Annotated in this window: 55 protein-coding genes and 1 other annotated feature (1 of these 56 running past the window's edge); of the genes, 23 read left to right on the top strand and 32 right to left on the bottom strand. The window is 31.9% G+C overall.

The features are described 5' to 3' along the window. The 4 genes in view from COE53_RS18400 to COE53_RS18385 are tightly spaced (at most 15 nt apart) and all read right to left on the bottom strand, a layout consistent with a single transcriptional unit that may run on beyond the window. A protein-coding gene (locus tag COE53_RS18400; RefSeq protein WP_069033047.1) for an RluA family pseudouridine synthase crosses the window boundary here: on the bottom strand, positions 1-684 show its 5' portion. 204 nt of this gene lie to the left of the window's left edge; 684 of the gene's 888 nt are visible here — the first part of the coding sequence; it begins with the start codon at positions 682-684; its stop codon lies beyond the left edge, outside the window. Between the two features lie 13 nt (positions 685-697). After that, complete coding sequence (locus COE53_RS18395; protein WP_069032994.1) at positions 698-1489, bottom strand: NAD kinase; 792 nt, start codon at positions 1487-1489, stop codon at positions 698-700. A 15-nt stretch (positions 1490-1504) separates the two neighbouring features. Then, the gene (gene yjbM / locus COE53_RS18390; protein WP_069032993.1) at positions 1505-2128 is read right to left on the bottom strand and encodes a GTP diphosphokinase; all 624 of its coding nucleotides are present in this window, start codon (positions 2126-2128) and stop codon (positions 1505-1507) included. 15 nt (positions 2129-2143) lie between these two features. Continuing rightward, entirely contained in the window at positions 2144-2524 is a 381-nt protein-coding gene (locus COE53_RS18385; RefSeq protein WP_069032992.1) for a UPF0738 family protein, read from the bottom strand. Between the two features lie 136 nt (positions 2525-2660). On the opposite strand from COE53_RS18385, the gene COE53_RS18380 reads away from it, so the two are divergent. After that, positions 2661-3251 (top strand): CYTH domain-containing protein, encoded by a 591-nt coding sequence (locus tag COE53_RS18380; protein ID WP_091024017.1) that lies wholly within the window; start codon positions 2661-2663, stop codon positions 3249-3251. 735 nt (positions 3252-3986) lie between these two features. Beyond that, positions 3987-4859, top strand: a complete 873-nt coding sequence (locus tag COE53_RS18375; RefSeq protein ID WP_069032990.1) for a DsbA family protein — start codon at positions 3987-3989, stop codon at positions 4857-4859. Between the two features lie 272 nt (positions 4860-5131). Here the strand turns inward: COE53_RS18375 and pepF are convergent, their stop codons facing one another. The 4 genes from pepF to mecA form a co-directional block, all read right to left on the bottom strand. After that, positions 5132-6952, bottom strand: a complete 1821-nt coding sequence (gene pepF / locus COE53_RS18370; protein WP_091024019.1) for an oligoendopeptidase F — start codon at positions 6950-6952, stop codon at positions 5132-5134. 53 nt (positions 6953-7005) lie between these two features. Next, positions 7006-8211, bottom strand: coding sequence for a competence protein CoiA (locus COE53_RS18365; protein ID WP_098948511.1), 1206 nt, complete (start codon positions 8209-8211; stop codon positions 7006-7008). A gap of 174 nt (positions 8212-8385) precedes the next feature. Beyond that, positions 8386-9933: a cardiolipin synthase gene (gene cls, locus COE53_RS18360; protein WP_098948510.1), complete on the bottom strand. Its 1548-nt coding sequence runs from the start codon at positions 9931-9933 to the stop codon at positions 8386-8388. A 50-nt stretch (positions 9934-9983) separates the two neighbouring features. Next, entirely contained in the window at positions 9984-10655 is a 672-nt protein-coding gene (gene mecA, locus COE53_RS18355; RefSeq protein ID WP_069032986.1) for an adaptor protein MecA, read from the bottom strand. A gap of 319 nt (positions 10656-10974) precedes the next feature. Between mecA and COE53_RS18350 the strand changes: the two genes are divergently transcribed. Next, positions 10975-11646 carry a TerC family protein gene (locus COE53_RS18350; RefSeq protein WP_069033046.1) on the top strand — a complete coding sequence of 224 codons (672 nt, stop codon included), beginning with the start codon at positions 10975-10977 and terminating at the stop codon, positions 11644-11646. Positions 11647-11781: 135 nt separating this feature from the next. Here COE53_RS18350 and spxA read toward each other — a convergent pair whose 3' ends face one another. Continuing rightward, positions 11782-12180 carry a transcriptional regulator SpxA gene (gene spxA, locus COE53_RS18345; RefSeq protein WP_056473638.1) on the bottom strand — a complete coding sequence of 133 codons (399 nt, stop codon included), beginning with the start codon at positions 12178-12180 and terminating at the stop codon, positions 11782-11784. Between the two features lie 527 nt (positions 12181-12707). Here spxA and COE53_RS18340 point away from each other — a divergent pair. After that, complete coding sequence (locus COE53_RS18340; RefSeq protein WP_069032985.1) at positions 12708-12911, top strand: hypothetical protein; 204 nt, start codon at positions 12708-12710, stop codon at positions 12909-12911. A gap of 973 nt (positions 12912-13884) precedes the next feature. On the opposite strand, the gene COE53_RS18335 is transcribed toward COE53_RS18340, so the two are convergent. Genes COE53_RS18335 through opp3b form a run of 4 tightly spaced genes read right to left on the bottom strand, consistent with a single transcriptional unit; the run spans position 13885 to position 17832 of the window. Next, entirely contained in the window at positions 13885-14820 is a 936-nt protein-coding gene (locus COE53_RS18335) for an ABC transporter ATP-binding protein (RefSeq protein ID WP_069032984.1), read from the bottom strand. Then, positions 14810-15859, bottom strand: a complete 1050-nt coding sequence (locus COE53_RS18330; RefSeq protein WP_069032983.1) for an ABC transporter ATP-binding protein — start codon at positions 15857-15859, stop codon at positions 14810-14812. Before COE53_RS18330 ends, COE53_RS18335 begins: the two co-directional genes overlap by 11 nt. 20 nt (positions 15860-15879) lie before the next feature. Continuing rightward, positions 15880-16902, bottom strand: coding sequence for an oligopeptide ABC transporter permease (gene opp3C / locus COE53_RS18325; RefSeq protein ID WP_069032982.1), 1023 nt, complete (start codon positions 16900-16902; stop codon positions 15880-15882). A gap of 3 nt (positions 16903-16905) precedes the next feature. Then, entirely contained in the window at positions 16906-17832 is a 927-nt protein-coding gene (gene opp3b, locus COE53_RS18320; RefSeq protein WP_069032981.1) for an oligopeptide ABC transporter permease, read from the bottom strand. Between the two features lie 827 nt (positions 17833-18659). Here opp3b and COE53_RS18315 point away from each other — a divergent pair. Both COE53_RS18315 and trpS read left to right on the top strand, forming a co-directional pair. Next, complete coding sequence (locus tag COE53_RS18315; protein ID WP_098948509.1) at positions 18660-19034, top strand: DUF3899 domain-containing protein; 375 nt, start codon at positions 18660-18662, stop codon at positions 19032-19034. A gap of 58 nt (positions 19035-19092) precedes the next feature. Continuing rightward, positions 19093-19321 (top strand) — a binding site (T-box leader). A 60-nt stretch (positions 19322-19381) separates the two neighbouring features. Next, the gene (gene trpS, locus COE53_RS18310; protein ID WP_098948508.1) at positions 19382-20380 is read left to right on the top strand and encodes a tryptophan--tRNA ligase; all 999 of its coding nucleotides are present in this window, start codon (positions 19382-19384) and stop codon (positions 20378-20380) included. Between the two features lie 183 nt (positions 20381-20563). On the opposite strand, the gene COE53_RS18305 is transcribed toward trpS, so the two are convergent. From COE53_RS18305 to COE53_RS18280, 6 genes are all read right to left on the bottom strand, one after another. Continuing rightward, the gene (locus COE53_RS18305) at positions 20564-21316 is read right to left on the bottom strand and encodes a YjbA family protein (RefSeq protein ID WP_069032979.1); all 753 of its coding nucleotides are present in this window, start codon (positions 21314-21316) and stop codon (positions 20564-20566) included. Positions 21317-21529: 213 nt separating this feature from the next. After that, the gene (locus COE53_RS18300) at positions 21530-22309 is read right to left on the bottom strand and encodes a DUF2268 domain-containing putative Zn-dependent protease (RefSeq protein ID WP_069032978.1); all 780 of its coding nucleotides are present in this window, start codon (positions 22307-22309) and stop codon (positions 21530-21532) included. A gap of 146 nt (positions 22310-22455) precedes the next feature. Continuing rightward, a complete protein-coding gene (fabF, locus tag COE53_RS18295) occupies positions 22456-23694 on the bottom strand; it encodes a beta-ketoacyl-ACP synthase II (RefSeq protein WP_069032977.1) in 1239 nt (412 codons plus the stop codon). Between the two features lie 25 nt (positions 23695-23719). Next, a complete protein-coding gene (locus COE53_RS18290; protein WP_069032976.1) occupies positions 23720-24655 on the bottom strand; it encodes a beta-ketoacyl-ACP synthase III in 936 nt (311 codons plus the stop codon). Between the two features lie 461 nt (positions 24656-25116). Continuing rightward, positions 25117-25923 carry a hypothetical protein gene (locus COE53_RS18285; protein ID WP_098948507.1) on the bottom strand — a complete coding sequence of 269 codons (807 nt, stop codon included), beginning with the start codon at positions 25921-25923 and terminating at the stop codon, positions 25117-25119. A gap of 47 nt (positions 25924-25970) precedes the next feature. Then, positions 25971-26696: a hypothetical protein gene (locus tag COE53_RS18280; RefSeq protein WP_069032974.1), complete on the bottom strand. Its 726-nt coding sequence runs from the start codon at positions 26694-26696 to the stop codon at positions 25971-25973. Between the two features lie 164 nt (positions 26697-26860). Here COE53_RS18280 and COE53_RS18275 point away from each other — a divergent pair, with 164 nt between their 5' ends. Continuing rightward, positions 26861-27049 (top strand): YjzD family protein, encoded by a 189-nt coding sequence (locus COE53_RS18275; protein ID WP_069032973.1) that lies wholly within the window; start codon positions 26861-26863, stop codon positions 27047-27049. 228 nt (positions 27050-27277) lie between these two features. Here COE53_RS18275 and COE53_RS18270 read toward each other — a convergent pair whose 3' ends face one another. After that, positions 27278-27460, bottom strand: coding sequence for a YjzC family protein (locus COE53_RS18270; protein WP_056473610.1), 183 nt, complete (start codon positions 27458-27460; stop codon positions 27278-27280). Between the two features lie 152 nt (positions 27461-27612). Here COE53_RS18270 and COE53_RS18265 point away from each other — a divergent pair, with 152 nt between their 5' ends. Further along, positions 27613-28428: a Cof-type HAD-IIB family hydrolase gene (locus COE53_RS18265; RefSeq protein WP_069032972.1), complete on the top strand. Its 816-nt coding sequence runs from the start codon at positions 27613-27615 to the stop codon at positions 28426-28428. A 181-nt stretch (positions 28429-28609) separates the two neighbouring features. After that, entirely contained in the window at positions 28610-28753 is a 144-nt protein-coding gene (locus COE53_RS24090) for a hypothetical protein (RefSeq protein WP_175403460.1), read from the top strand. A 90-nt stretch (positions 28754-28843) separates the two neighbouring features. On the opposite strand, the gene COE53_RS18260 is transcribed toward COE53_RS24090, so the two are convergent. Beyond that, the gene (locus tag COE53_RS18260; RefSeq protein WP_091024026.1) at positions 28844-29362 is read right to left on the bottom strand and encodes a BsuPI-related putative proteinase inhibitor; all 519 of its coding nucleotides are present in this window, start codon (positions 29360-29362) and stop codon (positions 28844-28846) included. A 574-nt stretch (positions 29363-29936) separates the two neighbouring features. On the opposite strand from COE53_RS18260, the gene COE53_RS18255 reads away from it, so the two are divergent. After that, the gene (locus COE53_RS18255; protein WP_091024028.1) at positions 29937-30527 is read left to right on the top strand and encodes a DUF421 domain-containing protein; all 591 of its coding nucleotides are present in this window, start codon (positions 29937-29939) and stop codon (positions 30525-30527) included. Positions 30528-30576: 49 nt separating this feature from the next. Here COE53_RS18255 and COE53_RS18250 read toward each other — a convergent pair whose 3' ends face one another. Beyond that, positions 30577-31386, bottom strand: a complete 810-nt coding sequence (locus COE53_RS18250; RefSeq protein WP_286143833.1) for a YitT family protein — start codon at positions 31384-31386, stop codon at positions 30577-30579. A gap of 215 nt (positions 31387-31601) precedes the next feature. Between COE53_RS18250 and COE53_RS18245 the strand changes: the two genes are divergently transcribed. Next, positions 31602-31730, top strand: coding sequence for a DUF3941 domain-containing protein (locus COE53_RS18245; RefSeq protein WP_084006800.1), 129 nt, complete (start codon positions 31602-31604; stop codon positions 31728-31730). Between the two features lie 214 nt (positions 31731-31944). On the opposite strand, the gene COE53_RS18240 is transcribed toward COE53_RS18245, so the two are convergent. Together COE53_RS18240 and COE53_RS18235 are read right to left on the bottom strand one after the other, a co-directional pair. Further along, entirely contained in the window at positions 31945-32796 is an 852-nt protein-coding gene (locus tag COE53_RS18240; RefSeq protein WP_286133416.1) for a YitT family protein, read from the bottom strand. Between the two features lie 640 nt (positions 32797-33436). Further along, complete coding sequence (locus COE53_RS18235) at positions 33437-34312, bottom strand: CvfB family protein (protein WP_069032969.1); 876 nt, start codon at positions 34310-34312, stop codon at positions 33437-33439. 123 nt (positions 34313-34435) lie between these two features. On the opposite strand from COE53_RS18235, the gene COE53_RS18230 reads away from it, so the two are divergent. After that, positions 34436-34927 carry a YajQ family cyclic di-GMP-binding protein gene (locus COE53_RS18230; RefSeq protein WP_069032968.1) on the top strand — a complete coding sequence of 164 codons (492 nt, stop codon included), beginning with the start codon at positions 34436-34438 and terminating at the stop codon, positions 34925-34927. Positions 34928-34989: 62 nt separating this feature from the next. Here the strand turns inward: COE53_RS18230 and COE53_RS18225 are convergent, their stop codons facing one another. Together COE53_RS18225 and COE53_RS18220 are read right to left on the bottom strand one after the other, a co-directional pair. Beyond that, the gene (locus COE53_RS18225) at positions 34990-36033 is read right to left on the bottom strand and encodes a LacI family DNA-binding transcriptional regulator (protein WP_069032967.1); all 1044 of its coding nucleotides are present in this window, start codon (positions 36031-36033) and stop codon (positions 34990-34992) included. A gap of 227 nt (positions 36034-36260) precedes the next feature. Next, complete coding sequence (locus COE53_RS18220) at positions 36261-37763, bottom strand: alpha-amylase family glycosyl hydrolase (RefSeq protein WP_091024033.1); 1503 nt, start codon at positions 37761-37763, stop codon at positions 36261-36263. Positions 37764-37978: 215 nt separating this feature from the next. Here COE53_RS18220 and COE53_RS18215 point away from each other — a divergent pair, with 215 nt between their 5' ends. The 3 genes from COE53_RS18215 to COE53_RS18205 all read left to right on the top strand — a co-directional run bounded on the left by COE53_RS18215 (position 37979) and on the right by COE53_RS18205 (position 41718). Beyond that, on the top strand, positions 37979-39751 hold the full coding sequence (locus COE53_RS18215) for a glycoside hydrolase family 13 protein (protein ID WP_069032965.1): 1773 nt from the start codon (positions 37979-37981) through the stop codon (positions 39749-39751). A gap of 365 nt (positions 39752-40116) precedes the next feature. After that, complete coding sequence (locus tag COE53_RS18210) at positions 40117-41343, top strand: ammonium transporter (RefSeq protein ID WP_098948512.1); 1227 nt, start codon at positions 40117-40119, stop codon at positions 41341-41343. A 12-nt stretch (positions 41344-41355) separates the two neighbouring features. Further along, the gene (locus COE53_RS18205; RefSeq protein ID WP_069032963.1) at positions 41356-41718 is read left to right on the top strand and encodes a P-II family nitrogen regulator; all 363 of its coding nucleotides are present in this window, start codon (positions 41356-41358) and stop codon (positions 41716-41718) included. An 865-nt stretch (positions 41719-42583) separates the two neighbouring features. Here COE53_RS18205 and asnB read toward each other — a convergent pair. After that, positions 42584-44431, bottom strand: a complete 1848-nt coding sequence (asnB, locus tag COE53_RS18200) for an asparagine synthase (glutamine-hydrolyzing) (protein ID WP_069032962.1) — start codon at positions 44429-44431, stop codon at positions 42584-42586. Between the two features lie 436 nt (positions 44432-44867). On the opposite strand from asnB, the gene COE53_RS18195 reads away from it, so the two are divergent. Beyond that, a complete protein-coding gene (locus COE53_RS18195) occupies positions 44868-45431 on the top strand; it encodes a DUF2777 family protein (RefSeq protein ID WP_069032961.1) in 564 nt (187 codons plus the stop codon). Between the two features lie 41 nt (positions 45432-45472). Here COE53_RS18195 and COE53_RS18190 read toward each other — a convergent pair whose 3' ends face one another. Continuing rightward, the gene (locus COE53_RS18190) at positions 45473-45847 is read right to left on the bottom strand and encodes a DUF1516 family protein (protein WP_069032960.1); all 375 of its coding nucleotides are present in this window, start codon (positions 45845-45847) and stop codon (positions 45473-45475) included. A gap of 464 nt (positions 45848-46311) precedes the next feature. Here COE53_RS18190 and COE53_RS18185 point away from each other — a divergent pair, with 464 nt between their 5' ends. From COE53_RS18185 to COE53_RS18155, 7 genes are all read left to right on the top strand, one after another. Continuing rightward, positions 46312-46467: an aspartyl-phosphate phosphatase Spo0E family protein gene (locus COE53_RS18185; protein ID WP_088012099.1), complete on the top strand. Its 156-nt coding sequence runs from the start codon at positions 46312-46314 to the stop codon at positions 46465-46467. Between the two features lie 208 nt (positions 46468-46675). After that, complete coding sequence (locus COE53_RS18180; RefSeq protein WP_069032959.1) at positions 46676-46897, top strand: spore germination protein; 222 nt, start codon at positions 46676-46678, stop codon at positions 46895-46897. A 13-nt stretch (positions 46898-46910) separates the two neighbouring features. Beyond that, on the top strand, positions 46911-47108 hold the full coding sequence (locus tag COE53_RS18175; RefSeq protein WP_069032958.1) for a spore germination protein GerPB: 198 nt from the start codon (positions 46911-46913) through the stop codon (positions 47106-47108). Positions 47109-47145: 37 nt separating this feature from the next. Further along, positions 47146-47757 (top strand): spore germination protein GerPC, encoded by a 612-nt coding sequence (gene gerPC, locus COE53_RS18170; protein WP_069032957.1) that lies wholly within the window; start codon positions 47146-47148, stop codon positions 47755-47757. Then, positions 47754-47930, top strand: coding sequence for a spore gernimation protein GerPD (locus COE53_RS18165; protein WP_069032956.1), 177 nt, complete (start codon positions 47754-47756; stop codon positions 47928-47930). Before gerPC ends, COE53_RS18165 begins: the two co-directional genes overlap by 4 nt. After that, positions 47930-48571 (top strand): spore germination protein GerPE, encoded by a 642-nt coding sequence (locus COE53_RS18160; RefSeq protein ID WP_098948506.1) that lies wholly within the window; start codon positions 47930-47932, stop codon positions 48569-48571. The genes COE53_RS18165 and COE53_RS18160 overlap by 1 nt, the downstream gene beginning before the upstream one ends. Positions 48572-48587: 16 nt before the next feature. After that, a complete protein-coding gene (locus tag COE53_RS18155; RefSeq protein ID WP_069032954.1) occupies positions 48588-48803 on the top strand; it encodes a spore germination protein in 216 nt (71 codons plus the stop codon). Between the two features lie 36 nt (positions 48804-48839). On the opposite strand, the gene addA is transcribed toward COE53_RS18155, so the two are convergent. The 4 genes from addA to COE53_RS18135 form a co-directional block, all read right to left on the bottom strand. Continuing rightward, positions 48840-52577: a helicase-exonuclease AddAB subunit AddA gene (addA, locus tag COE53_RS18150; protein ID WP_069032953.1), complete on the bottom strand. Its 3738-nt coding sequence runs from the start codon at positions 52575-52577 to the stop codon at positions 48840-48842. Next, positions 52570-56076 (bottom strand): helicase-exonuclease AddAB subunit AddB, encoded by a 3507-nt coding sequence (gene addB / locus COE53_RS18145; protein ID WP_091024043.1) that lies wholly within the window; start codon positions 56074-56076, stop codon positions 52570-52572. Before addB ends, addA begins: the two co-directional genes overlap by 8 nt. Positions 56077-56168: 92 nt before the next feature. Further along, positions 56169-56720, bottom strand: coding sequence for a signal peptidase I (gene lepB / locus COE53_RS18140; RefSeq protein WP_069032951.1), 552 nt, complete (start codon positions 56718-56720; stop codon positions 56169-56171). 33 nt (positions 56721-56753) lie between these two features. After that, the gene (locus COE53_RS18135) at positions 56754-57395 is read right to left on the bottom strand and encodes a TVP38/TMEM64 family protein (RefSeq protein ID WP_069032950.1); all 642 of its coding nucleotides are present in this window, start codon (positions 57393-57395) and stop codon (positions 56754-56756) included. Between the last annotated feature and the right edge of the window lie 276 nt (positions 57396-57671).

The raw sequence follows: 57671 nt of genomic DNA, 5'->3' as shown, positions 1-57671 counted from the left end.
CGTTTCTAATTCTAATTCAACAACTGAGTAGTCCCTATTTACTACAAGGACTTTAAAATGTGTGATTGCTTCTTGTCCCTCTTCAGAAACAATTCTCTCGATAATACTATCACTTTTCCTAGCAATCTTTGCACGTATTACCCCTTCAGTGCCATTCATTTGTCCATGAACAATTGCTAAATACTTTCTTTGTACATTTTTTAGTTCATTTTTCGAAAATAAATAATGAATATAACGATTTTTGGCAACTAACATTAATCCTGAAGTATCTTTGTCTAATCGAGTGACTATATGGATGGTCGATTGGAGCCCAATTGTTTGATAATAAAATAATAATCCATTTGCAAGAGTACCATTAGGATGCTCTCTAGAAGGTATACTTGGTATTCCAAAAGGTTTATTGATGACTAATACAGCATCATCTTCATAAACAATTTCAAAAGGAATATCTTCAGCTATAAGATCCACACTTGGTTTCTCGATTGGAAAATAGATTTGAATAAGATCAAATTCGTTTAAAATTGTACGGACAGTTTTTTCTTCACCGTTTACTGTAATTTTTCCACCTTGAAATTTTATATCTGTGAGAGCACGTTTAGAGAGCTCCTTTAATTTAAGAAACTCTCTAAGTAATATTCCATTATGCTCTTTTTTTACTTCCCATGATAGACTAAATTGCTTCATATTCTTCACCATTTTATTTAACAAAAGAATCAACGACACGCTTCCAAAATGGAAATGGTCTAAAACGTGCAAAACGTACTTTTTCATGAGCTACTCGACATTGAATCGATTTAACATCTTGATGTACGATTGTTTTATGATCTAATGTAATTTGAAAATTTGCGTTTCTTACAGGTTTAAGTAAGCAAGTATGATGTTTAGGTAAAACAAGAGGTGAACCAATTGTACGAAAAACTCGATTATTAATTGAAGCCATCTCAGCAATTTGAATCGCTTCAATTGATGGATGAATAATAGCTCCCCCAAGTGCTTTATTATACGCTGTACTTCCTGAAGGTGTAGAAATACAAAGACCGTCACCTCTAAATGTCTCAAAATGCTGACCTTTTATTTCAACATCAATCACTAATGTACCTTCAAGACCTTTTATCGTACATTCATTTAAAGCTAATGTTTGCATTTCTTTTCTTCCATCCTTATAACGGATGATTACTTCCAATAAAGGATATTCAACTACTTGAAATGGAGTTTTAGCAATTGCAATAACAAGCTTTTCTACCTCACTTGGTACCCAATCAGCGTAAAACCCTAAATGCCCAGTATGAACCCCTACGAAAGATACTTTATCGAGAAGATGAGTGTAATTATGAAAAGCATGAAGTAAGGTACCGTCACCACCTACAGATATGACAATTTCAGGCTCTTCTTCATCAAATTTAAAATTAAAACTCTCTAAATAATCTCTCATTCGTTTCGTCAGTTCATTGGACTCTTGATCGCCCTTAGACATAATTACGAATTTCATTTTCTCGCCCTTTCCTTATTGGTCGTTTTTTTTCGAAAACTCTGCTTGCGCCTCTTGAATCTCTCCTCTAATAAGGGACATTTCTTCATCTAATAGAAACGCTGCTTCAGCTGCTCTTTGTAACCGTTCATGAATATTTTCAGGGTATTTCCCTTTATACTTATAATTTAAAGAATGCTCTATTGTTGCCCAAAAATTCATCGCAAGAGTTCTTATTTGAATTTCAACTAAAACTTTTCGTTCTCCTTCAATTGTTTGAACTGGATATTCAACAACAACATGATAAGAACGATACCCGCTATTCTTTTTATTTGTAATATAATCTCGCTCTTCGACAATTGTAAAATCTTTGCGTTTGCGAAGAAGCTCCACTACATTTTTAATATCCTCAACAAATTGGCACATCATTCTAAGACCGGCAATATCCTGTAATTCCGTTTCTAAATTCGCTAAAGGAATTCCTTTTCTTATCGTCTTATTAACAATGCTATGAATAGGCTTAACTCTCCCAGTTACAAACTCAATTGGGGAATGCTGATTAGTTTCTTCAAACTGTTTTCTAATCCCTTTTAACTTTACCTTCAATTCACTTACTGCTTGTTCATAAGGTGCTAAAAAACTTTCCCATTGACCATTCATCCAATCACCACCAACTTACTTCTCTTCTAAAAATGCACTTTGAACTTGCTTAACAAATTCTTCTCCATAGTTAAAATTACCTTCAACATTTTGGATCAAATAAGTTAACTCTTCATTCCAATTATTTAGCGAAAGATCCTTTTCGCCGACCTTTAAAAATACGTTTAAATTTTGATCATTTGCTTTTTTCAAGTCCGACCAATATTCATAAGGAACTGTAACATATACAAATTCTTCTTTTTCTTCTAATATATACAATAGTGAACCTTGGTCTGAGTCTGCAATCATTGTTCCTACTTCATGACACTGTTCTAAATCCATTTTTGTATCGTCGATTAACAGAAATAAACCATCTTCATTTATATTTATTCCATTTATTTCAAGCATTTTTCTCATCACTAAAACCTCAACCTTTTTAATGTATGTATTTTATTTAATTTTGACCATTTCTATTGTAACATATCAAATAGAAAATAGACGAAGACTAGCACATTCAATAACAAAAATTATACTTAAAAATAAGGAGTTAATTATGGCTAAAGAAATTGAAATTGAATTTAAGAACTTATTAACAAAAGAGGAATTTGAAAAGCTTAAATCGTATTTCCAAGTTAACGAGTCAAGTTTTCAATCACAAACTAATTATTATTTTGAGACACCTGATTTTACAATTAAAGAACATGGTGGAGCATTAAGAATCCGCAAAAAGTCACTAACTTCTTATACTTTAACTTTAAAAATAAAACAAGCTGTCGGACATTTAGAAATTAATCAAAAAATAAGTCAAACTGAAGCATCAACTATGCTAAAAACCTTCGTTCTTCCAGATGGAGAAGTAAAAGATTATATCAACGAAGTAAAATTAAACTTAAATGCCCTAGTATTAATAGGTGACTTAACAACAAACAGAGTAGAATTTCCATATGAAAATGGGCTCTTAGTTTTAGACCATAGTACATATTTAAATCACGAGGATTATGAGTTAGAATTCGAAGTTTCGGATGAAAACATCGGTAGACAACAGTTTATCAATCTGTTAGAAAAGCAACAAATCCCTCAGCGTGAAACTTTGAATAAAATTAGACGCTTTTTTAATGTTAAACAAGGAAATCAAACTAACTGACATATGAGCACCATTTTTAGTTTAAAAGGAATGTCTACGTATGCTCTGTGAACCTACTGAGTATACGTAAAGTTTGTTGAATAGCCCAACGAAAATAGTTATTTTTAAACGCCGAAGAAACCTAAAGGGTATATTTTTGTGTTTATTAGTATGAAGGCAATTTTATCAATCTTTTTATTGTTAAATAGAAGATTTCACCCAACTTTTTAAACGATAATCTACAATTAAAGCTGCTTTGCTAGTTTGCCATTTGAAAATAACTACTTTTGTCCAATTTTTTGTCATTATGCCTTAACCGGTATGGGTATTAATTTCTCTTATTTGCTATTACTAAGGATTTTATTGCGATATAGCTATTTTTATTTGCGTTTCTCTTTTTTTAATTGCAGATATGACGATTTTATTTGCGATTTTGGAATTTTATTTGCAGATCATTCTTTATTTACACAGAAAATCTCCTTTTTTGCAGATCAAACTCTCCGCTCTCGGTTTTATATATATATTTCACAATTGTATTTTGCAATCCACTCAGATTTCTGTGACACCCCCTTTTTATGAACTTATTCATATGAATTAAGGAAATATTAATAGATTAATGAAAAATAGTGCATCATATTTGAAATATTAACTATCCGTTGCTACAATACGATTAGAGAATAAACGTGTTATATCTTACAAATTAATTTTCAAGTCTGTTATAGTACGGACTTATGAATTGCATTAAGGGTGAAATATATGAATGACAAACAATATAAAAATGAATCAATCACGCTTCCCGAGCAGAATTGTACAAAAAAATCGATTGAATTGTATGTATTCATAGATCCACTTTGTAGAAATTGTTGGGATTTTAGTACAATTTTAAAAAAGTTCCACTTAGAATATGGTCAATATTTCTCATCTACTTATATTCCAGTTAATCGATATTACACAACTAAAAAACTATTAGAAAAACGCCCTTCTCAGCTTGCATTCGTATGGGAGAAGACGGCTAGCAGATCGGATATCCTTTGCGACGATCACTTATGGATTGATAATAAAGAACTTTACCCATACTACTCTGCAATTGCATTAAAAGCAGCTGAGCTTCAAGGTAGAGTTGCTGGCGTTAACTACTTAAAGAAGTTACAAGAATATTATTTCTTGAAGGATTTAGACATTACAGATCAAGATGTTCTTATCGAATGTGCTAAAGATATAAATATTGATGTAAAAGAGTTTATGGAAGATTTACACAGTACCCACTCTATTAAAGCTTTGCAATGTGATATTAAAGTTACGAAAGAAATGCATGTAACTGAAATTCCAAGCGTTGTATTTTTTAATGAAAATATTGAAGAAGAAGGTTTGAAAGTTTCTGGTTTTGAAAGCTATCAGACTTATGTAAAAATTTTAGAACTAATGACTAATACAAAATTAGAAAAACGAGAACTGCCTGATTTAGCTGAATTCATTAAATTCCAACCGTTTGTTACGATTAAAGAATTATGTATGATTTACGAACAATCTACTCAATGTATGGAGTTAGAATTAAAAAAATTAATCCTACGTAGAAAAGTTAAGAAAATTGTTCAAAAAGATCAAATTTATTATCAGTATGTTGTTTAAGAACAAAAAAAGACCTAGCTTTCGCTAGGTCTCTTTTTTGATGTAATATTTTACATCAAGGGGATGGGAGAAATTTTCACGTTCAACAAAGGGGTATTTGTGTTTGTGAAGTAATTCACACCCTTATAATACAATTTATTTTAGAGTTTGGCAACCATTTGAGAAATATTTCACATTTTAGACACAAAATAGTAGGTATAAAGATATAGAAAAAGTTAGGATAAAAAACAAACACATATAGCTATGATGCTACATGTGTTTGTTTGAATAAGTTATTCGTTAAATAAAAGTTCTTCCATTTCGTTTAACATTTCTTCAAATACTTTCAATGCTTCTACGATTGGTTGTGAAGAGGTCATATCAACGCCAGCTTTTTTCAATACTTCAATTGGATAATCAGAGCTTCCTGCTTTTAAGAAGCCTAAGTATCTTTCAACTGCTGGTTCGCCTTCTTCTAGAATTTGTTTTGAAAGTGCTGTTGCTGCACTGAAACCTGTTGCATATTGGTAAACATAGTAATTGTAATAGAAATGAGGAATTCTACTCCATTCTAAACCAATTAACTCGTCGATTACGATCTCGTCACCAAAATATTTTTTGTTAAGCTCGTAATATGTTTTCGTTAATAAATCTGGCGTTAATGCTTCACCATTTTGAGCTAATACGTGAATCTGATGTTCAAACTCCGCAAACATCGTTTGACGGAATACAGTTCCTCTAAAGGTCTCTAAATAGTGATTTAATAAATAAAGTCTTTGCTTAGGATCTTCAGTATTTTTTAGTAAATAATCATTTAAAATTGCTTCATTACAAGTAGAAGCAACTTCAGCTACGAAGATTGAGTAATCTCCATAAACATAAGGTTGATTTTTACGAGTATGATAACTATGCACTGAATGACCAAATTCATGTGCTAATGTAAATAAATTATTTACATTGTCCTGCCAGTTCATTAGGATATATGGATTAGTACCATACGCACCAGAAGAGTATGCTCCGCTACGTTTTCCTTTGTTTTCTACAACATCTACCCAACGGCTTTCATATGCCTCTTTTAGAATTTCAACATATTCATCACCTAATGGTTTTAATGCTTTTAATAATATTTCTTTTGCTTCTTCATATTTAACTTCCATTTTTACTTCCTCTACTAATGGAGTAAATAAGTCATACATATGAATTTCATCAAGCTTTAACGCTTTTTTACGAATCGCAATATAACGATGCAATAAATTTAAATTATCATTTACAGTAGAAACTAATTGATCATAAACAATTTCAGGAATTTCGTTATTACTTAATGCTGCATGACGCGCATTATCATATTTTCTAACTTTTGCTTTGAAATTATCTTTCTTTACAGCACCACTTAAAGTACTTGCAAAAGTGTTTTTATACGCATCATACGTATGATAAACTGCTTCAAAAGCATCTTTTCGAACGCGACGATCCGCACTTTCTAAATAGTGAATATAACGACCATGTGTGATTTCTACTTCTTCACCATTCTCGTCTTCAATGGTCGGAAATTTTAAATCCGCATTATTTAACATTCCAAACGTATTACTAGAAGAAGATAACACTTCAGAAGCTTGTGCCATAATTTCCTCTTCAGCTGCTGAAAGAACATGTGGTTTTTGTTTTAAAATTTCTTCTAAAGAGTGCTCGTACAATTTCAGTTCATTATTTTCTTCAATAAATTTTTTCAATGTATCTTCTGAAATTGTTAATAATTCAGGCACGAAGTATGACATTGCACTTCCGGCCTTAGTGTATAGATTTTTCGCACGATCATCTAAAGCTTGATATGTAGAATTTGTTGTATCTTGATCGTAACGCATATGAGAGTATGTATACAATTTCCCTAATAAAAATGAAATTTCATCCTGTTTTTTCAATGCATTTAAAAGTGTTTGAGATGACTCACCTAATTTACCTTTAAACTCTGAAAACGATGGGATTAATTCAAGTACTTTTTTATACTCTGCTTCCCATTTTGCATCTGTTTCATAAATATCTTCCAACTTCCAAGTTAATTCTTCTTGAACTTCACTTCTAGTTGGTAATTTTTTAACAGCTTTTTGTTCTAGCATGTCTGATCCCCCTAAAATTATTATTAGTATTAATAACATTCCAGTGTCTGATATTAATGATCATTTGAATCAGTTCTTGCATTAAACAACAAATCAAATGCTGTATTAGTGCTCAGACAGTCTTCATCCAATGCTTGTTGGAATGATGATGGAATAATAGCATTAGCTATCTTCATTATTTTACCATTATTAATACGTTTTACGATTCTAATTTTTACTAAAAAGTCAATATACTTTTCTACACATTTCTCCAAATTAACAATTTCATTCTCTTGGAATTGATTAACTCTCCAATTACCATTCTGTACTTCCATTTTTACAGACTGATTTATATTATCTATAAAAATCATTTGTCCAATTTCTACTTCATGAAAAAATTTAAAATATATTTGCCCTTGCCAAACGATACAATGTTCTTTAATTATGCAGTTACTTTCTAAAGGAACTCCAATTACCGCTGGAAAATAATTAATATTTGCATTGTATAAATACTGTTTAAAAACCTTTAAATTACCTTTAGTATGCAAATGTTGATATAGTCTAAAATCCTTTTTCAAACGATTCCATTTAGATACAAATATCTTTTTATCTATTCTATTTGGAGATAAAAATTCCTTAAAGCTGAAATTATTTATTGGAAATACGTCCTTTTGACCAATATATTGGACTGGAGAAAATGCTATTAACGAGGAAAGTACTGTAAATGATTGTAATGTAGGATTATAGAAGAGAAGTGAAAAAACGTTTATTCTAACAAGTGAATAAATAGAAATTGAATTAATGTAGAAAGATGACCATCTCTTTTGATTTATAAGTTTGTCATTTAGGATCCACAAAACTTTCATTCCACTATCTTTAAAAGAGTTTGTCCTCTTTATCATTGTTTCTAAAGGAATAACCGAACATTGATATTCAACACACATTTGAAGAGTCTTAAGTTTAATAATTAAATCAGGTCTTTGATTTAATTCAGGTATAAATTTTTCAACCTCAACTTTTACATTAAACTTTTTAAAAAATTGGTACAGAGCAAACTTCCCTTTATAATGGTCAATACTCTCTTTTTTCTCATTTTCACATTCGGTCAAATCTATATGCGCAAAATGAGTTACCCTCTTTACTCCAATTTTGAGCCTCACTTGCTTTTTACAAATCGGGCAAAAGTATGGTCCGTTTTGCTTTAATCTTAATAAATCCTCAGTCGTTTTAACTTCAAATAAATTAATAGTATGCCGTTTTGTATTTAATGCGACGATCATATACCACTACCTCCTTTCCAAATTACTTCACTATTCATTTCGCATTATCCTTCAAAAAAATAAAAAACGATTTTTCAATTAAAAAACCTACCAAATTAAATTTTCTATTTGGTAGGTGACTATATGAAATATTATAAAAATGTTCTATCAATGTTCTATCAATAAGATAGCTCGTTACAAAAGTGGTGCCATTAATCTTGATAATGATTCAAATATCCTTTTGTATATAGGTCTCTTTTTAAAATCATTAAAAATAATTGCTTCAGAATCACGGATATCATTATTAAAATCATTAACTAAGTGATTAATACTTTCCTCTAAATATAAAAATGCAGTGACCTCGAAGTTTAAACGGAAGCTTCTCATATCCATATTTGCCGTTCCAACAGATGCGATTTCATCATCTACAATCAATATTTTACTGTGTAAGAATCCTTGTCTATATTCATAGATTTCGACCCCTGCTTCTAATAACTCTGGAAAGTATGAACGCGAAGCATAAAATACGATTTTCTTATCGGGACGATCAGGCATTAGAATTTTTACTTTGACCCCACCATTTGCTGCAACTTTAAGAGCAGTTAATATATCTTCATCAGGAACAAAATATGGTGAAGCAATGTATATACTTTTCCTTGCACTTGTAATCATTGCAAAAAACAACTCTTTTATCACTTCATGCTTTCGGTCTGGTCCACCAGATACAAGTTGTATTGCTCCTTTGGAAGAATAACTACTAGCATTAATGTCAAAATATTCTTTGTCATCAATTAACTCATTCGTCATATAATACCAATCTTGCAAGAATATGAATTGTAGTGTTCGTACACCTTCTCCATTAAGATATAGATGGGTATCACGCCACTTTCCGAAATAATGGTCTTTCCCTAAATACTCATCTCCAATATTTAAGCCGCCAACAAATCCTACATTCGAATCTATGACAATAATTTTCCGATGGTTTCGGTAATTTATCGTATCGTTTAAAACTGGAATTTTAACTGGAGAAAATGGTAGTATTTCTACACCAGCTTTTCGTAAGTCATTTACAAAATTTCTTGATAATTTCCAACTACCTACAGCGTCATAGAGAAATCGAACCTTTACTCCATTTTGTGCCTTTTCAATTAGAATATCTTTTAGCTGATTACCAATCTCATCATTTCTTACGATATAGAATTCGATATGAATATGGTGCTTCGCTTTTTTTAGTTCCTCAATTATTTTTGGAAATGTTTCACTTCCGTTTGTAAGAACTTTTGTAAAGGTATTCATTGTGACTGGTGTATTACTCTGTTTAGCTGCGATATTTATTAGATACTCTAATCTTTGATTTTGCGCTATAAAATCTTTCACTTCTACATCTTCTGATCCACTAATTAAACCATTTGCATTTTGATCATTAATTGCTTTTTTTCGATAGACCATTTTCTTTTTGTAATTTTGTCCAAAAATTAAATAAAAAACAAAACCGAATAACGGGAAAATGGCCAAAAGAATGATCCATGTTAAAGTTCTAGCAGGATTTCTATTTTCTAGGAAAATAATAATCGAAACACCTATAGCCGTTATCGAGAACATTACACTTATTAACCTAAAAATAGTAGATTTTTCAAAAAATGCAAAATTCATTAACCAAATGAATTTAATAGTTGGAGAAGCAAAATATAAAATGCATACAACAATTGATAGAAATATTAAAATCTTTAATCGAAATTGCATCAATATTCTCCTTTATAAAGAAAAGAAACCGATCCCTAAGGCATCGGCTATTACAATAATGGAAAAATTGATTTAAAATGAGGTAAAGCTGTTTTTTCATAAATCAATTTTCCGTATTCCTCTAAAACATGTATAGTTACTTTTGAACGATGACCATATTCAAGTAACATAGATGATAAGTAATCAACTTGAACTTCATCAAGCAATTCTTCTTCAAATTTAACATAAAGATAGTAATAATCTTGGAATGAATAAAGTGTAGTTTCAAATGATTCTTGATTCACAGCATGTGATAATGAAATAATGTCTTCAAAATTTTTAAAGGATAGAATAAGCTCAGTTTCTTCTTCATCCATCGATTCAAAAATATCGTCATCATCATCTTCATCTGCATCATCGTCATCATCTACAGAGATAAATGGAATTTCTAAATTCTTTTCTCCTTCACCTAAATTCACTTCTACTTTTTTGCCGTCTTTAGAAATCACAGCCTTTGTTACAACAACTTCTAAACCCTTGTCTAGTGCCTGTACCTGAATCCATAGGGGGCCACCAGCAATGAATTCCTCAGTCAAATGCGCTTCATCAATTAATTCCCAGAAAAGCTCTTCACTTCTTTCTCGATCTAACCATACTTCATCTTTAGAGAAACCTCTCTCCTCGATGTCTAAGTAGGATATGGAGAACTTAAACGTATTTTCATTAATTCTTTCTATTTCCATTTGTTTTCCCCCTCCTTTAATGAACAACAAGTAATTGCGTTAGACGAAATAGAATAAATAAAGTAAAAGAAATTTATGTTAAATATAAAATTCTGAAATAGTAAATTAGAAAAATACTCTTAAAAATTTAGCTATAATAAGTAAATTTTTATCTATCTTACCATGAAAATTTATTAAATGCGAATAGTAACTACAATTATATTTTATGATACAATTTAAAATTTTGGAAATAAAATTCACCTATTTTTTAAAAATCATCATATACCTATTAATATTAGGACAATCATTTAAAGCTTTTAATAAGAGAGGTGAATTCATGATAGATCTTCATTATATATGGTCCTTTTTAATGATTGTAATTATAGACATTGTTTTAGGTGGAGATAATGCTATTGTCATTGCATTAGCATGTAGAAAATTACCATATAAGCAACGTAACATAGCGATCATTTTCGGTAGTATTACCGCAATTGTTTTACGGATTATCCTAACAATAGGTGCAATTTTCGTCCTTAAAGTCCCATTCTTGCATTTAATTGGCGGAATATTACTTTTGTACATAGCTTGCAAATTAATTATTCAGGAGGATGACAACCCTTCTATAAAGGAGAACTACACAGTTTTCCATGCAATTCGTACAATTGTGTTTGCTGATTTAGTTATGGGGATTGATAACGTATTAGCAATAGCTGGGGCATCAAACGGAAAGCCATCATTAGTCATTTTAGGCCTTTCCATCTCAATTCCAATTATTATTTGGGGAAGTAAAATCGTTTTATGGTTTTTAGAAAGATATCCAATATTGAGTTTTGTAGGGGCTTCTGTACTTTCAATAACAGCTAGCAAAATGTTAATAGACGAGCCATTTATCAGTCAATATATAAACGGGCGGAACGATATGGAATTAATTGTCGGTTCATCTTGTATAATTTTCACCATTGTTATAGGTTACTATTTTAATAATATTCGATACCGTAAGCGAACATCCTAATTGTTAAAAAAAAGCTGTAAAAAGTATGCATTTAACTTTTTACAGCTTTTTATATAATATGAATAAGTATTTGTTCAATATGATTGAGAATCTTAATCAAGAATTGTAATTTTTTTCACAATTCAAAACGTAGATTTACTCATTTACTAAACGTTGCGCTTCACGTAATTGATATGTGCGAACAGAACGTGGTAAAAATCTTCTAATTTCATCTTCATTATAACCAACTTGTAAACGTTTCTCATCAATAATAATCGGTCTTCTAAGTAAACCAGGATATTTCTGAATGATTTCATATAAGTCTTGTAAAGGAAGACTTTCTAAGTCTACATTTAATTCTTGGAAAATTTTTGATCTTGTTGATATAATTTCATCAGTACCACTTTCAGTCATACGTAAAATTTGTTTAATCTCATTAATTGATAATGGTTCTGAAAAAATATTTCTTTCTTTATAAGGAATATTATTATCTTCTAGCCACATTTTTGCTTTTCGACAAGACGTACAACTTGGTGAATTATACAAAATTACCATTTTGCTCTCCCCCTAACTACTCTTTTAAATAAAAGTAATATAGTTATGTGTATTAATTTATAAGAATTGGTTAATTATAATTAGTTTAATCTACCACCATATGTTCACATTATACAGTATTGCGCAAAATAAATATATACAAATTTGTAAAAAAATTTTAAAAAACCTATACAAAAGGTGTACAATTTTCAGTAAATTTACAAGTAAAATATTGGCTAATTTTTTTATACATTTTTCGTATGTGAATGCTGCTTTTCACGCCTTAAACCTCACTATCCGTAAATAAAACCTGCTTCCAAGTTTCAACCGATTTTGCAGTCACTTACCAACGAACAGCATTTCCCAAAGTAGTCAAATACCCCTTTCGTTTCACACAACTTTAGTCTTATAAATTACAATACTAAAAGCCAGATTGCTCTATAAAAGACCCAAAAATAATTATTCGGAAAAAGCTTATTTATTCTTTCTATTTCACCAAATTTTTAATACAATAATAGTAACGCTTACATTCCTAGGAGGCTAATCTTATGGCAGCTTACATAACTGATCTATTGATTGTTGCAGTATTAGTAATTGGAATTACTGCACTTAATGGTGTGTTTACAAACGCGATTGGCGAAAAAATATTTGGTAGAAGTAAAAAAAGTCAATTTGTTGATATGTCTGACAGAATGTCTGCAAACTTCAAACAAGTTGGTGGCCAAGGTAAGTTCCGTAAAAAAACTTATTAAAAACAGTCAGAAATTTCGATTTAAAAAAGGGCAAAGGCCCTTTCTTTTTTTTGCCTTGATAAGGTTTAGTGTATAACTAATGTAGAATTGATTAAGGTCCCTAGTTCGCCTTTGGTACAGTACTTTGAAATATTAAATTCAGGGGCTTTGAATTCAAAATTTGGTTATCATTGTCACTCTAGATTAATTTTCTTCTAAGCTTGTCCTACCATTATTATACCTAGCCTTATCTACACTTTTCATTATAAAACCTCCACCTTAATTTTCCCTTAACTTGTATGAATGTTTAATGGGTAAGATATTTTCGGCTTCTGTTTTTTCACATCCCCTTGAACTTTTTTGAGAAACGTTTTTTCTTATTTTTGTATTTCTACTTCCTCATGAACCTCTCATGAGTAACCATTTTGCTTTTTTTCGCTGTTTTACTTCCTCATGGATCCCTCATGAGGAATCATTTTGCTTTTTTTCGCTGTTTTACTTCCTCATGAACCTCTTATGGGTAACCATTTTGCTTTTTTTTCCTCTTTTACTTCCTCATGAACCCCTCTTAAGTAACCATTTTGCTTTTTTTCCTGTTTTACTTACTCATGAACCCCTCATGAGTAACCATTTTGCTTTTTTTTTCTGTTTTACTTCCTCATGAACGTCTCATGAGTAACCATTTTGCTTTTTTTCTTGTTTTACTTCCTCATGAACCTCTCATGAAGGACCATTTTGCTTTTTTTTCCTGTTTTACTTACTCATGAACCCCTCATGAGTAACCATTTGCTTATTTTTCCTGTTTTACTTACTCATGAACTTCTCAAGAGGAACCAATTTACTTCTTTTTGCTCTTTTACTTACTCATGGACTTCTTATGAAAAACCTATTTCCATCTTTTTGATTTTCTAATTACCCAGGAACCCATCATCTTTTGTTTTTCTACCTAATCCAATAAAAAAATCCTAGCGATAAACTCACTAGGATTGATTTATTATTTATACATTTGTTGATAATTTTTAAATTCTGCTTCAGAGCAAAGTACGAAATGTCCAGGACGAACTTCACGTAATTTTGGTTCCTCGTTTGAATAATCGTGTTGTTTTGGATCATAAACGATACGTTTACGATTGCGCTCATAAACAGGATCTGGAAGCGGAATTGCTGATAATAATGATTTTGTGTAAGGATGCATCGGGTAATCATATAATTCATTACTATCTGCAAGTTCAACAATTTTACCATGGTACATTACACCGATACGGTCACTAATGTACTTAACCATTGATAAATCATGGGCGATAAATAGATATGTTAAACCTTTTTCCTTTTGAAGCTTTCTCATTAAGTTTACAACCTGAGCTTGAATTGACACGTCTAGAGCAGAGATTGGCTCATCGGCGATAATAAATTCTGGTTGTACAGCAAGTGCTCTTGCAATACCGATACGTTGACGTTGTCCACCTGAGAATTCATGTGGGAAACGGTTAGCGTGTTCTTTATTTAAACCTACTGTTTCAAGTAAGTCATAAACCATTTTCATGCGCTCTTCTTTGTTACGAGCTAATCCATGAATATCAATACCTTCTGCAATGATGTCTGCAACTTTCATACGCGGGTTTAATGAAGCGTATGGATCTTGGAAAATCATTTGCATACGACGGTTAAACTGCTTTAGCTCTTTACGACTTTTCTTACCATGTACATCTTCACCATCGAAAATTACTTGTCCATCAGTCGCATCATATAATCGAATGATTGAACGTCCAGTTGTAGATTTACCAGAACCTGATTCACCTACTAAACCGAAAGTTTCTCCACGGAAAATGTCAAATGTAACATCATCGATTGCTTTAACTGTTGTTTTACCTGTATTAAAGTATTGTTTTAGATTTTTAACTTCAACTAATTTTTCTGCATTATTTGACATTTACTTCACCTTCCTTCATTCGTTGAATACGCTTCTTAACGGCTTCAGGTGGTTCAACTTTTGGAGCATCCTCATGTAATAGCCATGTTGCAGCGTAGTGTGTATCAGACACTTTAAACATAGGAGGTTCCATTTCATAGTCAATTTTTAAAGCATTTGGATTACGTGGTGCAAACGCATCACCTTTTGGAGGATTTAATAGATCTGGTGGTGTACCAGGAATTGCTACTAATTCTGCTCCTTGTTCATTATCTAAGTCTGGCATTGAAGCTAAAAGTCCCCAAGTGTAAGGATGTTTTGGATTGTAGAAAATATCGTCTACAGTTCCCATTTCAACTACTCTACCTGCATACATAACTGCAACTTTATCTGCAACATTCGCAACTACACCTAAATCATGTGTAATAAAGATAATTGCTGAATCAGTTTTTCTTTGAATTTCTTTCATTAACTCAAGAATCTGAGCTTGAATTGTAACGTCAAGAGCTGTTGTTGGCTCATCGGCGATTAATAATTTTGGATTACATGCTAACGCCATTGCAATAACAACACGTTGTCTCATACCGCCAGAGAATTGGTGTGGATATTGTTTAAAACGATCTTCAGCATTTGGAATTCCTACAAGATTGATTAATTCTAAAGCAATTTTCTTTGCCTCAGTTTTACTCATTTTTTGATGCTTTATTAGACCTTCTGTTATTTGATATCCAATTGTTAATACTGGATTTAAAGAAGTCATAGGATCTTGGAAAATCATTGAGATTTCTTTTCCACGAATATTTTGCATTTCTTTATCGCTTAATTTAGCTAAATCTTTTCCATCGAATAAGATTTCACCGCTCTTAATTTTACCTGGAGGGTTTGGTATTAACCCCATTAATGCTTTAGATGTAACTGATTTACCTGAACCAGATTCACCTACAATTGCTAATGTCTCACCTTTTTTAAGATCAAATGAAACTCCGCGTACTGCTTGAACTTCACCAGCATGAGTATAAAAGGAGACACACAGATCTTTTACTTCTAATAATTTACTCATAGTTCATTCTCCCTTCAAAATTACTTACTCATTTTTGGATCTAAAGCGTCGCGTAATCCGTCAGCAATTAAGTTGAAACTTAAAATTAATAAGCTGATTACAACCGCTGGAATAATCATCATATGAGGGAAAGTTTGTAATGATTTGAAGCCATCACTTACTAACGAACCTAATGATGCTTTTGGTGGTGCAATACCTAATCCGATGAAGCTTAAGAACGCTTCAGCGAAGATTGCACTTGGAATCGTGAACATCATCATTACGATGATTGGACCCATAATATTTGGTATTAAGTGTTTTCCAATTAATTGAGTATTTGTTGCACCTAAAGTTCTTGATGCTAATACGAATTCTTGATTTTTTAATTTTAGCATTTGACCACGTACGATACGGGACATACCTACCCAACCTGTGATTACCATCGCTAAAGCAATTGAGAGAATACCTGGATTTTTAAATACTAATATGAATAGGATTACTACGATTAGATAAGGAACACCCATTAAGACTTCGGCAATACGCTGCATGATTGTATCTGTTCGACCGCCAAAGAATCCTGAAATACCTCCAAAAGTAACACCAATTACCATATCAATTACTGCTGCTAATAAACCGATTAAGATTGATACTCGAGCACCAGCCCAAGTTCTTGTGAAAAGGTCACGACCTAAATCATCTGTACCAAACCAATAGTTTTCTTTTATATTTTTGTTTTTATATACATCGTTTCCATATTGATCATATCCGTCAAATGGTAAGAATTTTACATTTTCTAATACACCAATTTTTGGTGGTAATTTTGATCTTTTTAAGTCTTGGTCTTTATATGAGTGTCCACTCATCATTGGACCAAATAATGTAAAGAATAATAAGATACCTAGGATAATAAACCCTAACATTGCACCTTTATTTTTTCTAAAACGTCTTCTTGCATCTTTCCAAAAAGAATCCGAAGGTCTTGTAATTTTGTCTGCATTATTCAAATCTACGTTTGCAGGTTGGAATAAATCAGATGAAATTTTTTGAGCTGTGTTGTTGTTCATTATTTATTTACCTCCTGCTAAACGGATACGTGGATCAATTACACCGTATAAAATATCTACAACGAAGATTACTATTAATAATAATGCACTATAGAAAATCGTTGTACCCATAATTACTGAGTAGTCATTTGTTACAATTGAGTTAACGAATTGAGAACCTAGTCCAGGTACAGCAAACATATTTTCAATAACTAATGTACCAGTCATTAAGTTTACAGCCATTGGACCTAAAATTGTAACTACTGGAATTAATGCATTTCGTAGTGCATGCTTAATGATTACGCCTACTTGCGAGATACCTTTTGCTTTTGCTGTTACGATATACTCTGAGTTCATAACTTCGATTAACTCAGTTCTTGAGAATCGAGCTACTGTTGCTGTAACGAATACTGATAATGCAATTGTTGGTAGAATCGTGTATTTAAAGCTTTCCCAATATGCTACCGGGAACCAATGTAATTTTACTGCCAAATAATACTGTAAGATTGCCCCGAATACGAATGAGGGAATCGAGATACCTAAAACTGCTAGAACAGTAGAACCGTAGTCCCATATAGTATTATTTTTTAATGCTGCTACGATACCGAAGATTAATCCGATAAATGTTCCTAATAATAGTGCTTGAGCACCTAATTGAGCTGATGGACCAATACGAGTCGAGATCATATCAGTTACTTTACGATTATCGTATTTATATGAATCTCCTAAATCACCTTTAGCAAGATTTTTCATGTAATTTGCATATTGTACAGGAACTGGCTTATCTAACCCATATTTAGCAAAAATAATTTGCTTTTGGTCAGGTGTTAATTTCTCTGGGTTTTTTAATGGAGAACCTGGTAACAACTTCATTAAGAAAAATGTAACAGTACAAATCAAAAATAGTGTGACAAACATGTAAATAAATCTCTGTAGCACGTAACGTCCCACAACTGCACCCCCCTATTAATTTAAAAAATATTTTATTTTTTTTATTTTTTGATAATTCTTTTGTAAAAATGAGAGCATTTGGACCTTTCCCCTATTGGATCTATACCACATACTCTTTAGTACCAATTATAATTCTTTAATTTTTTCGATCGATTTAACTTCTTGTCCATATTATTCTCAAACATGGGATTAATCATTTAATCCTTTTTTTTCATTTGATGTAAAATGGTGTAAATTTTTGCTTAAGCTTTTTTTTCCAACAATGTAAGCGTATTCGTAATGACGCTTTTGGTCAATATTTTTTTACTGGAAAATTCTAAATTATTATTCTAAACAGATTATTTCTTGCAATTTCTCCCTAATTAGTTGAACTGGGATCCTTATAAAAAACAGCTAATTTAGATATTTATTCATAAATTTGGTAAAAAAATGAATGCTAATCCAAAAATTAAATTTACAATTCCTGTATAGCAAATTTATTTATCGTAACATATCTCACAATCCATGATGTATACCCCCTAAGATGCTAATGCAATGTAGGTTAAAATGCAGAAAGTTAATATACAATTCTGAATTTTTATAGTAGAATTTTCGATAAGTATCGATTTTTTTCTACAAATTTTATTATACATTTTTATTAGAGTTTTACAACAATTTTGACAAATAAAATTAAATAATTTGTTAAAATAAAGAGAATTGTCTTAAAAATGCTAAAAATTTAAAAATATTTTGTAACGATTAGTTGAAACTGTTTACAATGTTATTATAGTATAGCATTATTAAGTCTACAAGATATAATTCTTTCCAACAGGAGGATCACAAATTAAATGTCGAAACACTATATTATTGTCGTATTATCTACGATAGTACTAGCAGCAATCTTTTCTCTTACCCAAGGAACATTAAACTTTTTCCTTCATTTCACGAACACGATATTCTATATCGGACTAACATTATTTGTTATAGGTGGTTTTTTACTAATCGTACAAAGTGGATTTTTTAATATCACTCGCTTTGGAATGCGTAAAGTTTTCGGAACGAGAGACCAACAGATGGCAGAGATGACTGGTGATGAATCACTTACTGTTAAAAAGGATATGATCTATAGAAGATATAGATTTTCAATTACAAAACCATTACTTATGGCGTCTATTACTTTAATTATCCTTTCTTTTTTATTCAGTTTTATCATTATTTACTAAATGATGTATCAACATCTTGAAAGTTGAATATAATTAAGATATTATCTATAGAAAGTATATATAAGCTATGAAGAAGAGTAGTACACAGATTTAGCATGTTAAGAGAGCTTGTGGATGGTGAAAACAAGTCATGCTCCCTGTCGAATGGACTTCTGAGCTTCGAACCGAACATATAGTATAAGTAGGCTTCGACGTAACTCAAACGATAGATGAGAGCATGATTTCATGCATAAGTGATTCCTTATTTGGAATAACTAGAGTGGTACCGCGGTTTAATCGTCTCTATGTAATAGAGAGATTATGCCGCTTTTTTTATTTTAATTAGCTTAATTTAGGAGGATTTTAAGATGCAAACTATTTTTAGTGGAATTCAACCAACATCATCTGGAGGTATTACTTTAGGTAACTATTTAGGTGCGGTTAAACAATTCATTGAATTACAAAATGATTATAACTGTTATTTCTGTATTGTTGATCAACATGCAATAACAGTTCCTCAAGACAGACTTGCTTTACGTAAAAACATTCAAAGTCTCTCTGCAATCTATGTTGCTGCTGGATTAGACCCAGAAAAATCAACTATTTTCATTCAATCTGAAGTACCTGCACACGCTCAAGCAGGATGGATGATGCAATGTATATCATATATCGGTGAATTAGAGCGTATGACACAGTTTAAAGATAAATCAACTGGTAAAGATGGTGTATCTGCTGCTTTATTAACTTACCCACCTTTAATGGCCGCAGATATACTTTTATACGGTACCCACTTAGTTCCAGTTGGAGATGACCAAAAGCAACATTTAGAGCTTACTCGTGACTTAGCAGAGCGTTTTAATAAGAAATATAACGATATCTTTACAATCCCTGAAGTTAGAATTAGTAAAGACGCTGCTAGAATTATGAGTTTAGCTGATCCAACTAAAAAAATGAGTAAATCCGATGAAAATCAAAAAGCTACGATCTTTGTTTTAGACGATCCGAAAGTAATTGAAAAGAAAATTAAAAGTGCTGTAACTGACTCTGAAGGCATTGTTAAGTATGATAAAGAAAATAAGCCTGGTATTTCAAATTTATTAAGCATTTACTCAGCATTTACTGGTGAAACAATTCAGGAATTGGAAAATAAATACGTTGGTAAAAATTATGGAGAATTCAAACAAGATGTTGCAGATGTAGTAGTAAATGGATTACGTCCTTTACAAGAACGCTATAAAGAAATTATTTCTTCAACTGAATTAGATGATATTTTAGATGCAGGAGCTGCAAAAGCAAATGCCGTTGCGAGTAAAATGATTAAAAAAATGGAAAATGCTATGGGATTAGGTCGCAAAAGAAAAAAATAATTCTGTTTTACTTAAAAATTAAAATAGTAATGGGTGTCTTATAAGTCAAAGGACTTTAGAGACACCTTTTTCTTTACTTTGAGGAAAAGGTCGAAGTATCAAGAAATCACTAAAAAACCCACAAGGCACTTTATATCACCTTGAGGGTCTTTTTCGTTTTGAGGTCATTTTAAATAACCTCTTTTAGTTTACTTTTTGTTCGTGTTCCATTTCCCATAGTTTTTCAAAGAAAGGTTGACCTTTAACGATTCTTCCACATAATTGCTCATGTCGCTCTGACCAACCACTCTTTATTTCGTCATATAATTGAGACCAAATGTCCTCAAATGACAAATCCTGAATATGTTGATACGATCTTGGATTCCACTCAGTGTACCAATACCTGATCTCCGAAGGATTTTTTGATGAATGAAGTTGATCTAACGCCATAAATAATAACTGCTTTAGTTGTCTTTCTTTTCTTGTTAGTCCGCTCATAATAATTGGCGACGGTGACAGTATATGATGTTCTTTTGTTTCATCATTTACTAAATTTTGAAGATTATAATGGCTCTCTTCAATCTCGGCTGTCATATCATACACCATTTGTTCTTGCCTTGGTATTAAACGACTTTTTCGAATTGGAATATTATACCCAATTGTGTCAATCGCAATAATACCATTACCGTCAGTTACTACAAAGCAATAATCTAGCTGAATACGCTCATGATTCTTTCTTACATAAGACTTTTGAAACACTTCAGTTAATAGACCGGAAGGAAGCTCTAATAGTTCATTTTCAATATACTGATATAACTCTGGAGTAACTTTAATGACTGGAACTTGGTCTAATAATTCAACACTATCATCTTTTCTCCATTCAAAAAAATGACAGACATTGTAACCATTTTCTTCACCTTCAAACCAATTGACCCATACATCATGTAAATACAACATTTACTACCCCTCACTTCACAACTGTATGTAACTTTCAGTATGGTCAGTGATTCACTAATTTATTCCATTTTCCACTGAATTACAAAAAGTGTTTTACAAACTGAATGAAAAATCGTCAATAAATTATTAAAATATCATAGATTAAAGCATCTCTGATACATTAATACTGCAATACATTATATAAGCTCTGATATGCCCTGGAATCGTTTGCATTCAAATTGAAATATAATGTATTGCGTTTTCCTTAATCTTTTTACTTGGCGTTCGTAAAAGGATATCAGTTGACCATTCAGTCTGCTCTGTACAACTTTTAACAATGTCATATCCAACACTGTAACCCAATAATTTTGGAATTCCGTTCCCACCATACAAGTACTTTGAAAAATTATCATCATTACTTGTTATCTCAAGTTTATCTATTAAATATTTTTTATAATATAATTCACATTGCTTGGAAGAATATTGATTTGTCCATGGTGCCTGAACTGCTTCTCCATATTTTTCTAAAACTGCAGTTTCGGCTAACCCTTCTAAAATCATTGCATCAAGTAATGTGACCTTTTTGTTTTTATATAACTTTGTCAATCTTACAATATGATGATACTCATGTAATAATACTGCTTTATGTTGTAAAATTCCTTCTAATGGGGACAAAAATAAACAAATACAATTTTTATGTGCGATTCCGCCCCTTTGATAAGTCGTGTTTTTAAACATACTTGCACTTCTATGACAAGGTAAAATAAATATAGGTATGTCTGGTCCATTAAATTCTCTTTTTAACTTCTCAAACTCTTCTGAAAGGCTTTTCCATATACTTTCTTCATCTAGTTGTTTCAGATCATCTTTACTCAAGGTTGACAGCCTCGATAAACCGTGGGAAAGAAGATATTTATATAAACTTTCCTCATTATATTTCGGAAAATATGGTAAAAGTTTTTTCATTACCAATTGTTTATCTTCAATAAAATCAACCCATTTATAAGTTGGCATTATCCCAAGTTAATCACCTCAATTTACTATTAAAGTATGATAATTAACTAGTGAAAGTTACTTTTTTTTACACTGTGATTTCTAATAAAAAAAAGCTTAGGTAAAGACCTAAGCTAGTGTGTCCAAAATTTAAATAAATTTTAAACTTATTTAGTGTATTCTTTAAATGCTAAAGTTACATTATGTCCACCAAATCCTAATGAATTAGAAATTGCTGCTTTTACATTAAATGGTCTAGCAACATTTGGTACATAATCTAAATCACATTCGCTATCAGTTTCTTGGTGATTAATCGTTGGAGCAATTACTTTATTATGGATTGTAAGTGCTGTAATAATTGCTTCAATTCCACCAGCAGCTCCTAGCATATGACCAGTCATAGATTTTGTTGAACTAATTGGTACATTGTATGCATGTTCACCAAATACTTCTTTAATTGCCATCGTTTCAAATTTATCGTTTAATTCAGTACTTGTTCCATGTGCATTAATATAATGAATGTCTTCAACTGATAAACCAGCATCATCAAGTGCCATTCTCATTGCACGAGCGCCACCTTCTCCTCCTGGAGCTGGTGCTGTAATATGGTGTGCATCACCAGTTGTTCCGTATCCAACGATTTCAGCATAAATCTTTGCTCCACGAGCTAATGCGTGTTCTAATTCCTCAAGGAATACGATACCAGCACCTTCACCAATGATAAAGCCATCACGAGCATTATCAAAAGGACGACAAGCTTTTTCTGGATCAGGATTTAATGATAAAGCTCTAGCAGCACAGAATCCAGCAAGACCCATATCAGTAATTGGTGCTTCTGCACCACCAGTAATCATTGCAACTGCATCGCCACGTTGAATAATTTTGAAAGCATCACCAATCGAACTTGCACCAGAAGCACAAGCTGTAACTGTACAACCATTTGGACCTTTAGCACCTGTTAAGATCGATACTTGTCCAGATGCCATATCAGGGATTAGCATTGGAATAAAGAATGGGCTTACTCGACGTGCACCTTTTGTTAGGAATGTATTAAACTGTTCTTCATATGTTTCCATACCACCGATACCAGAACCAATCCAAACACCAACTTTTGGAGCAATTTCTTCATCAATCGTAAAGTTTGCATCTTCTAATGCCATTTTTGAAGCTGCAATTGCATAGTGAGTAAAACGGTCCATTCGTTTAACTTCTTTTTTATCAATATATTTTTCAGGATCAAAGTCTTTTACTTCTCCTGCAACTTTAACCGGGAAATTTTCAGGATTTTTTCGAGTCAGAACACCAATTCCACTCTTTCCATTCATTAAACTTTCCCATACTGTATTTATATCATTACCAATAGGTGATACAGCACCTAAACCTGTAATAACAACTCGTTTTTTCATATCTAAAAATCCTCCTTCAATTAGATTATCTTCCGAATCGAAGTGCAATTGCACCCCAAGTTAATCCGCCGCCAAATCCAACTAATACTAATACATCGTCTTCTTTAACATTTCCTTTTTTATATTCTTCAACTAGTGCAATTGGAATTGAAGATGAAGATGTATTACCATGACGATCAATAATTACACTCATTTTTTCTTTAGGAAGCTGTAATCTTTCTCTTGCAGCGTCCATAATACGAGTATTCGCTTGGTGTGGAATTAAGAAATCCACTTCTTCTTTTGTTAATCCTGCTAATTTTAATACAGTTTCACATGAATCTCCCATTTGACGAACTGCAAATTTAAACACTTCTCGACCATTCATTACTAAATGATCTCCACCTTTATAAAGATGTTTACCACCTGTACCGTCCGCTCCTAATTCATAAGAAAGAATTCCTCTACCTTCACTTACTGGACCGATAACCGCAGCACCTGCACCGTCACCAAATAAAACTGCCGTATTTCGATCTTCCCAGTTAACAATTTTAGTTAACTTTTCAGCTCCGATTACTAGAATTCTACTGTATGTACCAGTTTTTACGAACTGAGCTGCAGTAACAACTCCGTATATAAAACCAGCACAAGCAGCACTAATATCCATTGCAGCTGCATTTTTAGCTCCAAGTCTTTCTTGAATTACACATGCAACTGATGGAAACGACTTATCTGGAGTAACAGTTCCAACAAGAATTAAGTCAAGTTCTTCTGCTTTTACATCTGCATCTTTTAAAGCTTCTACCGCAGCTTCATATGCTAAATCAGATGTGTCTTGTTCGTCACTAGCAATTCTTCTTTCTTTAATACCAGTACGACTAACAATCCACTCATCTGAAGTATCCATCATTTGTTCTAAATCATAATTAGTTAACTTTTTTTCGGGTACGTATGAGCCAATACCTAAAATTCCAGCATTCATTAATATCCCCGCCTTACTTTATTATTTTTATGTCTTCTTATTATTACCTGGTACTAATTTTATGAAATAATATGTACTTTGTCTACATTTTTATCTTTTTAAATCTAGGCTATGTAAAAAAGATGAATCATTTCATAAAAAGAATACCACTCAATTGGACGGACCTCAAAGCCAAAGCGAATTTTCAAACGAATAGTATTCTACTACAAAAAAGGAAATAGTTCAAAATGAACCATTTCCTTCACGCTGTTGAAAGACAATCTTGCCATTATTAACCATGTTTTCGTAAAGTAGCCCAAGTAAGTTTGATTTCCTTACAGAATGCTCGCTTTCCACCTTTCAATGGAGCGAGACTTTAGCTTCATCGGCACGTAGGTTCCTGTGGGGTCTTAAGCCCTCCCTACACCCCATAGGAGTCGAGCACCCCATTAGCTTCAATCAATTTTTTCATCAAAAAAGTTTTAATAAAGATGAAAATGCTGTTGAATTTGCTGCTTTTGCTTTTGTATACCATCCTCAAATAAAGTTGTATTAATAATAACAAAAGGAGTTGCATCAATATAATTTCTCATTTGAGTGAACTTTATTCCGTCGATCATATTTTGTAATCCGGTGAAATTCCCGTCCTCTGGTAAGAACATACTTTGTTTAGCTGTAATGATATATTTATGTTCTTTTAATTCCTTCTCAGAAATTATTCGAATTGCTTTCCCTACATCTTCTACAAATAGGATTTCATTCGAACCGTATACATTTTTTATGGATACATTTCTCTTTCCTAAGTCTTGAACAATCAATTCATGAACTAAGCCTGCGGATGGCTCCCAAGGTCCATATAAAGATGGAATTTCAATATAAGTAATATTGCAATCAATATTTTTACTCAATTCATTTACAGTTCTTTCTAAATCTGCTAATTCTTTTTTTGTAGACAATAAAAAGATAATATCCTTACTTTTGCTCATGATCTTGTTAAATAGTTTTTCTGTAAACTCTATACTATTAATTGAGCCTTTTAACTTTAGTTCGTCATAAAAATGACAAATAAAAATAGTATCATATTGCTCATTCTCTAATAAAAATTGCTCTTCATCTAAAAAGATAACCCTTGCATTTCTTCCGATTGAAAAGATTTTTTCTTCACTTATTAAATCACTTTCATTTCCTTTTTCCATCACAACGGCTGAAACATCGTTATATTCCATTAGTTGGCAAACCAACTCATATCCTATAAATCCACTGGATCCAATAACAGCACACTTTTTCATTATTAACCTCCTTCTTTTAGGAAATTTATTCAAAAAAAATATAGAGACTATAAAACATCCTGATATTTTTTTAAAAACCTTATTAAGTTTCTGCCACAATCAAATTTTTTCTCTTCTAATGAAATCAAAATCGAAATCGGTAAATTATTTTTATGTCGCTCTTCCTCTAAAAGTCTAATATCGCTTTTCCATTTATAATGATTTCTTGTTGTGGTATAAATTTTAATCGGTGAGATTGTTTCATAAAAAAAACATTCTCTATCTATAACCATATATATATCCGGCGCTTTATATGCTTTTAAAATTTCATGAACTGTTCTTTTATAGAACAATTTATTTTCTCTTTCTAAATCTAATTCATTTTTTAAATTTAACGATGGATTTAACAATGAAATACTTCTGACTTTTCCCTTTAAGTGGCCGAGTAATTTACAAACGACTAATGCACCAGTACCTTCTCCAATTATATGAATTGATGGATTCAAAATTTCTTTTCTCATAACTGAATGATATAAGCTTTCTGCTAAATCGACAGCGTCATCAGAACCCCAATTTTTTCCATACAAATTTGAAGTGAACACTGTGTACCCTTCATCTGTTAAAGTTGATAATAACTTTCTTTTATCAAAATGCTGCAATAAGCAACTATGTGCATTATCTACGTAATGAGTATTCCCACCGACATAGAGTACTCCGAAACCATTCGGTCTAATAGGTAGATGAATAACTGCATATTGATCCTCTTGTTTAAAAAATCTCTCAGTTACAGGCATTCCTATCACCTTATTATTAATGTAGTATTTTTGGGGAATTATAAAATAGGTATGAAAAAATTCTTAAGTTACTTTTTTTAATTAAAACTTTTTAATTATAACTTCAATTATCAAATTTCTAGGTATATAATATGATAAGAACTAACTAGATAGGAGTGATTAGAGTGCGTTTTATTATGACATTGTTCTGGAGCTTTGTTTTATGCCAAATGGGAGCTTACGTTTTAAGTTCAATGACTGGCGGAGAGTATAATTTCACAACTGCTTCAGTTATGGCTGTAGTATTATCTTTAGCTATTTCAGTTCTTAGCGAAGCGATAATCCCTAACGAACCTGTTGCAAAACACCACTAAAATCTATATATAACATATGTTGTAGCACCCAAAAACGTTCAACTTGGTATATACATATGTCATCAATTATAGATTTAGATAATTTATAAAATACTAAAATTTTGATAAATACATTCAATATTTTGTATATTGTAAACGCATAAAAGAGCGCCCTCGATCAATTAATCGAAAGCGCTTTTTTTATACATATTTAGTGTTTTATTTTTTTTACTCTTCTATGATCCACAATTATTTAAATTTAGATTTATATGTCCATTTTCTGTTATGGTTTTGTGTATCTGGAAAAACTTCTCCTGCCTGAAGTTTAATTTGTTTTGGGCGAGTTACGTTACTTCCTGTTTCACCGATTTCCACGTATACCCCATTATTTGGTGCTTTGTCGCCTGGTCGAAATTGATGTGCTTGTCCCATAATCCATTCCTCCTTCTTTTTAGGTTCTTATTGTTCCTCTAAAAAGAAAGTTTTTTCTTTTAAAAAGATGGTATCATTAGTAATTATTGGCTTTTTATCCAATAATATTTTTTCTTAAAGAGATTAACATTAAAAAATAAAAGGTGATGAATATGAAAACAAAACACTTAATTGCACTAGATTTAGACGGCACCTTATTAACGGATGAAAAAATAATATCCGAACGTACTTTAAAAGTGATCCAACAGTTAATGAATCAGGGTCACGAAGTATGTATTTCAACTGGTAGACCTTTTAGAGCTAGTAAAATGTATTATGACCAATTAAAACTTACAACTCCAATTGTAAACTTTAATGGTGCTTATGTTCATCACCCTCTAGATGATTCATGGGGAGTATATCACGAATCATTACCTTTAGAAGTGGCAAAAGAGGTAATTAGTTCTTGTAGAGAGTATGAATTAAAAAATATGTATGCTGAAGTAATGGATGATGTATACGCGGATAAACACGAAGAGGAGATCCTCCCACTTTTCCACTACTTAAAAGAAGATATAATCCACGGAGATTTAGTGATAAATCTTACTCAAGCGCCAACATGTCTTCTAATCGATAGTGAAGAGTCTCATGTTGCAAGTATTCGTGAGCACTTATCCAATGTCCACGCTGAAGTAATTGATCACCGTCGCTGGGCAGCACCTCATCATATAATCGAAATTGTTAAAGCAGGTATGAATAAAGCAATAGGTCTACAAAAAGTAGCATCTTTTTATAATATTCCTCGAAAAAACATTATAGCTTTTGGGGATGAGGACAATGATTTGGAAATGATTGAATATGCTGGTCATGGTGTTGCTATGGATAACGCAATTCATCAATTAAAGAATATTGCAAATCACACAACATTATCGAATCAAGATGATGGAATCGCGATTTTCCTCGAAGATTTTTTCAACTTAAAAATATAATTTTTCTTTGTCATTAATTTCAAAGATAACTAATAATAACCACTTATAACAATTTGCTAAATGAGCATTCTATAAAGGACTTCACCAAAGGGATTATCCACTTTTTGATATTGATCAATTACTATTGGAAATTCTTGAGAAGTCAAAAACAAAAAGCTTTCCTATTTAGGAGGGAATCATAATGGGCAAAAGTAATAAGTCTAAGCGCTTTATTCAACAAAGTTCTGATTCTGTTACAAAGTACTCTGAAAAATTCCCTTACCACTTTACACTAGCTGAAGCAGAAGAGCGAAAAGCTAGTAATAGCCAAAGCTTTAATGCTTAATTTAAAGCATTAAAAACAAAAAACAACCATTGGAATACTCCTTTGGTTGTTTTTTTATTTATACTAGTTCTCGGTTTCTTTGTTCTTTATTTACTGAAGAAGTTTCTGGTAGGTAACTGTTTGTGTAACTGGTTTAATTTCCCCATTAAGATTCTTCTCATTAACCTTTGATGCAACGAAATTTGCAGTTATTACATAATTACCATATGGAAGGTTTTTATTTACAAAATTAACTTGTTCTTCCCAAACTTGTGTTTTTCCGCTAGGAACTGCAACATTTGTAATGACTTGTGCATAAACCATTTCTCGAGATGATTGATAAACTACTTGTCCACTCTCATCTTTAATTGTAAAATCAACTGTTTGTGATGAAGGGAATGTAAAATTTGCAGGGATTTTATTATCATTACGTAATGAATATTTCATCTTTACAAGCCCGTTAGCTTCTGTAACTTCAAGTGTTGATAAAAGCTTTTCAACGTCTATCTCATTAATTTGACCTACAGTTTGTTTTGTACTTGGTGTTGGTTTTATTTCCTTGTCACTCTTAGCACCACAACCAGAAAGAAGTAGCGAACAAGCTAGTAAGAGAATCGATCCCTTTTTCAAAATAATCTCCACCTTTTTAATATCCTTACCCTAAATTATACCAAAAAGCTGAGAAATTACTTTAACAAAATATTCGAGATTAAAACACCTTCTCGCAAAAAAATTACCACTACTAGCCATCAAATATATTTCCAATCATATTCCATATCCTACTACCTTGTACTCTATAAAAAATATTTTGACTAGATATCGAACCGGTTAAAGAGTTTGAATTAGAAAATAATTTAACTGCTTCGGCAACTGGGCAGTCATTAACTTATCTTCCAATGAAGGTATATAAATAAAGATTAAAAATGATCATTGAATTTGAGAACAACAGACCGCTTCTGCTGTTCTCTTTTTTATTGATACTTAGTAAATTGAAACACACTAGGAATTTTTAACTTTAGACTTAACTTTCGTGTCATTTCTACTTACAGTTTGAGATGATTTAAATACGAATGCATAAATCTTAAAATTAAAAGAAAAATTAATTAAGTATTTATCTAATCATTAAAATTGTCTATTAATAATAATAAAGCTTGATCAATGACATATGTACTCCTTACCTATAATTGAAAGGGGAATTCACATGATGCATACTATTTTTCATTCATTTATTCTAATTTTAGCTGGCATTTTACTATTAAGAATAGCTGGAAGAAAATCAATTTCACAAATGACGTTGCCCCAAACGATTGTTATGATTTCGATTGGTACAATTATCGTTACTCCAATTATTGAAAAAGGCTTAACAAAAACAATTGTTGCTGCTACAGTTTTTGTATTAACTTTACTTGCATTAGAATATTTACAGATGAAATCTAATACTCTTGAAAAATTTTTTACAGGAAAATCAAAAATTGTAGTAGAAAACGGGAAGTTGAATGTTAAAAATTTAAAAAAATTACGTTTAACGGTTGATCAATTAGAAATGCGTATTCGAAATGAAGGAATTAATAAATTTGAGGATATTAAATTTGCTACAATTGAGCCAAATGGCTTATTAGGATTTGAATTAGCTGAGGATGCGAAACCATTAACAATTAAAGAGTTTAAAACACTAATGGAGTCGTACGGATTTCAACTTAACAATAATAATTTAAGCAAGAATACTCAAAGTTCTGCTTCAATTTTTAATGAATTAAAAGGAAAAGAAAAACCCGAAAATACTAAATTGAAATAAATCAAAAAAAGACTACCAAAATTAAACCTTTTTGCTAGTCTTTTTCTATTTAAATCTTTCTAAATTCACCTAAGACATCAACAGTTTGTACCACATTCGTAAAAGCTTTAGGATCTACCCTTTTTATAATTCTTTCCAAATCATATAATTCATAACGAGATAAAACAATCATTAAAATATCTTTATCTTGTTTAGTAAATGCTCCAGTAGCATTCATTTGTGTAATTCCACGGACAAGCTTCGCATGAATTTCTTTTCTAAGCTCTTCACCTTTTGTAGTGACAATCATTGCCGTTAGCTTAACATGACTTGTATGAACACTATCGATTACACGAGTAGTAACATATAAATTGATTAAAGTATAAAGAGCTTTTTCCATTCCATATAGCTGACCAGCTGTAATGATAATAATTGCATTAAATAAAAAGAAATAGGTTCCAACCGGTTTCCCTTTTGATTTTGAAAGAACTAAGGCGATAATATCCAACCCACCTGTAGATCCACCAAATTTTAATGTCATACCAATTCCGATCGCAGCAATTAAACCACCAAAAACTGCATTAAGCAGAATATCATTAGAAAAAATCGGTTTAATAGGTAAGATTTCCAAAAATAATGTCATAATCCCTACACTGAAGAAACTAAAAAACGTAAAGGAACGTCCAACTTTTTTCCATGCTAAGACGATAACAGGAATATTTAATAACGCTAAAAGAATCCCCGTCGTTGCAGTAAACGGAGTGTAGTCAGTAATAATATTTGAAAGTAACTGCGCTAAACCTGCAAAACCACTTGAATAAACATTAGCAGGAATTAAAAAACAATTCATTGCAAACGCATTTAAGAAACCACCTATCATTACGACAATCAGCTTAAATAATAGCTCTTTATTTCTTTCCACCAACTCTGCTTCCTCCTCAAAAAAATAAAACTTCTCTCTATAATAAAAAATTTGCCTCTGTAAAAACATCAGAGTTGTTTAACAAAAGCCAAAATGGAAAAACGAACACACATACATAATTAAGGTGATAAAGGCAAACCTAACATTATCATTTCTTATAAAGGAGCTTAAATATGCCTACTAGTGATAATGACAAAAAAGCAAAAGATAATAACGCTATAAGAGAAAAGAAAAATGCACAAGAAAGAAAAAATGCACAAGCTGGTAAGAAATCTTTTTCTAAAAGTGTCGATCATCTTTAATATTTAAAAAACGTTTTAAACGATTCAAAAAACATGTAGAATTTCATCCAATAGTTTAAGTATATTTAAATCTTTCTGAAAGACAATAAGAACTTTCTAAACTTGAAAAAGCCTTATTATTAATAAGATTCAAAAAATAAAACTGTTCAACTTTTCCAATAATTTCGGTATAAGTCGAACAGTTTTTTATGATTTTTTTAATAAAATTCCACTCTTAAAACTTCCTAAATTCACCAAATACATCAATTGTTTGAACGATATTTGTAAACGCCTTTTCATCAACGGATTTAATGACTTTCGATAGATGATATAGTTCATACCGTGATAGTACCATCATTAAAATTTGTTTATCTTGATTTGTAAAGGCACCTTTTGCATTAATCGCAGTAATTCCTCGCACTAACTTCGAATGAATTTCTTTACGCAGCTCGTCACCTTTTGTTGTAACAATAAAGGCAGTTACTTTAATATGACTAGTATGAATTGCATCAATAAATCTAGACGTTACGTATAGGTTAATTAGTGTATAAAGTGCTTTCTCCATTCCATAAATATAGCCCGCTGTTAAAATAATTAACGCATTAAACAGGAAGAAGTATGTACCAACTGGTTTTCCTTTCGAACGTGATAATACTAGTGCAACAATATCTAATCCACCTGTTGAAGCACCAAACTTTAATGTATATCCAATCCCCACTGCAACAATTAATCCACCAAATACAGCGTTTAGTAAAATATCTTTTGAGAAAAGAGGCGTTACTGGGATTACTTCTAAAAATAACGTCGTGATTCCAACGCTTAAAATCGTAAAATACGTAAAAGATCGACCAATTTTTTTCCATGCTAAAATGATGACGGGTATATTTAATATTGCAAGTAAAATACCAGTAGAAGCCGAAAAAGGTGTAAAATCATTTAATAAATTAGTAAGTAACTGAGCTAAACCAGAAAAACCACTTGAATAAACACTGACAGGAATTAAAAAACAATTCATCGCAAAAGCATTCATAAATGCACCAAATATTACTACAAGAACTTTTATTAACAATTCTTTTTTGTCATTCACCTACAAGCCTCCTAAATATTCATATGTTTAGTATGCCTGTAAATTGTAAAAAAATAGCAAAAAACCAATAGAAGTGGTTTCTTGCTGTTGAAAAACTCTATTGTCAATTAATTACCAAATTTTCGTAAAAGGANNAGCCTTCCCGCTAATCCCATAGGAGTCGAGCACCCTTTCGTTCCAATCAACTTACTCATCAAAAAAGTCTAACATTAAAAAGCTAAATTAGTATCCTTTACTTTGAGTAAATAAGCAGTCTATTCTGTTTATAGTCTTTAAACTTCTGAAAAAATACTAGAATTTGTTATTATTAATTGAATTAATAGTTGATCAAAAATGCATTTCATTTCAAATTGTTCACTTAATATCTGTTTTCCCTATTGTTCAAAATATGAAAAACTCTCAAATATAAAGTGGTTTTACTAGTTTTCGAAAATACCAATTAAAAGCTTGAGGTGAAATTTTAAGGCTAATTATCAATCAATATCCAAATATGTTTGTTAGATTTTTAATGCTTAATCCGAATTTATCTCTAACTTACCTTTTTTCTGAACAACTTTTACTGTCTTTTGATTTGATGTAAATAAACTGTTCGCCCCTTATAAAAAACCACTTCATTCAATGAAGTGGTTTCACATTCTAATTATTGCTCTTTCTTCTCAAACAGTTCTTTTGCGTATGTCCAACCGTCTTCTTGATAGATTTTATTTTCCTTTAATAATCTACCCATCGCTCGTTTAAATGAAGCCTTACTAATTTTAAATCTTACTTTAATATCCTCTGCGTCACTCTTATCCCAGTAAGGCATTGCCCCACCACGACTCATCATATATTCATAAATGTCATTTGCTTCTTGATCTAATCCTTCATGCACCCTTGGTAAAAGTGATACGTTAATACTTCCATCATCTTTAACATCAATAATGCGTCCGCTTACTCTTTCACCAATGCGAGGTTCAGTTTTTCTCTGTGATTCATGGATAAAACCTATGAATCGTTCATCAGTTAAAATATAAGAACCCACTCTTAAAGTACGATAAATGATTCCTGTAACATTTTTATTAAGCATACTAGGTTCAGCCGGAACAGAGAACTCTCTCATGACTGGTTCAGTAGCAATTTTAATTAATAGTCTACCTTTGTTTGTTTGCTTTAACGTACAAAAAATTTCATCGCCTTCTTCAGGCCAAACTTCTTGAAGAGGTGGAAGGTCACCTTTTTCTAAAAGAATATCTTTTGAAATGCCGATGTTTACAAAAACACCTACTCCATCAAGTTTATCGACTACTTTTGCAAATCCATAACCTTCTGTTGTAATGAATGGCATTTCCATCGTTGCAGAAAGTCTACCTTTAGAATCATGATATAAAAATACAGTTACTTCTTGATCTATTTCAACTTCACCAGATGCCTCATTTTTATGTAAAAATACTTCTTCCTGATCTTGGACAAGCATATACCCAATATCCGTTTCTCGACTGCAAACTAAAGTTACAATCTCTCCTGCTTGTAAACTCATTTTTTGTTACATCCTCTCTAAACTTTCAAACTAAAAATTATTATATCATGCATAATGAAAGTTTGTTACTTCGTCTATCATACACTATAATACAAGTATTAACGAATTGGAGGGATTCTATCTATGTCAAAAGAAAGTTCATTTGATATTGTTTCAAAAGTAGACTTACCAGAAGTCTCGAATGCGATTCAACTTGCTACAAAAGAAATCGCAACTCGCTATGACTTTAAAGGAAGCAAAAGCTCAATTACATTAGAAAAAGAAGAACTAGTTTTAGTATCTGATGACGATTATAAGTTAGAGCAATTAAAAGACGTATTAATTAATAAATTAATTAAACGCAATGTTCCTATTAAAAATCTAGATTACAGTAAAGTTGAGGGTGCTTCAGGTGGTACTGTAAGACAAAGAGCTAAATTAGTTCAAGGTATTGATAAAGATAATGCAAAAAAGATCAATACAATCATTAAAAATAGTGGATTAAAAGTAAAATCACAAATTCAAGATGATCAAATCCGTGTAACTGCTAAAAGTAGAGATGATTTACAAGCAATTATCGCTGCTGTAAAAGGTGCAGATTTATCAATTGATGTTCAATTTTTGAATTACCGATAAATATATACATAATGAAAAGAGGATGAAACTAGTCATCCTCTTTTTAACTTTTATAAATTTAATTAGCTACTTACTAACGTTAATCTTTCATTTTTTACACATGTACCACGGACTACTATTTTATATGGAACGATGATACTTTTTTCAGTACCATCTGGTTCTTCAATTTTTGTAATAATATTTTTTGCTGCTTCATTGCCTAATTGATAAATATTAATATCTACAGAAGTTAATGGTGGATTTGCTAATTCTGCAAAAATTGCATTATTAAAGCTAATAATTGAAATGTTTTTCGGGACTGAAATGTTATGTTCGCTTAATACACTTATAATTCCTAATGCTAATACATCATCAGTTACAACAATTGCAGTCGGAAGTTCTTTTAGTTCTAGCAATTGATTTACTGCTTTTCTTCCACCGTCTCTCGTAAATGAGGTAAATATAATTTCTTCTTCATTTACTGAAAGTCCGTTTAATTGCATTGAATCTTGGAATCCACGTAAACGGTTTTGAGTTACTAGAAGACTACTTTCTCCTCCAACAAACGCAATTTGTCGATGTCCATGTTCAATTAAATAATTCGTTACATCTCTAGCAGCTGCATAATTATCGTTATCAATATATGTTATATCATCAATTGAATGATAAGGCTTTCCTACTAAAACAAAAGGAAAGTTATTTTCGTTCAAATAATCAATAATTTTATCATTTTCCTTAGAGTAAAGCAGAATAATTCCATCTACTCTTCTACCTCTAATTGTTTTAATCACAGTTTGCTCAACTTCATCTTCATTGTTTCCTGTTATAAAATAAAGAGAGTAATCTTTTTGATTCGAATACGCTGTTACACCTCTAATTACTTCTGCAAAAAAAGGATTATGAAATGATGTATCTAGTGCTGGTGGCAAAACTAATCCAATAGATTTCGTAGATCGATTAGCCAATGACCTTGCATTTAAATTGGGATGATAATTTAGTTCATCCATAACTTTTCTAACTTTTCTTTTTGTTTTTTCACTAATTCTTGGGTTGTTTGAGATAACTCGAGACACCGTTGAAGGCGCTACATTCGCTTTCTTCGCAACATCCTTTATTGTAATAGTCATTTTAATTCCCCTTATTTACGAATGAATGTAAACGTTATCATTTCTTCTTTAGATGTAGACTCTATTTAAAAGATTATCGATACTTGAAATAATCCACATCTTCCTTCACAAGTCGATGCCCCGTTTATTATACTGGAATCTAGTGGATTTAATCTATTACTAATTTGCTTAGAATACTAAAAAGATCGCAATCATTTCAAGTATTCTAAGCTTAGGCAAACTAGTAATTATTTCTCTTCATTATTTCGTCTTCTTGCAAACCATAAAAAGATGATAAACGCTACAAAAATAGATGGAATTGCAATAATCACTCCAATGTTTAAACTAGTTTTAGGTGCAACTGCATAAACATTTGAAGATTCTCTTTTTAGGACGATATCAAATCCTTTTTTATTTGGACGAACTAAATCATCACTTAACATCCCTCTTAGTTCATTAGATTTTTTAACGACGTCAAAATCTAAATGAACCTTTTGATCAAGAGAAGTATTATTTATTGCTATGATTGTAGTTTCATCATTGTAATGTCTCTTAATTAAAGTCATACCTTTAGAATCATCATACAGTACTTCAAAATCACCATCAGAAAGTGACGGTAAAGTTCTTCTTAATTCAGTCAATTTTTTAATATATTTTGAAAAATCTTCATCAGTACGGAAATCCATTCCTTTTCGATTATCAGGGATGTTTCCACCATTTAGTGCAATTTCTGTCCCGTAATACGTCAACGGAATCCCTGGTGTTGTAAATAAATATGCAAGTGCCAACTTTAATCTTGAAGGTGGATACTGCCCTTTTGATACAGCTACTGAAACAAAACGCTTAGTCATTTCATCATCTACATAGTTAATCATTAATGTCGAGCCTAACTGCTTACTTAAATCCGCTTGTTGCTTCATTATGTCAGTTAATGATTGATTTTGTGAAGAAAATGTATTTGCCAAATCAGCTACTGAATCTACATTATAAATTCCATTAAAACCTAAATTTTTATATTTATTTAGATCTATATCACTTGTGGCATTTAAATCAGCAAATAAAATGAAATTTGGATCTTTCTTTTTTATTTCTTTATTAAATGATTCCCAAAATGAAACAGGTACATTATTTACTTCTTGTAAATTATATCCGTCAAAATTAGCTTGATCCATCCAATACTTGGCTGTTTCGATTAAGTAATTGGCTACTTCATTGTTTTCTTCATTAAAATCAGGTAACCCATTTATCCATTTCTTTTCTGAACTTGTACTATTTTCAGGATTAAACCAATCTGTTCTTTTAGCAAGTTCACTATTTGGCGAAGCATTATTTGTAACAAAATCAATATAAACTTTTATATTACGTTTATGTGCTTCCTTTACCAACTTCTTGAGTTCTTTATTTGTTCCGAACCTTGGATCAATTTTTCTAAAATTAACGACCGAGAATCCATCATATGAATTTGTGTCATTCTCAAAAATAGGTGAAATAGAAATAGCATTATATCCAAAATCCTTAAGATAATCTAATTTTTGGGTAATACCGTCCAAATCCCCACCCTGAGATTTATTTAAATCTTTCGGGTCTGTATTTTTATCATTCATAGGATTACCATCAAAAAAACGATCAACTAAAATTCGATAAATCATTTCTTTTCTTAAATCAGTTGTATTTTTTTCTGCAAAACTAATACTTGGTAACGTACTAAAAAATAGTACGGATACTAGTATTAAAATACCAAATCGCCTCATTTTTTCTCCCCCTGCAAGACACTCGCATGTACAAAAATTTCACTCTCTACATTATTTTGCAAAATATTACAATGAAATTCAAATGTTAAATTAAATTTCATAAAAATGGAAGCGATTGCACACACTATTTAATTATACTGTTACTAAATTAGATAGCAAGTTAATTCCTTGCAAACATTAATATTAAAATTTTACTAAAAATAAAGGGTGGGATCATGCAAATTGAATCAATATATCATCAGCCATATGATCAATATGCTTTTTCAATAGATGATAAAACCTATCGTTTAAGAATTCGAACAAAAAAAGGTGATTGTACAGAAATTATTTTTTATTTCGGAGATCCATTCAAATTTAATGATTCAGGTTGGCAAATCGAATCATCACTCTCCATGTATCTTGCATTTTCCACAGAACTATTTGACTACTGGGAAGTAAATGTAATCCCTCCAAATAAACGAATGAAATATCAATTTCTTTTAAAAAATGAGCAAGAATCTCTATTTTACGGTGAGGGCGGATTTTCAAGCAATTTTACCCCTAATGATCAGTCAAACTGTTTTACATTGCCATTTCTTCATAAAAATAATTTAATATCACCGCCGAGTTGGGTTCATGATACGATTTGGTATCAAATTTTCCCCGATCGATTTGCAAGTGGAAATAACAAGAATAATCCTATCAATTCGACTCCGTGGGGCTCTACTCTACCAACGAGTTCAAGCTATTTTGGTGGTGATTTAGAAGGTGTTATTCAAAAAATAGATTATCTTAAAAATTTAGGAATATCCGGAATTTATTTAACGCCTATTTTTGAAGCAAATTCTAATCATAAATATAATACAATCAATTATTTTAGAATCGATCCTACTTTTGGAGATGAAAAAGTCTTAAAAACATTAATCGAAAAATGTCATGAAAAGAATATTCGAGTAATGCTTGATGCAGTATTTAACCATACAAGTGCATCCTTTCCTCCATTTCAAGACGCATTGCAAAACGGAAAGGAATCCGCCTTTTTTGAATGGTTTCACTTTTTTAAAGATGAACAAAACAATTCAGCTTATGAAACTTTTTCTTTCGTTAAGGAAATGCCAAAACTAAATACTGAAAATAAAGAAGTACAGAATTTTTTATTAGAAATAGGTTCTTATTGGATAAAAGAATTTAACATAGATGGTTGGCGTTTAGATGTAGCAAACGAAATTGATCATTATTTTTGGAAACTATTTCATAAAAAAATGAAGGAACTAAAAAAAGATTTATTTATTGTCGGTGAGATCTGGCACCATGCAATGCCATGGCTAAGAGGCGACGAATTCGATTCTGTTATGAATTATCCTCTAATGAAATCTCTTTTTGCATATTTTGGTTATCAATCAATTTCAAAGATTCAATTCCAATACTCGATTAACGATTTAATAGCTCAATATCCATTACCTGTAATCAAAGCACTCTTCAATGTATTAGGTTCACATGATACACCAAGAATACTGACACAATGTAATCATAATGAAAAAAGAGTGATACTATTATATGTCTTTTTATTTACTTTCTTTGGAACTCCATGTATCTACTACGGAGATGAAATTGGTCTACAAGGTGGAAATGATCCCGAATGCAGAAGTTGTATGCTTTGGGACAAATCACAATATAATTTGAGTATTTTTAATTCCATAAAAAAATTGATTTTGATAAGAAAAAAATATCCAGTTTTAGAAAATGACGGTGAGTTTAATTGGGTACAAACTGACCAACCTGACATTGTTATGTATGAAAGAAAGAATAATCAATATCATTTTTTTATCATAATTAATAACTCAAGCGAAAAACAATCAGTTCAAGTACCAATAAATTTACGTAAGAAAAGAATTACAAATGTATGGAATGGAGAACAGTTTGCAACTGAGTCTGATTCAATTGGTGTTGATCTACTAGATACCGACTTTTTAATTTTACAAATAGAAGATACAGACTCATTTACTTGAATCTGTTGACTGTTGGGAAACACTCGATTTCCGGCTGCTTGCGGTGCTCATTACTTTCATAGGTTGCTCCGCTCCTCTTCAGCCTTCAAGCCTCGTAAGATAACAGTTTTCTATCAGTCTGACATCAACCTTTCAAATACAGACTCATTTATGTGGGTCTGTATTTTTATTCACTCATTTACGTTATGTTAGATTTTCTAACAAATACGATACATGTTAGCGTTTTCATTATAATTTTATATATTTTTTTGGGATTTTCGTGAAATTATTATTGAATTTTGCATATATTCTGAATATGATAACTTATATAACATTTAATGTTATAAAAACTAACATTAAAGAAATGGGGAATGAAGATGAATGGTATTCAAGCTGCGGATAGTGTATTTCTTTTTATTTCAACTGTTTTAGTCATGATTATGACACCTGGTTTGGCACTTTTTTACGGCGGTATGGTTAAAAGTAAAAACGTATTAAGTACTACAATGCATAGCTATTCTGCTATGGCAATCGTATCAATCCAGTGGGTGCTAATTGGTTACTCTTTAGCATTCGGTCCAGATTTTAATCATTTGATTGGTAACTTTTCTTGGGCAGCATTAAAGGATGTTGGTTTTACTCCAAATGATAACTACAGCGCAACAGTCCCTCATAATCTTTTCATGATGTTTCAGCTAATGTTTGCAATTTTAACTCCTGCTCTTATATCAGGCGCCTTCGCTGAGCGCATGAAATTTTCAGCATTTCTATTATTTACTCTTTTATGGACAACATTTGTTTACGATCCATTAGCTCACTGGGTTTGGGGCGTGGATGGTTGGCTTCGTAATCTAGGTGCTTTAGACTTCGCTGGTGGAACAGTTGTCCATATTTCCTCCGGTGTTTCAGGCTTAGTTCTGGCTCTACTTCTTGGCAAAAGACGAGATTTCGGATCTACATCACCTCATCATTTACCACTAACTGTATTAGGCGCAGGACTATTATGGTTTGGGTGGTTCGGATTTAATGTCGGTAGTGCCTTAACATTAAATGATGTGGCATTAACTGCATTCATTAATACAAATACTGCGGCTGCTGCAGCTTCAGTTGCTTGGGTGCTAGTGGAATGGTACGTAAATAAAAAACCTACTATTTTAGGTGGAGTTAGTGGTGCCGTAGCTGGATTAGTTGCAATTACACCTGCTTGCGGATTCGTCACACCTCTCTCTTCAATCGTAATTGGATTTTTAGGTGGAGTCATATGCTTTTTAGCAGTAACATACTTAAAATATAAATTCGGATATGACGATGCTTTAGACGCATTCGGTTGTCACGGAATCGGAGGGACATGGGGAGCTATTGCAACAGGATTATTCGCCACAAAATCAGTAAATAGTGCTGGTGCAAACGGACTTTTTTACGGTGACATATCACTCCTTTGGAAACAACTACTCGCTATCTTAGCGACCTATCTTTTTGCAGGAGTTATTACCTTTTTAATTGTGAAAGTTATAGGCTTTTTCATCCGCATCCGCGTCGATCAAGAGGAAGAAAACCTCGGCCTTGACTTAAGCATTCATGGAGAAAAAGCATATCACGACGCAAGTATATAAGGAGGGATAAAAATGACTGCAAAATTAACAAAAATTGAAATCATTACTCGGCCAGATAAATTTGATGTTTTAAAAGATGCACTTTCAAAGGTAGGAATCACAGGAATGACCGTAACGAACGTTTTAGGATGTGGAATGCAATCAGGCTATACAGAAGTGTATCGAGGAAAAAAACGAACAATCAATTTACATGAAAAAATAAAAGTTGAAATAGTCGTATGTGATGTACCTGTTCAAGCAGTAATCGATGAAGCAAAAAGAGTGTTAAAAACAGGAAAACCTGGTGATGGAAAAATATTTGTATACCCGATTGAAAACGCAATAAAAATCCGCACTGGTGAAGAAGGAAGAGACGCATTGCAAAATGATTATTAAATTATTAAAACCTAGTCGTTATAGATGACTAGGTTTTTAATTGATTAATTATATATTATTACACTTACACAAATGATTTAAGGTTAATGCACCTATGTAACGAATTTAACTGATACCGTGCGTTTTATCGATACAATTTTTATTTGGAATTCAACGATTTTAATTATGATTCTCATTTGTCATTTTCGATTCCACGATTTTAATTGCGATTCCCATCTTTTATTTGCCATTCCACGATTTTAATTGCGATTTCCATCTTTTATTTGCCATTCCATGATTTTAATTGCGATTCCCGTCTTTTATTTGCCATTCCACGATTTTAATTGCGATTCCCGTCTTTTATTTGCCATTCCACGATTTTAATTGCGACTTCCATCTTTTATTTGCCATTCCGCGATTTTAATTGCGATTCCCACTTTTATTTGCGATTCCACGGTTTTAATTGTGATTCCCATCTTTTATTTGCCATTCCACGATTTTATTTGCGATTCCACGATTTTATTTGCGATTCCCATCTTTTATTTGCCATCCCATGATTTTAATTGCGACTTCCATCTTTTATTTGCCATTCCGCGATTTTAATTGAGATTCCCACTTTTATTTGCGATTCCACGGTTTTAATTGTGATTCCCATCTTTTATTTGCCATTCCACGATTTTAATTGCGATTCTCATCTTTTATTTGCCATTCCACGATTTTAATTGCGATTCCCACTTTTATTTGCTATTCCAAGATTTTATTTGCGATTCCCATCTTTTATTTGCGATTGCATGGTTTTAACTCCGATTTATTTGCAGTTCCCCCTCTCCTCTAGCTACTTTATTTAAACATACAAAAAAGAGGTGAAAAAGATCACCCCTATAATTTAAGCTTTCACATTAATATTGAATTTTTTAAACCAAACATGAATTTGATATAAATGAGCTAATAGCTGAGGTCCAGACATTAATTGTCCGTACCATGGAACTTGAAATGCTTTTCCTTCACTTTCAACTAAAGCATTTAATTGCTCTTTATCAAGAAACTCATAAAGAGCTGAGCTTTTATCTTTTAAAGCTTCTTTTAATTTTTGAACCACTAATTTTGTATATACCGGGTTATGCGTTTTTGGATAAGGGCTTTTTTTGCGGTATAAGATATCATCTGGTAACAAACCTTCAAGTGATTTTCTTAGGATACCTTTTTCGCGATCCCCATACATTTTAAGCTCCCAAGGGATATTCCATACATATTCCACAAGTCGGTGATCTGCAAAAGGAACACGCACTTCAAGGCTCGCTCCCATACTCATCCGATCTTTTCGATCTAACAGTTGCGACATAAACCATTGACGATTTAAATAAAACAGTTGTCTTCTTTTAGCTTCTAATGGACTTTCTCCTTCAAGGATTGGCGTTTCTTTTACAGTCTCGTTGTATCGATCTTGAACGTACTGAGCTAAATTCAACTTCTTACTCCATTCGTCTTTTAAAAGCTTTTGACGGAGTTCTGTTGATCTCATCCAAGGAAACGCTGGTCTATTCAAGTCATCTTCTCGGTGAAACCAAGGATATCCACCAAAAATTTCATCAGCACATTCTCCTGATAAACCTACTACAAAGTTCTGTTTAATTTTTTGACAAAACCATAATAATGAAGAATCGACATCCGCCATTCCTGGAAGATCACGACACTCTGTAGCCTCATCTAAATATTGAACCAGTTCTTCGTTTGTAATAACACATCTTTGATGATTTGTGTTAAATGTTGAGGACATTAACTCAATCCAAGGTGCATCTGAATTTGGTTGGAATACACTTGAAGTAAAATATTTATCATTTTCCTCATAATCGATTGAATATGTGGTTAATTGTCCTTTTCCTTCTTTAGCGTAATGATTAGCAGCGATTGCTGTAATCGTACTAGAATCCACTCCACCTGATAAAAACGTACATAAAGGCACATCGGAAACTAATTGCCTTACGATTGCATCTTCAACATAAAAACGTACTTTTTCAATCGTTTCATCAACTGAATCTGTGTGTATATCGCTTTTAACATCCCAATATTTCCATATTTTAAGTCCATTTCTTGAGAATGTCATAGCATGACCACCACGGAGTTCTTTAATTCCATCAAAAACACCATTTCCAGGCGTACGGGATGGACCAAGTCCAAATACTTCTGAGAGCCCTTCTTCAGTTAATTCAGCCTTTACCCCAGGATTTGCTAAAATTGCCTTTACTTCTGAAGCGAATAATAATCTTTTATAGTCCTCTTTATAAAATAAAGGTTTAACTCCTAAACGGTCTCTTGCAATGAATAGACTTTCCTTTTCTTCATCCCAGATTGCAAAGGCAAATATTCCATTAAATTTGTCTACACATGCTTCCTTCCACTCAATATAGCTTGTTAGTAGAACCTCAGTATCTGAATGCCCTTGGAACGTGTAGCCTCTCTTTAAAAGTTCTTTTCTAATATCTTCAGTATTATATAACTCGCCATTGTAGCAAAGCGTATACGTGAAGTTACCTTTCGTTTTACGCATCGGTTGTTTTCCACCTACTGGATCAACTACAACTAATCTTTTGTGGCCAAAACTACAATGATTCGACGTCCAAATATTCGTATCATCTGGACCTCGTTTAGACAATGTTTCAGCCATTTTTTTTGTCATTGAATTTACATTGGATAAGTCCTTTTGAAAATCTGCCCACCCAGTTATACCGCACATGTTTTTTTCTCCTTTCTGGGCTATTTCCCTATAAAACTAAAGTTAATTCTATATCGTATTATTGTTTTTAAAAATAGGTGCGTTAATCCTCAAAAAAAGTTTGTAACTTATCAATATTTGTCCATACGTTTTTTTAATTTTTGCATAGTTATAAAATAGTTAAGTTATGTCAATAAATGAAAAAAGTAGCAGCTTTATTAAAATCGAAATAAACGCAGCTATTATGATTTATAAATCCTAATACCGGTCGGAAAATAGAGTAAAATTTTTAATCCATTTAAACAATATTCGAGATTCAAAAAAAGGTTCGAACGAAAAAAGATTCTATTAAATACTTAATTTTATGATTCAATAAAATGTCCGAATCACTACTTTTCACTTGAACCTATGTAATTTAACAATGAACAGCAGAACGCTTGTAACTGGAGGTTACTTAATGCAATTTAAGCACCGATCACAATTATTTCAAAAGCAACCTCGCGCTTTTACTATTGGAGCAATTGAAGAAATAAATGATGAATGGGTCTTTTTCGATGATGAAACCGATGAGGCATTTTTACTTGAGGATCTTATCGATGAAGATTTTGAAGTTTCTATAAATGAAGAGTGGGTTCCTGCTTCTTTAAAAAATGGTAATTTTCTTATTCAGTATTCCAGAAAGAAAAAATTACAAAATGGCGATATCCTTCGTATTCAAAGAAAGCTTTTATATAGCTTCGATTCACTATTAAAAAATTTGACCGATGAATCATTTTATACTTTAGCGTACCTACTAAATACGCATAGTTTTTCCTTATACGATTGCTTGTACTGTCACAACTTCCTTTCATTTCAGCCTGAAGGTTCACCTTCAGAAGGAGTAAATTTCATCGTATTTGATAATGGAGAACTTGTTTGTTCAGTATATCACCAATTTAGAATTTCATCTGAAGAACAAAACCATCGATTTGAACTTACGAAAGCAACAGGTAACCGCTACCTATTAACTCAACTTTCATAAATACAAAAAAACTGTCACAAGAAATTTGTGACAGTTTTTTATTAAGCAAAGAAGTGAAAACCTTGTGGTAATCTAAATCCTAAATATAATAAAGCTAAAATAAATACTGTAAAAATAGTTGCAGGAACAACCATTTTACGGTGTTTCTTAGAAGACACTGTGAAATATTCAAACACACCTAACATAAGAATACCAAGTGTCATTTTTACGTTATAAAGCATCATCAAATTAGACGGCATATTTTCTTTATTTGAAATGTGAATAAATAAATACAGTCCAGTTCCTAAAATAACAAAGTATAAAAGACGTAAAATCATATGGGCAACTTTCACATTCCAACCATTTTTGTATCCGTGCCCAACAGTTAAAGCTAAAATAATAGCGATTACCCACGATGTAATATGTAAGTGAATCATTTCATTTCCTCCCAATTATATATTCTAAATAATCATAACATAAGTGCTTGAATAAGGAAAAATCTAGATGAAATGGAAATGGAAAAGATTTTAAAAAATTCACAAATTGTTCAAAATATAAGCTATGATTTTATACCCATTAACCGTTTTCGAAAACATGACTTAATATTCATTTTTAAAAATCATAAATTATATTAATCTAGGATTGTAATCTACTGTCGAAAATAAATTCAATATCATCTATAGCTCCTTACAATTCGACACTCCGTATAGTTTATCCTACAAAAACCTTTCAATTTCCACTATTCCAAGATGGAATGCAGATGAATATTGTAGTATTTTGTAAGTTTTACACTTCTTTTAGCGAATGTCTTCTCATATGAAAATGATTTTGTATAATAGCATTACATACATCGTGAGACCTAGACATAATTCCCTATTCTTGAACAAAGTTGGTGACTAAATTGCTGCTTCATGTTATAGAGAAAAAAAGGGCCCGAATGGTATATTATGCGGGACGATATGGCTTTACGAACAAGAAAACAGTTTTATGTAGCCAGGAATTGGACAGGCTAATGAATATGATCTCGACCTTTACCTCTTCTAAAAGGAGAGCCTAATAGCTAGCTTGCGATTAGTTTATGCTAATTGCTGCTAGTATTTTTTTTGGTTATAGAAATAGATATCCCATCTATTTTATTTTCCCTTTCACCCTTTTCTTCCTATTATTAAAATTAATACTTCTTAACAATACATAGTCTACAATCACGTTTTAGGTTAAATGGCCATATAATACATAATCATAAAAAGAACAAAGGGTGTACAGTCATGCCTGCTTATGTTGGAGTAATAAATATCGTCAGTATCGGTAGTAGCGCTGTAGTTAACGTGGGTGATGCATATAATATCATACCTAAAAGTAGTGCTCAAACGTACGCCGGTGCTGGTTCGTTTAATACTGGTGATAATGTAACAGTTTATAACAATAAAAGTATTTCGACCGTATATGATCAAGACCAAGTCGATCAACCAATGGTTGGCAACATGTAAAGGAGGGTGTCGTTTGAATATATATATACATCAAACTATTATTATTAATCAGCTTAAAACCGGTGGGATCGTAAACTCATCTGTTTTTCAAATTGGAACAACAGGAAATATAAATGCAAAAACGATAACGAATAATACTGGAGATTATTTAGAGGCAGCACCACCAATTACTGAACCAGGTCAAATCGTTCACACCTCGCAACAAACATAATTTTATTCCTGTAGCAAATTGAAAGCGAGGGAATTCTATGAATCAACTAGAAATAAGACAGACTCAAATTGAGCAATTACTATATGAGCAGTCCCAAATAATAGAACAATTAAAAGCGAAAGTAGTTCAGCTTGAGGCTACTGTTCTTGAACTTTCTAAAAGACCTGAGACAAAAATTGATAAAATTGAATATAAATTTGACCAATTAAAAGTTGAAAATTTAAATGGCACCTTAACAATAGGGCTGAATCCACTTCAAGCCCCTACATTTGATGATTTAACTGTAGAAAACCAGCAAATTGATATTAAACCAGACAATAATATGAAAGCTTTGAAATCATATATAGAAGAAAGAATTAACTTCCATTTAAAGGAAGAAGCATTAGAAACCATCCTCCAATTAGAAACAGAGCTTAGAGTTGCTGTAGATGATTATTATCGTCAAATGATGATTGATGATATACGAAATCAAATGGATATTAGGATTCCTTACTATATTGATTTATATAAAAATAAACCAAACTTCGCTGATAATCCACTACGATATTCTGAAGAAGTCGTTTTACACATGTTAAGAGATATTCGAACTGCCTATAGTGCCTTTTTACAAAACTTACCACATAATATTGGAAAGGAGAATAAAGGATGAATTTAAATGTAACAAATTGCAATTTACAGGTTGATGAAATAAAATTTACAGCCATTTCATCTTCATCATTATTTTTGGTTGGAGATGCTCATAATATTTCACTATCTTCTATTTTTGACACACCACCAGAATCATTAATTATTGGACCATTTGTACCTTTATCTGTAAGTTAATGTTTAAAATTGATCCAAGATTTCGTTTAGCCGCAGTAGAAAGATATGATGTAAATACTGTACTATTTTCGAGCATTTTACAGTTTGGGGATGTATTTTCAATGAATGCGGAGTCAAACGCTCTTGCACTTCAAGAAGAAGGAAATGTGTTTGCTGATTTTAACAGAGATATTTTTGAAATATATCCAATTTTTAAAATCACTCCAAAACATCTTCAAGATGTTCCTACTGTAAATTTAAATCGAGTAAATCTTAATCCAACAATCCAAGTTGGTTCAATCAATTATAATGGTATAAGCTCAGCCAGCGCTTCCGTTATCGGCTCAGTTCATGATGCCACAATGTTATCCCGAGTACATCAAATACGACATTTTATTTCAACACCTACAATACATTACCAAACTCCAGGCTTTCATGCCCAACCGACTTTTTCTCAACTAATACAGCCAATGATGACGCAGCCTATGCAACCCCTTCATCAGGATGTACTTGTTCAACCAGTTTCGCCAGTTGTAACGCCACACACTGTAGTCCCTGTAGCACCTGTAGTTCCAGTACACACAGTAGTACCAAGCGTGCCTTCAGTACCTGTAGTAACAAGACAAAAAGAAGAAATATCAGAACCAAAAATTAACGATTAAGAAAGGAGAATATTTCATGCCAACATTTCTTGGAGCAATTGTCATCACAAGCAATGAAGGAAATATAAATACAGGAGATCTTAATAATATCTCACCAAAAACGCAAACAAAATCATATTTTGGCTCGGGCTCAGGTAATACTGGGTTTCTACCGGCAACAATAAACGGTGCAAGTGCAACTAATACGTTAGATGCTGATTTAGTAGATCAAAATGAAGTAGCGACTCTATAAATCACAAAAAAAGCGATGCAGATGCATCGCTTTTTCCTATAACTCTATAATATGACCACCATCGAAAAAGTAGAGATATTTAGCTTTAACCATTTTATCCATCCCCGCTTCAATTGCCTTTGAATAAAGATCGAGTTGAACACCATATCTTCTAATTGCTTCTTGCTTCAAGGCATCTTTTGTTGCAAATGCACCAGTTCGATCGGTTTTATAATCAATTAATATAACCTCGTCTCCATCAATTAAAAGTAAGTCAATGATCCCTTGGATTAATACAACTTCCTCTTCATCTTCCCAATCTTTATAAATTTCATTTGTTGAAACACCATAACTAAATGGTACTTCTCGAAGATTTTGATTTGAGTTTGCCACTATTTGACCAAGCTGTGATTGACAGAATTCAAAAATCTCCAAGCTATTTACAGCTTTCCCTTGCTCTTGGGTAATTAATTCTTTTAAAACCATACTATTTATCTGATCTATGATGTCTTCATGAGATGAGACAAATTGATAATCTAAATTTTGCATAACAGCATGGGCAGCAGTTCCTTTTTCAGCTGAGTTCATTTTTTGTTCTGACATAAATTTCGGTCTTTCAAGTGGAAAATCTTTTGTTTTAGTCGCTGTAAAACTTTGACTATATGGATCTTCCTCTTGCATTTTTCTTTTTAATTCTGTAACAGATTGTTTTGGTCGGTATAGAGTTGATTGTGTATGATGATATTGCCAGTTTAATTGATTTTCTAGTTTTTCATGAAGCTCACCATTTTTAATTTGAATCGGTTCCTTTGACTGGAAAGCTTGAAATACTTCTACTTTATCATTTTCTACTTCTTCAGCTTCCAATGATTGAATTGTAGAAGCATCTACAATAGAATAATTCCAGCGACATGGGTAAAACTGAATTTCATTTTCTGTGTGCCACAAATCATCGTCGAGTCTAATTGCATTACTAGAATCGTGCCGAATGATCGAAGGACCAATCCAATCAAGATAACTTTTAGCACCACTAATCATGTTTAATGGCAGTAGCCATTCTTTATGGTTTTCAACTTTCTTCCAACTTTCAATCATTTTTTGTGCATCATTTACTTTACCTACTAAAATAAGTTTTTCTCTTGCACGAGTTAATGCAACATAAAGAATTCGTAACTCTTCGGAAATTAACTCTTCATGTTCCTTGCGCTTGATTGTTTCCTTCAAAAGGGTTGTATTAGTCGTACGATAAGCAGGATGTACAAAATTCATACCCAAACCTAATTCCTTTTGTAAAATGAATTTTGCTCTTAAATCCTGCATATTAAATTGCTTAGATGTATTCACGACAAACACGACAGGAAACTCTAATCCCTTACTTTTATGGATTGTCATCATTTGAACGACATTTTCTTGATCACTTAAAATACGAACCTCATCTAGCTTTTCTTCTCTTTCTTGCATACGATCTAAAAATCTTAAAAACTGAAATAGACTTCTATAATTTGATTCTTCTAATGCTTTAGCACGATCAAATAACGTAATTAAATTTGCTTGCCTTTGTTTACCACCTGGTAAGCCTCCGACAAAGTCATAGTATGTAGATTCCTTTAATACCTTCCAAATAAAGATTGAAAGTGTCTCCCTTTTAACGAGTCGTTTCCATTCCTTTATTTGTTCAAAGAAATTTACTAATTTAATTGAAAGCTGTTTATGACGGTTTTCATAATTATTTAGATAATCTTGACATGCATCGTAAAATGAACCATTTTTATGATTAAGTCTAATCATCGTTAATTCCGGTTCCGAAAGTCCTACAATTGGAGAACGTAGGACAGATGCAAGTGGAATATCTTGAATCGTATTATCGATTAGCTTTAATAAATTTAAAAAGACGGCCACTTCAATTGTTTGAAATAAGTCCTTTGATTTCTCAGCATATAGCGGTATACCTAACGCTTTGCATTCTTCTATATACAAATCAGCATTCGATAATGAACGACCTAAAATAGCAATATCATTATATTTTACTGGTCTCATTTCTCCAGTCTTTTCCGTTACTAAATATTCACTTTCAACTAAATCCTTAATTCTTCTTGCTACGTACCTTGCCTCAATTTGTTCAAGCTTTTCTTCTACAAGATCATCATCTTCTTGTTCACTGAACTCAGGCTCATTTTCTTCTTCATCCGAATTCGTTAATAAGATTAATTCAGCAGCGCAATCTGAGTATTCAGGATAGCTCGCACCTAGCTTTAACATCGCATCTTCATCATACTCAATTCCACCAATTTCTCTTCCCATAATTTGTTGAAAAATAAAATTGGTTGCATCTAATACTTCCGCTCTACTTCTAAAGTTTTTAGAAAGATCGATTCTTAAACCAGTTCTTTCATTTTTCTCTTTTTCATATAAATTGTATTTATTTATAAATAGTTGTGGTTCTGCTAATCGAAAGCGATAGATTGATTGCTTAACATCACCGACCATAAAAAGATTACCAGAAGCTCCCGTACCTTTTGTGATTAATCTTAAAATCGATTCTTGTACATAGTTCGTATCTTGGTATTCATCTACCAACACTTCGTTAAACTTTTCTTGATATACTCTTGCAACCGATGAAGGTACTAATTCTTTTTCGTCTTTTTCCTTTAAAATTTCAAGTGCATAGTGTTCTAAATCATTGAAATCTAAAATTCCATTTTCTAATTTTGCTTCTTTAAATAATACGATGAAACGATTAACAAGTTCAATTAACTTTTCAACTAGGGGCTTTAATTCACTTATTTGTTTTAATTGAACGTCAATGCTTCGATTAAAATACTTGTCTCTTATATCATCAATATTCTTTTTAACATCTTTTCGGAAATTCGCTACTAGTTCCTTTTTCTGTTGATCACCCTCTGTCTTTTTAATAGTGGGCAATCGATTAAATACTATTTTTTGTAGACCAACATTAATTTCTTCCCATGATTTTTCTGAGGCATGGAATAAACATTCTAAATTACCATACTCCTCTTTAAAAACATCAACATATTTAATTGGGCCATCAGGGCTATCTATTATATCCAATGCTTGTTTATAAGTGTTAATACAAGCAAACAAATCATCTTGAATAAATTTCTTAAGTTCTTGAATAAAAGGGATCTCATCAACTGGTTTACCGACTACATTATATTGGTGAATGAATGCATTTAAAAACTCACTAGGGTTTGGGTTCGAAATTGCATGACGATATAGCTTTAATATTAATTTCGGTAAATCATTATCATCTCGATCACTAGTATATCGATCAACTAAATCAAAGAAGACTAAATTAGATTCATCACTGTATTCTGACTCCATCAACTCTTCTAACACTTCATCCATCAGTAATTGAATCTCAATTTCTTCTGCAGTACGGAAGTTTGGATCCAACTCTACCATATAGTAATTTGATCGAATGACTTCAGTACAAAAAGAGTGAATAGTTGAGATTGAAGCCTTATTTAACAAAGAAGCTTGTTTCCTTAAATGATCAGATTCAGGATTATTTACAAGTTGTTTCTCTAATGCAATCCCAATCCTTTCTTTCATTTCCTGGGCACTTGCTTTTGTAAAAGTAACAACAAGTAATTCATCGACATTTATTGGATTTTCATCACGAATGATTTTTTGAATAATCCGTTCAACAAGAACAGCCGTCTTTCCAGAACCAGCAGCAGCGGCTACAAGAATATCTGACCCTTCGAAATCAATCGCTTTTTGCTGGTCGACTGTCCATGTTGTTTTACTTGCGTTATTTTCTTCTTTACTCATCTTTATTCACCACCTCGATCATTTTTTGTAATGCTTCGCTATCTTCTAAAGGAGGTAGAACACGATATTCATTTCCTTTTACATTCGCATCAAATTGACATACTGATTGGTACGAGCAATATGTACATGGTATTTTATCCTTTTGCTGATATGGATTTGCTTCTACAAAACCGTTGTATATTTTCTGACCAGCTTCAGTAAATTTTTGCTTTATATAATTCGTCATCATTGGGTATTGTTCAGGCTTTACCGTTTTTGAATACTTTGCCATGTATTCTCCGGTTTTTTTAAGCCTAATCGGCACAATTTTTGAAGTGCTTCCGTCTTGAATTAATGCTTCATCCATTAACGTATTACTTTCTCGATCTTCTAAAAGTAATCCATTCATTTTAAACTTTTTAAAGATTTCATCCTGAATTTCATCAAATTCGATATTATTTTTCACTTTAACAATCGGATTTTGAACATGGAAATAAAGAATACCAGCCGGGTCCGCGTGTTTTCCAAGTAATGTTGTTGAATTTGCTACAGCTATATCTAAATATGTTAGTAACTGTAAAGCAAGTCCGTAGTATACATCTGATAATTTTAATTCCTTTTTCGTTGATTTATAATCCAAAATTCGTAAGTAATCGCCTTTTTCACTTGTTGCTTTATCAATTCGGTCAATTCGGCCATTTAATACCATTCTTCTCTTCCCATCAATCGGAAGTTCATAAGAATTTAACTGTTTCCCCATACCAAATGGTACTTCTAAAGCAATAGGAACGAATTTACCTGCATGCTCTTGTTGACTTAAAATTGAGGATACTTTCGCAATAACATCCTTCATTTTTTTCTTTAAAAACATATATCGATTCGTACTTAGCAAAATCTCACGTTGAAACTTTGGAGAGATTTCATCAACTACTTTTGCTGCTAATTCATCACATTCTGAATTCGTTAAACTACTCCAGCTTTTACCGGTCTGTAAAAGATTCTCTCCAATAATTGTTAAAGCACTGTGGAATAATTGACCCATATCAAATGATTCAAACTTATAAATTTCACGTTCTTGAAGCTTAAGACCATATCGTGCAAAATGGGCATATGCGCATTGATGGAAAAGCTCAATTCGTGATACCGATCCACTCAATTCTTCCCCATATAATTCTGTACTTAAATCTTCTCCAAGATCTTTCGCGACATTGTTATACATTACGCTACTTATTACTTTATACAGTTTATCTTTTGAATCAGAGTTTTCTCTTAAAACATTATAAAGCGTCCACCATAAATCCATATTCGTTTCAGTTTCCCTAGTCGACCAAACTTGAAGCTGAGATACTAAATTCGTTAAAGCTGTACCATAATTTGTAATAGATGTTAACTGTTCTTCTACAGAACTAAAAGTTAAGTCTCCACTTTCAAATCTTTGATGTATATTTGGAAAAATCGATTTTATCCTTTGAATGAGACTTGATGGGGCAAGACTTTTTCCATCATCACTTGTTAATGGATAACTAATGATTAACTCATGACTTGCACGATTAATTCCAGTATAGATATTAAAATTTTCAACAAATAATTGGTGCTTACTTGTTGGTGCTACTTCCACACCAAATGATTGTAAAAACTCTCGGGCAGTATCGCCTAATAGTCCGTCTTCACTAGCCTTCCTTGGAATAACCCCTTCATTTACACCAATGATATAAGCACACTTTACATTTTGTAGTCTTGAATGATCAAAATCAGCTATGTTAACTTGATCTAATGATGCCGGAACATTCGCAAATTCAAGTGATTGAAAACCAGTTTGAAGAATTTCAAAAAATGTTTTACGTGACAGTTTTTCTTCTCCAATTAATTCAACGCATTCATCTAAAAGCTGAATAAACCCTTTCCAAACTTGCTCATGATCTTTGCTTTCAATTAAATTGGATCGATTTTCAGCATCATCCTTTAAACGTTGAAGCTTCCTTGAAATATCTAGCGATTCAACAAATTCAAACAAGGCTACACACATTTCTCTCGCATTTTTAGCTTGCTTCAGATTGCTTTGAAATGTAAGAATTGGCTTTACTAATAAATCTCTTACTGAATTGATTAATGCTTCGAACTCTAACTCCTCATTTGTGATTCCTCGATCAATACCTTCAGTTGAGCGATACTTTCGATACTTCCATGGCTCTTCAATCGTCCACCTTTTTCCTTGCTTACCATACGCTATGCAATAATTCTCAAATAACTCGAGCTGTTCACGATTCTTATCACGATTGCTTTCAAATGGATAAACTAGCTCCGTTTTATAAGCATTGAAAACCGATTCATATCTCCAATTCTTTTGAATGATATCAAAAGTAGCTTGTAAAAACGTAAATAATGGATGCGTTAGCATTGAACGCTTTTCTTCTATGAAAATGGGTATTTGGTACGCATGAAAAATAGTTGAAATCAAATGTGAATATGAATCTCCATTTCTTAAGAAAATGGCTATATCTCGATATCGATATCCTTGATCGCGCACCTTATTAATAATATCTTTCGCAATCCCATTTACTTCGGCTCGACGATTAGATGCCGACATAATCTTAATTCCATCAGATTCAAACGAAGGCTTAACTGGTCTGCTATCAAAATTCGTTTCGAAATACTTCAAATCATTCGATTGATTTCTAAAATTATGATGACAAATAACAGGTTGCTCTATTGTTTGCTTCGTATTTAAAGCAATCTCTTTAATTTGTTGATATAAAAGCGCTGGTTTATAAAATAAATTTAATTCATGCGGTAAAAAATCATCATATGGCCGGTCGATTGTTAGAGAGAAATTTACCTCACTACAATATCTCATTAGCTCCTCAACTACATTTCGCTCTTGAGGTGCCAAGTCATAATATCCATCAATATATATAATACTGTCTTTTATATAATCACTTTTAGGTAATTCTTGAATCAACAAATTTAAATAGTCTTCTGAATCAAGATACTTATCTTTCATATATGTATTAAAAGCATCAAACACTATTTGAATATCATTTATCTTTTGTTGAATAAAGATATGATCCTTTGAGGAATCTTGCTCCATTTGTAAAATAACGGATGATAATTCATCTGAAGAAACTTGAAAACCTTTAAACTCTGCAATAAGGCCCGTTAGTTCCTTATAGAATCCTTGTCGATCAGCAACGTGATGAAAAACTTTCAATTCTTCTTTCTTTTCCTCAATAATCTTTCGAAGAATCATAGAAATTCCAATTTCGCCAATATGAATCCGACTGATTCCACCTGTTTCTTGTAAAACCTTCCAAGCTAATCGAGTAAAACTAAAAACTTGGGAATTAATAATTGCTTTTTTTTCCTGCCTTTTAACTAATTCATATTCCATTTGAAAGGTCATTTGGTCAGGTACAATAAAGATGATATTTTTTGTTTCATTCTTTAATCTATCCGTAATTTCATTTAAAATGTGATGCGTTTTCCCACTTCCTGCACGCCCTAATATAAATTGAAACGACATATATCCTCCTCCTTAATGTATTAGAATAATGGTTATTATTTAGTAAATAATGGTTAAATGTGTACCTAATAAGAAAAGCCCCCATAAGGAGCTTATTTGTTAAAATTCGTATTCAAACTTGAAAGTGGCCAATAAAGTAGGTCGACCTTCCCTACAATTTTATCAATTTTTACAAATCCAAACAAACGACTGTCATAACTTTTTGGTCGATTGTCCCCTTCAACAAAAACATAGCCTGGTGGAACTTTCGTTTTACCTGTAACTTCGTTTAAATTAAAATCAGCTGTAAAAGGTGTTCCTTTTAAAGAACTCTTGTAATCATTTAAATATGGTTCATTCCATTTTTTATCGTTAATATAAAGCTGATCATCTTTATATTCAATTGAATCTCCAGGTAAACCTATGACACGTTTAACATAATCTTCTTGCTTATTTGCATGGAATACAATTACGTCAAATCTGTTAATATCACCAATTTCATATCCAAATTTATTTATAACTAGTAAGTTTCCATCCTTTAAAGTTGGCATCATAGATTCTCCATCAACTACATATGTAGAAAATAAGAACGTTCTTACAATAAAAGCAATTGCGATCCCAATAATGATCGCTTTTCCCCAGTCAAATACTTCTTTTCTTAGCATAAAGTTGCTCTCACCCTCCCTGAGTCAAATGATCTATTGCTCATCAGATGATTGAGACGAACTCTTTTTCTCTGTTGTTTTTTCTTTGATGTCCATACGTTTCTCAATCACTTTTCCAACAATCCATAATACGAATATAAAAATTCCTATGTACAATGCTTTTATCGGTTTTTGAAACACTGAAGTTAAATCTTTCCCTAAATAACTAATCATCGCGATCATAGTAAACTTTCCAAGTACTAATGCGATTAGGAATTGCGATATTTTAATACGTGACAAACCTGCTACTATATTTATTAAAAAAGATGGTGAAAACGGAAATGCAAACATAATAAAAATTGGACCAAATCCTCTTTTTTCAATCCACCCTATTGATGATTCTACTTTCTTATGCTTACTTACAAATGAAAAAAATCGTTTCTGACCAAATTTTCTAACAACATAGAATAGTAAAATGGAACCTAAGCAAGAACCAATCCATGAATATAAAAAGCCTAATAAAGGACCAAATGCTGCAGCATTAGCAAATACAAAAATGACCAAAGGTAAAATTGGACAAATTGCTTCAATAAAAGGGATTGATATTCCAACTAATGGACCATAATCTTTGTATTGTTGAATGAGATGTAAAAAATGTTCTTCTGTAAAAAAAGCCTTTAAGTCAAAAACGTTCATTTAAATATGAATCTCTCCTTAAGCCGTATTTCTAAATAGATATCCTTACTGTTAACATTATCACATATAACTATTTATTCAATAATAATAAATGATTCTAACTAGTATTTTTTGTAATAATTTGACTGATTATCTTATAATTTTTTTTTACTAATTTGTTCCTAATGATGCTTAATGAAATTCTAATAAACTATCTTTGAATAAATAAAAAAACTACTTCACTAAATTGAAAAGTAGTTTCACGCTGTTGAAAAACAACTTTGTCAATTAAATTAC

The sequence above is a fragment of the Bacillus sp. AFS029533 genome (assembly GCF_002585125.1).
Lineage (GTDB): Bacteria > Bacillota > Bacilli > Bacillales > Bacillaceae_G > Gottfriedia > Gottfriedia luciferensis_B.
The sequence above is the reverse complement of the archived record's forward strand: the minus strand, read 5'-3'. Positions and strand labels throughout refer to the sequence as shown.

What these genes read in the sequence shown, in the direction of transcription:
- COE53_RS18395 (WP_069032994.1), bottom strand. Translation starts at nt 1,489, where the DNA reads ATGAAATTCGTAATTATGTCTAAGGGCGATCAAGAGTCCAATGAACTG.
- yjbM (WP_069032993.1), bottom strand. Translation starts at nt 2,128, where the DNA reads ATGAATGGTCAATGGGAAAGTTTTTTAGCACCTTATGAACAAGCAGTA.
- COE53_RS18385 (WP_069032992.1), bottom strand. Translation starts at nt 2,524, where the DNA reads ATGAGAAAAATGCTTGAAATAAATGGAATAAATATAAATGAAGATGGT.
- COE53_RS18380 (WP_091024017.1), top strand. Translation starts at nt 2,661, where the DNA reads ATGGCTAAAGAAATTGAAATTGAATTTAAGAACTTATTAACAAAAGAG.
- COE53_RS18375 (WP_069032990.1), top strand. Translation starts at nt 3,987, where the DNA reads ATGAATGACAAACAATATAAAAATGAATCAATCACGCTTCCCGAGCAG.
- pepF (WP_091024019.1), bottom strand. Translation starts at nt 6,952, where the DNA reads ATGCTAGAACAAAAAGCTGTTAAAAAATTACCAACTAGAAGTGAAGTT.
- COE53_RS18365 (WP_098948511.1), bottom strand. Translation starts at nt 8,211, where the DNA reads ATGATCGTCGCATTAAATACAAAACGGCATACTATTAATTTATTTGAA.
- cls (WP_098948510.1), bottom strand. Translation starts at nt 9,933, where the DNA reads ATGCAATTTCGATTAAAGATTTTAATATTTCTATCAATTGTTGTATGC.
- mecA (WP_069032986.1), bottom strand. Translation starts at nt 10,655, where the DNA reads ATGGAAATAGAAAGAATTAATGAAAATACGTTTAAGTTCTCCATATCC.
- spxA (WP_056473638.1), bottom strand. Translation starts at nt 12,180, where the DNA reads ATGGTAATTTTGTATAATTCACCAAGTTGTACGTCTTGTCGAAAAGCA.
- COE53_RS18340 (WP_069032985.1), top strand. Translation starts at nt 12,708, where the DNA reads ATGGCAGCTTACATAACTGATCTATTGATTGTTGCAGTATTAGTAATT.
- COE53_RS18335 (WP_069032984.1), bottom strand. Translation starts at nt 14,820, where the DNA reads ATGTCAAATAATGCAGAAAAATTAGTTGAAGTTAAAAATCTAAAACAA.
- COE53_RS18330 (WP_069032983.1), bottom strand. Translation starts at nt 15,859, where the DNA reads ATGAGTAAATTATTAGAAGTAAAAGATCTGTGTGTCTCCTTTTATACT.
- opp3C (WP_069032982.1), bottom strand. Translation starts at nt 16,902, where the DNA reads ATGAACAACAACACAGCTCAAAAAATTTCATCTGATTTATTCCAACCT.
- COE53_RS18315 (WP_098948509.1), top strand. Translation starts at nt 18,660, where the DNA reads ATGTCGAAACACTATATTATTGTCGTATTATCTACGATAGTACTAGCA.
- trpS (WP_098948508.1), top strand. Translation starts at nt 19,382, where the DNA reads ATGCAAACTATTTTTAGTGGAATTCAACCAACATCATCTGGAGGTATT.
- COE53_RS18305 (WP_069032979.1), bottom strand. Translation starts at nt 21,316, where the DNA reads ATGTTGTATTTACATGATGTATGGGTCAATTGGTTTGAAGGTGAAGAA.
- COE53_RS18300 (WP_069032978.1), bottom strand. Translation starts at nt 22,309, where the DNA reads ATGCCAACTTATAAATGGGTTGATTTTATTGAAGATAAACAATTGGTA.
- fabF (WP_069032977.1), bottom strand. Translation starts at nt 23,694, where the DNA reads ATGAAAAAACGAGTTGTTATTACAGGTTTAGGTGCTGTATCACCTATT.
- COE53_RS18290 (WP_069032976.1), bottom strand. Translation starts at nt 24,655, where the DNA reads ATGAATGCTGGAATTTTAGGTATTGGCTCATACGTACCCGAAAAAAAG.
- COE53_RS18285 (WP_098948507.1), bottom strand. Translation starts at nt 25,923, where the DNA reads ATGAAAAAGTGTGCTGTTATTGGATCCAGTGGATTTATAGGATATGAG.
- COE53_RS18280 (WP_069032974.1), bottom strand. Translation starts at nt 26,696, where the DNA reads ATGCCTGTAACTGAGAGATTTTTTAAACAAGAGGATCAATATGCAGTT.
- COE53_RS18270 (WP_056473610.1), bottom strand. Translation starts at nt 27,460, where the DNA reads ATGGGACAAGCACATCAATTTCGACCAGGCGACAAAGCACCAAATAAT.
- COE53_RS18265 (WP_069032972.1), top strand. Translation starts at nt 27,613, where the DNA reads ATGAAAACAAAACACTTAATTGCACTAGATTTAGACGGCACCTTATTA.
- COE53_RS24090 (WP_175403460.1), top strand. Translation starts at nt 28,610, where the DNA reads ATGGGCAAAAGTAATAAGTCTAAGCGCTTTATTCAACAAAGTTCTGAT.
- COE53_RS18255 (WP_091024028.1), top strand. Translation starts at nt 29,937, where the DNA reads ATGCATACTATTTTTCATTCATTTATTCTAATTTTAGCTGGCATTTTA.
- COE53_RS18250 (WP_286143833.1), bottom strand. Translation starts at nt 31,386, where the DNA reads ATGATAGGTGGTTTCTTAAATGCGTTTGCAATGAATTGTTTTTTAATT.
- COE53_RS18245 (WP_084006800.1), top strand. Translation starts at nt 31,602, where the DNA reads ATGCCTACTAGTGATAATGACAAAAAAGCAAAAGATAATAACGCTATA.
- COE53_RS18235 (WP_069032969.1), bottom strand. Translation starts at nt 34,312, where the DNA reads ATGAGTTTACAAGCAGGAGAGATTGTAACTTTAGTTTGCAGTCGAGAA.
- COE53_RS18230 (WP_069032968.1), top strand. Translation starts at nt 34,436, where the DNA reads ATGTCAAAAGAAAGTTCATTTGATATTGTTTCAAAAGTAGACTTACCA.
- COE53_RS18225 (WP_069032967.1), bottom strand. Translation starts at nt 36,033, where the DNA reads ATGACTATTACAATAAAGGATGTTGCGAAGAAAGCGAATGTAGCGCCT.
- COE53_RS18220 (WP_091024033.1), bottom strand. Translation starts at nt 37,763, where the DNA reads ATGAGGCGATTTGGTATTTTAATACTAGTATCCGTACTATTTTTTAGT.
- COE53_RS18215 (WP_069032965.1), top strand. Translation starts at nt 37,979, where the DNA reads ATGCAAATTGAATCAATATATCATCAGCCATATGATCAATATGCTTTT.
- COE53_RS18205 (WP_069032963.1), top strand. Translation starts at nt 41,356, where the DNA reads ATGACTGCAAAATTAACAAAAATTGAAATCATTACTCGGCCAGATAAA.
- asnB (WP_069032962.1), bottom strand. Translation starts at nt 44,431, where the DNA reads ATGTGCGGTATAACTGGGTGGGCAGATTTTCAAAAGGACTTATCCAAT.
- COE53_RS18195 (WP_069032961.1), top strand. Translation starts at nt 44,868, where the DNA reads ATGCAATTTAAGCACCGATCACAATTATTTCAAAAGCAACCTCGCGCT.
- COE53_RS18190 (WP_069032960.1), bottom strand. Translation starts at nt 45,847, where the DNA reads ATGATTCACTTACATATTACATCGTGGGTAATCGCTATTATTTTAGCT.
- COE53_RS18180 (WP_069032959.1), top strand. Translation starts at nt 46,676, where the DNA reads ATGCCTGCTTATGTTGGAGTAATAAATATCGTCAGTATCGGTAGTAGC.
- gerPC (WP_069032957.1), top strand. Translation starts at nt 47,146, where the DNA reads ATGAATCAACTAGAAATAAGACAGACTCAAATTGAGCAATTACTATAT.
- COE53_RS18165 (WP_069032956.1), top strand. Translation starts at nt 47,754, where the DNA reads ATGAATTTAAATGTAACAAATTGCAATTTACAGGTTGATGAAATAAAA.
- COE53_RS18160 (WP_098948506.1), top strand. Translation starts at nt 47,930, where the DNA reads ATGTTTAAAATTGATCCAAGATTTCGTTTAGCCGCAGTAGAAAGATAT.
- COE53_RS18155 (WP_069032954.1), top strand. Translation starts at nt 48,588, where the DNA reads ATGCCAACATTTCTTGGAGCAATTGTCATCACAAGCAATGAAGGAAAT.
- addA (WP_069032953.1), bottom strand. Translation starts at nt 52,577, where the DNA reads ATGAGTAAAGAAGAAAATAACGCAAGTAAAACAACATGGACAGTCGAC.
- addB (WP_091024043.1), bottom strand. Translation starts at nt 56,076, where the DNA reads ATGTCGTTTCAATTTATATTAGGGCGTGCAGGAAGTGGGAAAACGCAT.
- lepB (WP_069032951.1), bottom strand. Translation starts at nt 56,720, where the DNA reads ATGCTAAGAAAAGAAGTATTTGACTGGGGAAAAGCGATCATTATTGGG.
- COE53_RS18135 (WP_069032950.1), bottom strand. Translation starts at nt 57,395, where the DNA reads ATGAACGTTTTTGACTTAAAGGCTTTTTTTACAGAAGAACATTTTTTA.